Origin of the sequence: Mucilaginibacter sp. AK015 (assembly GCF_014200785.1) — a bacterium.
In the GTDB taxonomy this organism is placed as follows: domain Bacteria; phylum Bacteroidota; class Bacteroidia; order Sphingobacteriales; family Sphingobacteriaceae; genus Mucilaginibacter.
Genome location: NZ_JACHCV010000003.1, coordinates 403,087 through 460,757 on the forward strand (window position 1 = coordinate 403,087; position 57,671 = coordinate 460,757).

Below are 57,671 nucleotides of genomic sequence, written 5' to 3' on the forward strand. Positions count from 1 at the left end.
GATTTTGTCAAAACTTTCTAACAAATATTTACGCATTTGTCTATGTATAACACCGTCAACAAAGCTATTATTTGAAATATATGCTAAGACACCCTCTCCATTTTTATCAACAAAATGCTGACCAAAACGGATGAATTTAATATAGTCATCACTAAGCGGTTGAATATTACGTTCGTTTAAGTCTCTTTTATAATCGGCAGTTAGTTTTTCAATCCATTCGCTTTTGTTATTACTACTTACACTATAAGGCGGATTCCCCATCACCACCATTACAGGCGTATCGCGTTTAATGTGGTTGGCTTCGTTTGCTTCGCTGCTCAGCCAGTTGGCAAACAGGGTGCCGGTATCGGCATGGTGTTCTTCTAATGAGTTGGTCAGGTAAACGCGAAAGCGTTGGTCGCGGGTGGCTTTATAGCCGGTTTCGGTTAACAGCAGATCAAGTTTTAAATGCGCCATGGCATAGCTCGCCATTAACAGCTCAAACCCGTTAAGGCGCGGTATCAGGTGGTTTTCTACATAATTGCTCCAAATGCCCTGCTGGCCTGCAAAGCGTTTGTAAATGTGTTTAATGGCTTCGGCTAAAAATGTGCCGGTACCTGTAGCGGGGTCAAGTATCTGTACCCGGTGAACTTCCACTTCCGTTTCCACCTCTTTCATTTTCGAGCGCTGGTCGGTGGTGGCTTTGGTCATGGCCTTTTGCTTGATCTTTATCTTGCTGTTATCAGCAAGCCCGTTAGGCAGGTTAAACTCAGTTTTTAAAATATCGTCAACTGCCCGCACAATAAAATTTACAACCGGCTCGGGCGTGTACCATACGCCGCGTGCTTTACGCAGCGCCGGGTCGTACTCGGCCAAAAAGGTTTCGTAAAAATGAATGATAGGGTCGTGCGTTTGGGTAGCCCTGCCAAAGTTGTTTAACAAAGCCGCTACATCCGTAGCCCTGAAAATATCTGCCAGTGCATCAACTATCCAAACAATACGGGTGTCAAGGTCGTACCCGGCCAGGTATTGGAAAAGCTTACGTAAGAACGGATTTGTTTTGGGTATCAGTTCGGCGGCTTCCTGCCGCGAAAAATCATTCAACGTGGTATCATGCAGCCTTGCTGCAAACATACCATAAGCTATGGTTTGGGCATATATATCGGCAAAATCGCGCGGTTTAATATCATGTATCAGAATATCTTTAAAGGCGTGCATCTGCTCTTTAAGCGAGCTGTCTTCTTCGTTCTCCACATCGCTGGTCAGAGCTTTTTCAATAACCTGCGACAGCAGTTTGGCTTTATCAGCCATCATCACCGCCAGCTTTTGCGATGATTTAATGGTTTGCCCTATATGCGTGCAAAAGCTGCGTATAAGCGCAGTGAACTCGTCGAAATGCTGGGGCAAAGGTTTTACATTGTGCCCGTCAACCTCGGCTATTTTTACCTTTGTTTTAAACTCGCCGTCAATATAAAGTTCAAACTCCAGGTAATCGGTTATTATAAGATTGTTCAGCGATTTTTTGTAACGGTCAAACTGTTCCTTGTAGTCCTTATGCCTTATGTCTTTACCAATATCTTTTGCCTCAATATAACCAACGGGTATCTCGTTACGGGTAATGATGTAGTCGGGCGCACCGCATTTGATACGGGCAGGCTCGTTGGTGACGGTAACGCCGCTGGCAAGGTGCTCTAACAAGGTCTGCAGGTAACCGCGGTAAGTATGTTCGGTAGCGTTGCCAAGTTTATAGCTTGCCTGTAATCGGTCCAGATATTGAGGGATGGTCATGTATAAGGTTATAAAAGTAGCAAGGTAACAAATTACAGGTTATCGTAAAAAGCCTTTGTTAACTAAACCCGATAGCAGCGATACCGGCCATCGCGCCTAAGGCCTGCAGGGTATAAGCGTATAGCGGGAGCTGCCTTATCCGATGCAACACAAGCCTTGCTTTACCTATCGCTTTTATAAACCTCTCCCTAATCCTCCTTTGGGGAGGGAATTGATTGGCATTAACACACCCCTACCCCTCTCAAGAGGGGAACTACCCGCAAAGACGTCAGTCTGAGCTTGGCGAAGACCTGTACGCTTGGCTAATGGTTCGACAGGCTCACCATGACATTTAAGCTTTCAACACACCCCTAACCCCTCTCAAGAGGGGTGACTTTGGCTTCTGCTTTCACCTTTCGGCAACAAACCCTATATTTATTGGGTTAACCGGTCTGTTTTGAAAAAGATACTTGCCTTAGTTGTATTGTGGTGCGGTGCATCGGCAGCGCTGTTTGCGCAAAGCCGCGATGTTAGTTATGTAAACTCGGGCGGGCCGCTACGGCCGTTGCAGGCCATTATGGATATCCGGCATAATACGCTGTCGCTGCGGGTGGATATCCAAAAGCACATCATTGATGGCTATGCCGAGATCGACCTGGTGCTGTCGCGGGCTACAGATACTTTACTGTTCGACCTGGTGCACCTGCTTACAGTAAACAAAACGCTGGTTAACGGCAGCGGCAATACTTTTAAGCAGGTTGGCGATTCGGTACTCATCATCAACAAAAGCGGCTTTAAGGCCGGCAAACAGCGGGTACGCATTTATTACGGCGGCGTACCGCCCGAGGGTACCCGGCCGCCATGGGTGGGCGGCTTCACCTGGAAAACAGATACACAGGGAAACCCATGGGTATCGATAAACGTGCAGCTGCAGGGTGCTAAACTTTACTATCCTTGTAAAGATCACCCAAGCGACGAGCCAAACGAGGGCGTCGACCTGTTTATCACCATCCCCAAAGGCTTGTCGGTAGCGGGGCCGGGTTTGCTGCAGGGCGTAAAAGCGGCTAAAAACAACGAGGCTACCTGGCATTGGAAAACCAATTACACCATCAGCAACTACACGGTGGTGTTCAATATCGGCAAGTATAAGGTGTACAGTCGCACCTACACCACCGTAAACGGGCATAAGGTGCCTATACAGTTTTATGTTTTAGAGCAGGATACCGCGCAGGCCAGCAAGGTGCTGGATATGCGTGTGCGCGATACCCGGATGATGGAAAAATATTACGGCGAGTACCCCTGGTACCGCGAGAAGATAGGTATTGCCGAAGTGCCGAACTCGGGCATGGAGCACCAAACCATGGTTACCTACAGCGGCAAGTTTAAATATGATGAATACCCCGGCGGACTGGAGTTTTCGGGCGAGATGTTTCACGAATACGCGCACGAGTGGTGGGCAAACAAGGTAACCAATTACGATTGGTCGCACATGTGGATCCAGGAAGGGTCGGCCACGTACGCCGAGGCCTTGTTCTTTTTAGATAAGCGCGGCGAAGCGGGGTACGATTCGGTAATGATCAGGCAGCGGGCGGGCATCCGCGGGTTAAAACCGGTTATCATCCCCGGCCAAAGCGAATATTTAAACTCCAATTATAACACCGACATGTATAGCAAGGGGGCGTTTTTGCTGCACACATTAAGATATGTTTTGGGCGATAGCGTATTTTTCCCGGCGCTTAAAAAGTTTATTGTTGATGTTAAATACCCTTACAATAAATTTTTTACTACCGATGAGGTGGAGCGGTATTACTCGGCCCAGTCGGGCAAAAATTTAAAGCCGCTGTTCGATTTTTACCTGTACACGCTTGATTTTATGGAGTTTGAGCTGGTGCAAACCGGCCCCGAAAGCTATTACCTCACCATTAAAAACAGCCCGATGGACCTGCCGCTGGATATCATGACCGATAAAGGCCTGCTGCATACCAGCACCGCCGGCAAAACCACGCGCTTTGCCATCAAGAGCAAAACTATCCCGGTTATCGACCCGAGGGGATGGTATTATAAAAAGGTTACCATGCGGTAAGGCCGGCCCGGCTTAAAAAACGTGTCATTTCGAGGGAAGCGCAGCGACGGGAGATCTTTTACAAGCGATAAGGGCGCCTGCTGTTTCGCCACATGTATGTTGTAGAAGTTCCCTCCTCGCTATCGCTCGTTCGGGATGACATGTTGCGAAAGGTAAGTGCTGCGCCGCAACCCCTCACCACGCTCAATTCACCGCTCACCAACCTCAAAATCCAATTAAAAAAAACACTTTCCGCTTTTCAGAAATTTACCTACATTTGCGGGCTAATTGTTGCTCATTGAAATCGCTAAAAACATATTCAATACCTTTTACCGGCCTAAAGCTGGGTAAGCATTATTTTGAATACGAAATAACCGATGCTTTTTTTGCCGAGTTTGAATACTCGCTGGTTAAAAAAGCTAACCTTTTATGTAAGGTTGAACTGGAAAAGCAGGAAACGATGCTGATACTTAATTTTGACATTAAGGGCACCGTTGGCGCAACCTGCGATAAATGCCTGGCCGATTATCCGCAACCGATGGATATACACGAACAGCAGATAGCCCGGTTCAGCGATGAAACAATGAGCGAGGATGATGAGATTATTACCCTTGGCAAAAACGATCATGAGATTGGGGTTGCCGGGCTGATATACGAATATGTAAATGTTGCCTTGCCGTTTATTGCTACCTGCGGTAACGAGGGCAACACCGAATATTGTGACAGGGAAATGCTGGAAAACTTAAATAAGCTTTCGGCAAATGATGAACAAACCGAGAGCACTGACCCGAGATGGGAAGCCCTCAAAAAATTAAAATAATATAATAACTAAAAGTTATGGCACATCCAAAACGGAAAATTTCAAAATCAAGAAGAGATAAACGCAGAACGCATTACAAAGCCGAAGCGCCTACTTTAACTACTTGCCAAACTACTGGTGCGGTACACCTGCCACACAGGGCTTACACTGTTGATGGTAACGTTTACTTCAACGGAAAAATTCTTATCGAAAAGGCTGTAGCAGTTTAAGTTAATTTTCTGAAATGAAGATTGGCTTAGATATTATGGGCGGCGATTACGCCCCCAGGGCAGCCGTTTTAGGAGCAATTGAAGCCAGCAAGGTTTTGGTTGCCGGGCAAAAACTTGTGCTTATTGGCGACAAGGATACAGCCCTAAGCATTCTTCACGAAAATAATTTTAGCCCCGATAACTTCGAGTTTGTACACACAACCGAAGTAATTGGCATGGGCGAACACCCCACAAAGGCCGTTGTACAAAAGCCAGACTCGAGCATAAGCGTTGGGTTTAACCTGCTTAAAGAGGGTGCCATACAGGCATTTTCGTCGGCAGGTAATACCGGTGCCATGCTGGTAGGCAGTATGTTCAGCGTAAAAACGATACCCGGTGTAATACGCCCGGCCATGACAACCATTATACCCAAACTTAAAGGCGGTTTGGGTATTTTATTAGATGTAGGCGCCAACGCCGATTGCAAGCCCGATGTGCTTTTGCAGTTTGGTGTGTTAGGCAGCCTGCTTGCCCAATCTATTTACGGCATTGCAAACCCCCGCGTTGCGCTGATGAACATTGGCGAAGAGGAAGAAAAAGGCAACCTGCTTTTACAGGGCACCTACCCTTTAATGAAAGCCACCAGCCTGTTTAACTTTGTTGGCAATATTGAAGGGCGCGACCTTTTTGAAGACAATAACGATGTTGTTGTGTGCGACGGTTTTACCGGCAACGTTATTCTGAAACTTGCCGAATCTTTTTACGTTATTACCTTAAAAAAACGATTTAAAGACGAATTTTTTGACCGCTTTAACTACGAGCAATACGGCGGCAGCCCTATACTTGGCGTTAACGCGCCTGTTGTTGTTGGCCACGGCATATCAAGCCCCGAGGCTATTAAAAACATGGTGCTGCTGTCAAGAAACATGATCGAGACCAATCTTATAGACAAAATTAAACTGGCTTTTCAGTAAAAAAACATAGAATGAGCAAAATTCATGCTGCTATTACCGCTGTAAATGGTTACGTACCCGAGTACGTGTTAACCAACCAGGAACTGGAAACAATGGTGGATACCAATGATGAGTGGATCACCAGTCGTACGGGCATTAAAGAGCGAAGGATTTTAAAGGGCGAAGGCCTCGGCACCTCTGATATGGCCGTTCCTGCTGTACAGGGCTTATTAAAAAAGCGCGGTATAAGCGCCGAAGAGATAGACCTGATTATTTTTTGCACCACCACCCCCGATCTTCCTTTCCCGGCCACCGCAAACATACTGGCCCACAAAATTGGCGCTAAAAACGCCTGGGGGTACGACTTGCAGGCGGCTTGCTCGGGTTTTATTTTTGGCCTGGCAACCGGCGCCCAGTTTATCGAAAGCGGAAAGCACACCAAAGTACTGGTAGTTGGCGGCGATAAAATGTCGGCCATTATCAATTACGAAGACCGTGCTACCTGTATCATATTTGGCGATGGCTGCGGCTGCGCCCTGCTTGAGCCCAACACCGAAGGCTACGGCATCATCGATTCTGTTTTAAAAAGCGACGGCGCCGGCTCGCAGCTGTTGTACCAGAAATCGGGCGGTTCGGTTAGTCCGGCCACGCACGAAACCGTTGCCAACAAAGAGCATTTCGCCTACCAGGAAGGGCAGGCCGTATTTAAGTTTGCCGTAACCAACATGGCCGATGTTGCCGCCGAAGTGATGGAGCGCAACAACCTTACCGCGGATGATGTTGCTTGGCTGGTACCACACCAGGCCAACAAACGCATTATTGATGCCACCGCTAACCGCACAGGCTTAACGGCCGATAAGGTTATTGTTAACATTGAGCGCTACGGTAACACCACAAACGGCACCATACCACTATGTTTATGGGAGTGGGAAGACAAATTTAAAAAAGGCGACAACCTTATTTTGGCTGCATTTGGCGGCGGGTTTACCTGGGGTTCTATTTATTTAAAATGGGCTTATTAGCAGATGTGCAGATTTTAAATGTGCAGATATGCAGATTTTTAATTAAAACATCTTAAAATTGTACGTGTTAAATAACTAATTCACTTTAATCATCTGCATATTTGCACATCCGCATATTTGCATATTTATAAATACTTTTATCCAAACCAATTATCGCTATTATGGATATTAAACAGATTCAGGACCTTATACGCTTTGTATCAAAATCGGGCGTAAACGAAGTTTCTATCGAGCAGGAAAATTTTAAGATCACTATAAAAACAAACGAAGCGCCAACTTATGTAAATGCTTCAATTCCTGTGCAGCAGCCACAGCCGCTTGCGGCCGCATCTGCACCGCAGCCCGCAAGCCTGCCTGCCGCGGCGCCTGCTCCTGAAGCAGCAGCACCGGTTGCCGAGGCCTCAAACCTCATTACCATCAAATCGCCGATGATCGGTACTTTCTACCGCTCGTCGTCGCCAGATAAGCCTTTATTTGTAAACGTAGGCGACGAAATAAGCGCCGGCACCGTGCTTTGTATCATCGAAGCCATGAAACTGTTCAACGAGATCGAGTCGGAAGTTTCGGGCCGTATAGTTAAAGTACTTGTAGATAACGCATCGCCGGTTGAATACGACCAACCTTTATTTTTAGTAGAACCTAAATAGATGTGCAAATGTGCAGATATGCGGATGTGCAAATTAGGCGCATTCATTTTCATCTGCACATCTGCACATTTGTAATTTGCACATCTGAAAGCCATGTTTAAAAAAATATTAATAGCTAACCGGGGTGAAATTGCCTTGCGAATCATTCGCACCTGTAAAGAGATGGGCATTAAAACGGTAGCTGTATACTCAACCGCCGATCGTGATAGTTTGCACGTGCGCTTTGCCGATGAAGCTGTATGTATTGGCCCCCCGGCAAGCCGCGACTCCTACTTAAATATCCCCAATATTATATCTGCGGCCGAACTTACCAATGCCGACGCAATACACCCGGGGTACGGGTTTTTATCAGAAAACGCTAAGTTTTCGGCTATTTGCGCCGAGTATGGCATTAAATTTATTGGTGCCACCTCTGATCAGATCAACCGGATGGGTGATAAAGCTTCGGCAAAAGAAACCATGAAGAAAGCGGGCGTGCCTATCGTTCCGGGCTCAGAAGGGTTATTAACTGATGTAAAGCAAGGCATTAACATTGCCAACAAAATAGGTTACCCGGTTATACTAAAGGCAACGGCCGGCGGTGGCGGCCGTGGTATGCGTATTGTTTGGAAAGACAGCGAATTTGAAAACGCATGGGACAGCGCCCGTGCCGAATCGGGCGCGGCCTTTGGTAACGATGGCCTATACCTCGAAAAATACGTAGAAGACCCTCGCCATATCGAGATACAGGTAGTGGGCGATCAGTACGGCAAGGTTTGCCATTTATCTGAGCGCGACTGCTCTATACAACGCCGCCATCAAAAACTGGTGGAAGAGGCCCCTTCGCCGTTTATGACAGAAAAACTGCGTAAAAAAATGGGCGATGCCGCTATTAAAGGGGCAAAGGCCGTTAAATACGAAGGTGCCGGTACGGTGGAGTTTTTGGTTGACAAGAACCGGAACTTCTACTTTATGGAGATGAACACCCGTATACAGGTCGAACATCCGGTTACCGAAGAGGTGATCAATTTCGACCTGATAAAAGAACAGATAAAGGTAGCTGCAGGTATACCAATATCAGGCAAAAATTACGAGCCAACCATGCATGCCATCGAGTGCCGTATAAACGCCGAAGACCCTGCTAACAACTTCCGCCCTTCGCCGGGTAAAATAACAAACTTTCACTCGCCGGGCGGCCATGGTGTACGCGTAGATACGCACGTTTACAGCGGCTACATAATCCCGCCGAATTACGATTCGATGATCGCTAAGGTTATTTGCATGGCGCAAACACGCGATGAGGCCTTATCGACCATGGAGCGTGCGTTAAGCGAGTTTGTGATAGAGGGTGTTAAAACCACTATTCCGTTCCATTTAAAGCTGCTGCAAGACCCTAACTTCCGTGCCGGCAATTTCACCACCAAATTCATGGAAACGTTCGAATATTAATATTAAAAAAATCTTTTGGGGGTTAATACAACGTAAATAGTATTTCGGCGTTAATAGTGCTGAATAAAAGGCAATGAGCGATAACAAACTTATAAAAGCAATAAAAGAAAAAGGCCAGAACATGGAGGCCGAGATGTCGTTCTTTGATCACCTGGAAGCCCTGCGCTGGCACCTGGTGCGTTCGGCCATCGCCATTGTAATTTTTACGTGTTTAGCTTTTTATTTCTACGATTTTATCTTCGATACCATTATCATGGGCCCAAGTAAGCCCAGCTTTTGGACCTATCGCATGTTGTGCCACCTGGGTGATTTGCTTCACCGCGATGGTTTTTGTATCAATAAGATCAACATAAGCCTGCTTAATACCGAGATGGCCGGGCAGTTCACGCTGATGATCAACTCGGCGCTTCTGATAGGTATAACACTTGGTTTCCCGTATTTACTTTGGGAGATCTGGCGTTTTATTCGCCCCGCCTTGCACGAAAAAGAGCGCAAGGCCGCATCGGGGTTTGTTATATACGCTTCCTTTTTATTTATCCTCGGTGTTTTGTTCGGCTATTATGTGATCACGCCCGAGTCGATAAATTTCCTTGCCGGGTTTACCGTTAGCTCCCAAATCGAGAATAAGTTTACTGTCGATTCTTACCTGTCGTCTGTTGCTACCCTTACCCTGGCAACGGGTATCGTATTTGAACTGCCAATTTTAGTGTATGTGCTGTCATCATTAGGCATCCTTACCGCTAAGTTTATGCGCGATACCCGCCGTTACGCGGTGGTGATCATCCTGATCATAGCGGCGGTGGTAACGCCTACACCCGATATGATGACCATGACCGTGGTCAGCATCCCGCTGTTCATCCTTTATGAGATAGGTATCCTGGTTGCCGGTGTTGTTGAAAAGCGTAAAAAAGCACGCGAAAACGCGCTGTAATTAGTGAGGTTAGCTTATTCTATTTCCAACAAAATCTTTACCTTCGGCAACGCAATATTATTATAAATTTGGGTTGATGAAAAAAGGGTTAAAAATAGCCATTGGCGCCGACCATGCCGGCTTTGATTATAAGCAGGCCATTTTAGGCATGTTTGGTGATGATATTATGTTTACCGACCACGGCACTTACTCTTCCGAATCGGCCGATTACCCAGATTTTGCCCACCTGGTTGCCAATGCCGTTGAAGCCGGCGAGGCCGACTATGGCATACTGCTTTGCGGCAGCGCCAACGGTGTGGCCATGACGGCCAATAAACACCAGGGCATACGTGCGGCGTTATGCTGGAAACCCGATGTAACTATCCCGGCACGCACACACAACAATGCAAATGTGCTTTGCATACCAGCCCGCCATGTATCAATTGAGGATGCCAAAAGCATTATAGAAATATTCCTGACAGAGGAATTTGAAGGCGGGCGCCATGCAAACCGCGTTAACAAGATTGGCTGCTAAAAGATAAACTGACCCATTATTAAAATTTAAATGAAAAAACTATCACTATGGATCACGGGGCTGGCATTTACGGCCACCGCCTGTGCCCAACAAAACCCAACCGCGCTTAAGTACAGCAAGGTGATCAATCCGACCGATGCCAGGAAGCACCTGAGCATTTTGGCATCTGACGAATTCGAGGGCCGCGAAACCGGTAAGCCGGGTGCGGAAAAAGCCGCCAATTACATTGCTGCCGAATTTAAAAGATTAGGCCTGCAAGCCCCGGTTAAAGGCTCGTATTTCTTAGAGGTACCGTTAACCCAAAGCACGCTAACCGTTAGCGCTTTAAACATAAACGGACAGGATTTTACTAACTGGAAAGATTTTGTTTTCCAGGGATCGAATGGTGATGTAAAGGTAAATGCTGCCGATATAGTATTTGTGGGCTATGGTACTGCCGATGAGATCGCAGATGTTGACCTTGCCGGCAAAGTGGTACTTTGGATAAACGAGGACAAACCCGAAGAAGGCAAAACCGCCAATACCAGCTACCGTATGAGCGCTGCGCGCCAGGCTATAGTTAAGGCTATGCAGGCTAAAAAACCGGCTTTAATATTAGGCGTTAACGAAGGCTTATCAAAGTTGCTTGCGCGTTTTAACGGCGTAAACCCAAGCGGTTCTGCCAGCATTTCGCTAAAAAAGGGCGAAGCAGCCGCAGGTGATGTGGTATCGCCTGTATTTATGGTAACCGGCCCAGTTGCCGATGCCGCTGTTAAAGCAACCGGCAAAACATTCGCCGACCTTAAGGCAGCAGCAGCCACCGCAAAACAAACGCAGGTTATTAAAACCACGGCCAGCGTATCTGCAACCTCAACAAAAACCGATGTTAAAGCGGTTGATGTTTTAGGCTTTATGCCAGGTTCAGACCCTAAGTTGAAGAACGAGGTACTGGTGTTTTCGGCCCACTACGATCATATTGGTTTGGTAACCAAGCCAGGCGCTACTGATAAAGTTAACAACGGTGCCGATGATGATGGTTCTGGTACAACCGGTATCCTTGAAATTGCCCGTGCTTTTTCGCAGGCAAAAAAAGATGGTAAGGGACCGCGCCGCAGCGTGCTTTTCCTGGGCAACGTTGGCGAGGAAAAAGGCCTGTTGGGTTCAGAATGGTATACCGATCATCCGGTGTTTCCATTGGCTAACACCATTGCCGACCTGAACATAGATATGATCGGCCGGGTTGGCGAAGAATACGTGGGCAAGCCCGATTCTGCAAACTACGTTTATTCTATCGGTTCGGCTATGCTAAGCACCGACTTGCATAAAATTGGCGAGGAAGCAAATAACACCTACACCAAAATGAAACTGGATTATAAATACGACGATCCAAACGATCCTAACCGTTTTTACTACCGTTCAGATCATTATAACTTTGCCCGTTACGGCGTGCCAATTATATTCTATTTCAACGGGGTGCATGCAGATTATCACGCCCCTGGCGATGAAGTAAGCAAAATAAACTTCCCGTTATTGGTTAAACGTGCGCAGCTTGCATTTTTTACCGGCTGGGAACTTGCTAACCGCGATGCCCGCCCGGTGGTTGATGTAAAACCGGCCACCCCATCGAAATAAAAGTATCTGAAATGATAATACAAAAGCGGCTTAACAGCCGCTTTTTTTGTTAATACAGGCCCCTCCAGATATAGTTTTGCATTTTTAAACCTGTATTTTTAACAATTGTTACATCTGTTAATTGGTTTGTTTATTTTCGCATAAATGGGAAGCACCGCTGAAGAATTTTTGGTAGCCTCGGAACAAAAGGCGTTTGAGATAGACCATCGTAGCATCATCAATAAAAATATTGATAAGTACGATATTGCATTTAACCGCGGGCGATCGCGTATGATCAACCTCGAAAACACCAAAAGAAAGGGGCATACCATTAAGTGGAAGGTGATGGAAAACCTTGACAAGTTTTTGCCCGAGTTTGAATCAAACTTCCAGAAACGTGGCGGCAAGGTTATCTGGGCGAATGATGCCGAAGAAGCTAACCGCGAGATCCTGAACATCCTTCAAAAAGCAGGCGCTAAAACCGTTATCAAATCAAAGTCAATGGCTACCGAGGAGATCCATTTAAATGGATTTTTGGAGCAGCATGGTATAGAATCGCTTGAAAGCGACCTTGGCGAATACATTGTACAGCTGCTTGGGCAGGAACCCTACCATATGGTTACCCCGGCCATGCACTTATCTATTGAGGATATTGCCAAATTATTTAACGAAAAATTTGGCAGCCCGCTGGATAGTACCGCCGAGCAGCTTACGCAAAAAGCCCGTGAGCTGCTGCGCGAAAAATACCTGCAGGCAGATGCAGGCATCAGCGGCGCAAATTTTCTGATAGCCGATACCGGCAGCATCTGCATTACCGAGAACGAAGGCAACGCGCGTTTAACAACCAGTTTCCCTAAAATACATATTGCTGTAGTGGGTATCGAAAAAATGATACCGTCAATGGCCGATCTGGACACCTTTTGGCCTATGCTGGCCACGCACGGCACCGGCCAAAACTTAACGGTTTACAACACCATACTCAGCGGCCCCCGCCAGGCCCATGAAACTGACGGCCCCGACGAAATGTATGTAGTGTTGCTTGATAACGGGCGCACCAACCTGCTGGCACAAAAAGAACAGCGCCAGGGTTTATATTGCATACGCTGCGGGTCGTGCCTTAACGTTTGCCCGGTTTTTCAGAATATTGGCGGCCATACCTATGATACTACTTACGGCGGACCCATAGGCTCGGTTATTGCGCCCCACATGCGTGGGATGGCAGAGTTTAAGCACCTTAGCTACGCATCCAGCCTTTGCGGCAAGTGCACCGAGGTTTGCCCGGTAAAAATAGATATCCACAAAATGCTGTTGCTGAACCGGCGCGACGCGGTTAATGAGGGCTTGGCGCCAACTGTTGAAAAGTGGGGCTGGGCCGGCTGGAAGAAAGGGATGCTAAAACGCAGCCTTACCGATTTTTTTAGTGGTAAAATGAAAAATCGAATGATGAAGCTGTTCTTCAAAAAATCGTGGGGACACTATAAAGAAATGCCGGAGGTTGCTCAAAAATCGTTTAGCCAGATGTGGAAAGAGGAAACCAGGCCTGATAAACATGCGTAAAATAATTTTAAATGTTGCAGTAAGCCTTGATGGGTTTATTGAAGGGCCTAACGGCGAGTACGATTGGTGCCTTGACGACCAGGACTATGGCATGGAAGCGTTTTATGCCAACACCGATACTATCTTTATCGGCCGTAAAAGCTTCGAGCTTATCCGAAGCGATACCGGTATGTTCCCGGTTAAGCACATGTATGTGTTTTCGGATACGCTGATACCCCAACCGGACGAGGAGATCACGGTTATTTCGAGTGAAAATTTTGAAAGCGCCGTTGCAGAAATTATGGAAGCCGATGGCGGTGATATCTGGTTATTTGGCGGTGCTGAACTGGTAACAGCTTTTATGAAGAAACGTTTGGTTACCGAACTGATGCTCTCTATCCACCCGCTCATCTTAGGCGCGGGGAAGCCGTTGTTTAAAGATATTAAAGAAAGAGTGGCGCTGACGCTTATAGATCAGAAAGCTTATAATACGGGGCTGCTGCAAGTCAGGTATGAATTAAAACCCTGGTTCGACCCGCAAAAGCTCCCGTTTCTTGGATAGCTAACCCTTAGCTGCGCCGTTGTAGTGTTTTCATCAACAACGTTAATGCTTATCGCCAAAGCCAAACTCCTTATAGGTATTAGGCTCGTCGTTATGATTGCTGAACGCGAAAGTGTAGCTGGCCACCCACGATTCGTAATCGGCGTCTTTACCCTTTGAGGCCTCAAACCGGGTAGCCCTTAGCAGGTATATCCCCTCGCGCGTAACGCTAAAATACACCTTTCCCGATGCATCGCTGGTAAATTTTTGCGGGTAAACGTTGCCCGATGCCGTTTTAATATACAGCATTACCTGCCCGGTAAATGGCTTGCCTTTAAAAAACACCTGCCCGGTAAGCCCGTCGCCATAATTAAGTTTGTACGGGTTATGCTTAAGGATGATCTCGAAATCATCGCCCAAAACTTTTTCGTAGGCGTTGCCGCGGGGCTCGTCAACCGTTATCAGGGTTTTTAAATAGCGGTTGTATTTTTCGGTAAAATTAAGCGCGTTGCTGTTTTTTAATTTATCGGCTATCTCGTCGTAGCCCTGCTCGGTAAGGTACGGTATAAAGTCCTCGCGTGGTATCTCGTTCAATTCGTTGGTGTTCATTTCAACCATTACCAGGCCGTCATCCTGCAGGTTGTAATTTAAAAGCGGCAAAGCGTCATTTTTAGTTATCTTGGAAAGATCGGTTTTTTTCGACCCTTCGTAGATCATAAATTTGGTGGTTTGCGAGGTAGTGTAAGGCACCTCGCGCTCTTTAATCAGGTTTTCGCCTGTTAACAGGTGCAGGTTGAATTTATCGCCCTTATGCAGGTAAAAGTTCTCGGGCATCAAAAAATGGTCGGGTATAAAAGCTACCAAACCAAAAAACGACAACATTATAAGTAATTTAACGTAAAAGTGCTTCATAGCGACAAGATGGATTGTTCAAACATACAAAGTTTTAAAAACTTCTTAGCTTTACCTGATGATTTTTGACCGGAAAAAGATAGATAACGACGGTTTGATAACGTTTTATAAGAAACTGTTATTGCCCCGCCTGGTCGAAGAGAAGATGTTAATTCTGCTCAGGCAGGGCCGTATTGGCAAATGGTTCTCGGGCATTGGGCAGGAAGCTATTGCTGTTGGCAGCACTTTAGCTCTTAACGCCGATGAGTATATATTGCCTATGCACCGTAACCTGGGCGTATTTACTACGCGCAATATCCCCATATCGCGTTTAATGGCGCAATGGCAGGGCAAGGCATCGGGCTTTACCAAAGGCCGCGACCGATCATTCCACTTCGGCACGCAGGAATATAAGATCATCGGCATGATATCGCACCTTGGCCCGCAGCTGGCCCTGGCCGATGGCATAGCACTTGCCGATAAATTAAAGAACAATAAAAAAGTTACGCTGGTTTATACCGGCGAAGGCGCTACAAGCGAAGGCGACTTTCATGAAGCGCTTAATATTGCCGCCGTTTGGGACCTGCCCGTTATATTCCTGGTTGAAAACAATGGCTACGGGTTATCGACTCCGGTTAATGAGCAATACCGGTGCACGTCAATAGTTGATAAGGCTGTTGGCTATGGCATGGAAGGCCGCCGCATTGATGGAAACAACGTACTGGAGGTTTATCATACCATAAACGAGCTGGCTAACGAGTTACGTGAAAACCCACGCCCGGTGCTGATAGAATGCATGACCTTCAGGATGCGGGGACACGAGGAAGCCTCGGGCACTAAATATGTTCCGCAGCATTTATTTGACGAGTGGAAGCAAAAGGACCCGCTGGATTGCTTTGAAAAGTTTTTACTTGATGAAGGGGTACTGCGGCAGGAATGGGTGCCCTATCTGAGAAACGAATTTACCACCCTTATTGATGCCGAGGTGGAAAAAGTTTTCAGCGAGCCGGATATTATCCCGCATTTACAAACCGAGGTGCAGAATATGTACCGCTTATATAACGTGCCGCGGCATATCCCCTCAGAGGCAAGCACCAACAAGCGCTATATTGATGCCATAAGCGACGGTTTAAGGCAAAGCATGCGCATGCATAACAACCTGGTTATTATGGGGCAGGATATTGCCGAATATGGCGGCGCCTTTAAAATAACCCAGGGCTTTGTTGACGAATTTGGCAAAGACAGGGTGCGAAACACCCCCATTTGCGAATCGGGCGTGGTGGGGGCGGCTATGGGCCTGGCCATAAATGATTATAAGGCCATTGTTGAAATGCAGTTTGCCGATTTTGTTACCTGCGGCTTTAACCAGATAGTGAACAACCTGGCTAAAACTTATTACCGTTGGGGCCAAACGGTTGATGTGGTTATACGCATGCCCGCAGGCGCAGGCAGCGGCGCAGGGCCATTCCATTCGCAAACTAACGAGGCCTGGTTTACAAAAACGCCGGGGTTAAAGGTAGTTTACCCTGCCTTTCCGGATGATGCCAAGGGGCTGCTCATGTCGGCCGTGGACGACCCTAACCCGGTAATATACTTCGAACATAAAAACCTGTACCGCAGCATGAGCGGCAACGTGCCTGATGACGATTACTATGTGGAGATAGGTAAGGCCCGGGTGGTGCGCGAGGGCACTAAGGCCAGCATTATTACCTTTGGGCTTGGCGTACACTGGGCCATAGCCTATGCCGATAACCACCCTGATCAGTCAATTGAGATACTTGACCTGCGCAGCCTGCAACCCTGGGATAAGGATGCAGTTGTACAAACCGTAAAAAAAACCTCGAAAGTACTTATACTGCACGAAGATACGCTCACCAGCGGCTTCGGTGGTGAAATAGCCGCCTACATAGGCGAGCATTGCTTTAAATACCTGGATGCGCCTGTAATGCGTTGTGCCAGCCTTGATACGGCTATACCTATGAACAAAGCCCTTGAAGACCAATTCCTGGCAAAGGCAAGGTTAGAGGAAACCATGGATGCCCTTTTAAAGTTTTAAAAGCCGTTTTGCCTCATAAAAAATAAAAACGAGGCACTTCTAAAAATGCCGCGTTTTATAAGCTGCAACCGTTAACGCTTAATCGAGCGTTATTTGTCTTTTTATGCTTTCCTCTAATGATATAAATGTCTCGGTACGTTGTATGCCTTTTACACTTTGGATATTTTCGTTCAAAACCTCGCGCAGGTGGTTGGTATCATGGCAAACAATTTTTGCGAAAATGCTCCAGCTGCCGGTAGTATAATGCAGCTCTACAATTTCGGGCACCATTTTTAATTGCTTCACAGCTTCGTTATACTGCGAACCTTTTTCAAGGAATATCCCCAGGAAAGCGGTTACATCATAACCAAGCTTTTGTGGGTTTACTTCAAGGCTGGCACCCTTTATTACACCCATCTCCTCCAATTTTTTCATCCGCACGTGTATGGTCCCGCCAGAAACTATCAATTCCTTTGCGATTTCGGTGTATGGAGTGGTCGCATTTTTCATCAATATCGATAATATCTGTATATCCAGATTATCAATTTCTAAATTTTGAGGTTTCCTGTGAGGCATAATTTTAAATATCTATATTCAAATACAAGTATAATTATAATAAAAGTAAAAATAAAAATATTTTGTTGAAATATTTGCAAGAAAGTGCCAACTCCTTTAGATTTGTATAAAGCGAATGACAATTGCGCTATCGTTCTTTAAAAAAACAAACTTGTTGGGTGGTGAAATTTTTGGCAGACACACCTCCTTGTCCCGGTGGCGGAGAATATGGGAAACCCGAAGCGGGCTAACCACTCTGTGAAGGTTCGAACCCTTCCCCAACAGCAAGTTCTTAAAGTAGAGAGTTAAAGGTGAAAAGTTTAAAGACTTTGAACTTTCGACTTTAAACTTAAGGCTTATATCCTGTAGGATGGTGAAATTTTTGGCAGACACACCTCCTTGTCGCGGTGGCGGAGATCATGGGAAACTCTTAGCAATAAGAATAACCACTCTTTGAAGGTTCGACCCCTTCTCCTACAGCCTCTTCTCATAATTTAGGTTTATAATTGGTTAGTAAAGGCCCCTGCCCATCAGGGGCTTTACTTATGTAAAAGGGTTACCTAAATCAATTAACAAAGTAATATCGAAAAAATGAATCTTGAATGTAGGATTCGGATCTGATATTTTCTATTCCATATCATTTGGTGTTTAATATTTGACAGACAAAAAAATCCCGGCTGTTCACCGGGATCTTCGCATTGTTTTTGAATTATTATATCGCTTAAAAGAATTTAAACCCTACGCTTAACGCCCATAAGTTTTGGCGCTGGCCGTAGTTTTCGTTTATTTTGGTGAGGCCGCCTTCGTAACGCAGGTCGGCGGTTATGTGGCCAATATCAATACCGCCACCTACCTGGTAGCCCAGGGTGCTTTTTTTGTAGTCGCCAAAATCGTTGTAGGCTCCGCTTACATTATCGCTAAAATTTTGGTTCTTATCCAATATGTAAGTGAATATTGGCCCGGCCATTATCCTCACGTTAAGATTATCGCCACCAAAGCCTTTGCCAATTAACAGCGGCACATTTAAGCTGGTGAAAGTTACTTTGCCATCAGAAGTTACAGTACTGCCATTGCTGTTAAAATCGAACTTACCGCCGCTGCTGCCTAAGTAAAGCTCGGGCTGCAGATACAGGCTGCTGCCAAAACGCGCAAATAAACCGGCCTGGTAACCTGCCACGGTAGATTCCTTTACGTTATCGGTACTGATTTTAGAGAAATTGATGCCTGCTTTGGCACCTAAAGAAAATTGCGCCTTAGCGCTTATTGCCGCTACACATAGTATAGCTACGCTTAACAAACATTTTTTCATGGGTATTAATTTAAAGTTTGATAATTAAAACGTTAGATGCGCTAAGTTGTTTAAACTTTAACACTTCGCGCCATATTAAACGCAGGTAGCAGCGTATTTTTTATATTTTTGCTTAAATATTTTTTTATGGCAGAGATAACTATCAGTAATAAAGATTGGGAACGTGTAAAAATAAAGGTGCAGCGCAAATATAACCACCTTACCGATGAGCAGTTACAGTACACCGAAGGCCAGGAAGAAAGCCTGATAACCCGCTTAATGCAACTAATTAACCGCGACAGGCGGTACGTGGTGTTCACGCTTACAAAGGCTTTGGTGAACATTGATAATAACCGCCTTTAAAATCAGTTTATTATTAAAAGCTAAGTGGCTTTTATATATTTATATTTCAATAGGTTAAGGGGGATGAATAAACGCATGATAAGCAAGTACAAAAAAAAAGCTATGTACGTGGGCGGGCTTGCTTTGGTTATAAGTATCTGGAGTTTTAACGACGATCTTTTCCAGATCTCAAAAAACCTGGATGTTTTTGCATCGGTATATAAAGAAGTGAACATTAATTATGTTGACGATATAAACTCTGCCAAACTAATTAAAACCGGCGTTGATGCCATGCTGCAAGGTCTGGACCCCTACACCGAGTTTGTCCCCGAATCGGAAATTGAAGAGTATAAACTGCATTATGTAAGCACCCAATATGGTGGCATAGGCGCCAGCATTTTCCTGCGCGATAAGAAGGTTTATGTATCTGATGTATTTGAAGGCTTCCCTGCGCAAAAAGCAGATATACGCCAGGGCGACCAGATGCTTAAAATAAATGACATTGACCTTGAAGGTAAAACCAACGACCAGGTAAGCCAGTTGCTTAAAGGGTCTAAAGGGGCCGTTATTAAACTTTTGATGAAACGCGAAGGCGAAGCGCCAGTAGCCAAAAGCCTTACCCGCGACGAGATAAAACAACCCAATGTTGTGTACTCGGGCATGGTAGCAGGCAACATGGGTTACATAAAGCTGAATAAGTTTCTTGAAAACTCGGCCGATGAAGTAACCAGCGCGCTTATTTCCATTAAAAAGAACAACCCAAGCGGCATTATTCTCGATCTGAGATCAAACGGTGGGGGTATTTTGCAGGAGGCTGTAAAGATTGTAAACCTGTTTGTACAAAAGGATGTGCAAGTGGTATCTCAAAAAGGCAAAATAAAGGAAAAGAACTTTACATACAGTACGGTAGCTACCCCGCTTGAACCCAACCTGCCGCTGGTGGTTTTGGTAAACGGCCGTTCGGCATCAGCGTCAGAAATAGTTGCCGGCGCTTTGCAGGACCTTGACAGGGCCATAATCATTGGTCAGCGCAGTTATGGCAAAGGGCTGGTGCAGCAAACCTTTAACCTGCCTTACAATAGCCTGGTAAAGGTAACGGTAGCCAAATACTACGTGCCATCAGGCCGTTGCGTGCAGGAACTGGATTATACCCACCGTAAGGATGATGGCAGTGTAATAAAGGTTGCCGATTCTTCTATCCACGAATTTAAAACCAAAAACGGCCGCTCGGTTTATGATGGCAGCGGCATTTATCCTGATATTTTTATAAAACAGGACAGGTTTGCCAATATTACCCAGGCACTGGTTAGCAAATTGCTGATATTTGATTACGCTACCAAATATCGTAATACCCATCCGGCGCCTGTAAATCCAAAAACACTAACCCTTACTGACCAGGATTACGCCGATTTTATCAAATACCTTGATGGTAAAAACTATACTTACAGCACCATATCTGAAAAAATGCTGAACAGCCTTAAAACCGAGGCCACTAAAGAGAAACAATTTAGCCAGATACAAGCCGAATATGATGCGCTGAAAGCCAAAATGGCTAGCAGTAAACAAAATGACCTGCAACTGCACAAGGACGAAATAAAGCAGGTGCTTGAAAACGAGATCGCGTCGCGGTATGCGTATGAACGGGGCCGGTACGAGGCCAATTTTAAATACGACAAGGAGTTGGCCGAAGCCGTAAAAACCATGCAGGATAAGCCACAGATGGCATCAATACTAAATGGAGTAGGCGACTACAAAGTTATCGGTAAGCCCCTGTTAGCTATGGCAGGCAAAAAAGCCGCCGACAAAGACGACGAGGACGACGACTAAGCGCGGCATATCATCACGCTCAATTGATGATTTCAAGGCATCTTTAGCTAACCTAAAGATGCCTTTTTTGCTGTTATTGCTTTGCCTACGGATGGACCGCAGCGAGGGGCTTTGTAGCCGGCCCTGTTAATACCTGTCCGTTAATATCATACCTTGCACCATGGCAGGGACAGTCCCAGCTTTTTTCTTCGCCGTTCCAGTTAACAATGCAGCCTGCATGGGTACAAACCGGGCTAAGCGCAAACACCTGCCCCTTTTCGTCACGGTAGGCAGCTACTTTTTTTCCGTCAATTTCTACTACCTGTCCTGTTCCCGGCTGTAATTCTTTAAACGATTCCGTTTCCTGCAAACCAAATCTATCGGCTACAAAATGGTAGGCCACATCAGCATTTTCTTTAACAAATTCAGTAAAACCGGCAATCGGTTTAAGTCTCGACGGACTAAATATCTCCTGGTACCTGTTATCCTTCCCCTGTATCAGATCAGCCAGTATCTTCCCCGCTATGCTGCCAAGCATCATTCCGTTGCCGTTATAGCCGGTAGCACAATAAACGCCTTTTGCCGCCTCGGGCATCTGCCCTATGTAAGGGAAACCATCTGCCGGCACATAATACTGGCTGGACCACCGGTACTTAACTTCGGCCACCGGGTAATTGTCCCTAAAATATTTTTCCAGGTCTGCAAGGGCTTTTTCAGGTTCATCGTGCCCGGTTTTATGATCGTTACCTCCTGCTATCAGCAGTTTTTGCCCTTTAATTACATGGGTGCGAAAATAGTGATATGGCTCCTGCATATCGTAGATAAGGGCGTCGGGATATACTTCGTTGGTAAGTTGAACAGCAATAGCGTAACTGCGGTACGGCGCGCAGCGAAGGCTGTAAGAATTGATGCCCGGCGGAATGTGTGTAGCATAAACCACATTCCTTGCTTTTATTTTTAATGCGCCCGACAAACCGTAATGAATGTCGTCGCCGGCTTCTAAGGTGTCAATTTTTGTATTTTCAAGTATCACGCCGCCTGCTTCTACAAATGCTTTTGATAAGGCCTGAAGGTATTTTAATGGATGAAACTGTGCTTGCCCGTTCAACTGCAGGGCCGCCTTAAAGGCCAGCGGGGTCGGTACCTGTTCGGTATAGTTTACCGGCACGCCAACACGTTTGGTACTTTCAAACAGTTCATTAAGCTGGCTGGCTTGTTTCTCGTCCTCGGCATAAATAAAACCTGTTTTGGTTTCATAATCGCAATCAATACGGTAGTTGCTAACATTGGCCCTGATAAGGCCGCAGCCCTCGTTAATGGCCTCGGCAAAAAGCTGCGCCCCTTCTTTACCAAAATTGCTTATTGCATCGTTATAGCTGGTATCTGCAAAGGTATTGATGTGGGCGGTAGTGCCTCCGGTAGTACCAAAGCCAATTGTATAGGCCTCGGCTATAACAACTTTCCTGCCCGCGTTTTGCAGCAGCAGCGCGGCTGTAAGCCCGGTTATGCCGCCGCCTATAACCAGTGCGTCGTAAATTTTATCCGGCGAAAAGCCTTCTTGGATGGCCCCGCCGGTTACTAATTGCCAGGGGCTTAGCTGCGCCCCGTCGCGCATTGTGCCCGGTTCGTTTTGTGGTATCATTACCGTATAACAAAAGTCCGGCCCCTCTGTTCGGATCTGGCTGCAAATAATAACTGCTTATCTTATTTTGAATTAATTATCCAGTTTGTAAAATGTGCGGTTACAGCGAAAGCAAATATATCGCTTAAGCGGCAGCCAGCTCAGGAATATCCTGACAAATGCACCACGGGGTATCCGCGCATCGCAGGGCCGCCCGCATTTCCTGCAATAAGGAAATGCCTGTTCATGTGCAGATTTTTCTAATGTGGTAGTCAAAACTTACAACTTTAAAAGTTCAAGTACTTTGTAAAGTATCATGGCGGGCCAGAAAACCGCCTTTAAGATGCCAAGCATACCACCCCAGAATGTAGTGGCATGCTGTATGAAATAAACTAACGCGCCTGGTAACGCCATGCCATAAATGGCTCCCCCCTGATTCCCCATCTTTTTAACTTTCTCTTTCACGGTATGATGTATTAATTTATTCTTATATAAAATTGCGTTGAGCTGCCCTTACTTAACGTGATGCACATCACGAGCCGGGTTGATGTTGCTCAAAAGGTTGACGATTGATGTTTCTGAAATTGACCTTACAGGCTCACGGCTTCGTTAAAGGCCTTCCTGCCTGTTTCGTTTTCGCCATTTGAACAGCTCGAACCAGATGACGGAAAATAAGCCGATAGTAAGCGCGGCGATGAGCTGCGGAGCATGGAGGGGCGCCAAATTAAAAAACAAGGCCAACGGTTCAATATAGATCAGCGCACATGATATGAGAACGGTTATCCCGATAACCAATAACACCAGGTTGTTCTTATACCCGATGGTAGTGAACAGCGAATAGTAAAATGACCGGTTAACCAGCGTAAGCCAAATGTTCGCGCTTATCAAACAGGTAAATACTATTGTACGGGTAACCGGTTCGCTGGCGCCATTAGCTACCGCATACCGGTAAGTAAACAACGTTGCGGCAGTTATTAACAGCCCTTGCAATATACTGACGAGTAATTCCTGCCAGTTAAAAAAAGTTGTACTGAAAGGGCGCGGCTTTTGAAGCATCGTGTTTTTTTCCATGGGTTCGTTCTCGTATATGATAGAGCAGGTTGGCCCCATGATCAGTTCCAGGAAAATGATATGTACCGGCGAAAAAATATTAGGATAAACCCAGCCTAAAGCCAGCGGAATAAACACGGTTAATATGATAGGGATGTGGATAGAAATAATATATTGTATCGCTTTTTTAAGGTTGGCATAAATACGCCGGCCCATGGCAACAGCAGCTACCATCTTTGAAAGGTCGTCCTCCAGTAAGATAAGCGATGCGGCTTCCCTGGCTATCTCGGTACCCTTTTTACCCATAGCAATGCCAATGTGCGCGGCCTTTAACGCAGGGCCGTCGTTCACCCCGTCGCCCGTCATGGCCACTATCTCGTTTTGTGCTTTCAAAGCATTAATGATCTTTAACTTGGCGTCAGGAAACATGCGGGTGAAAATATTCACGTCTTCCACCTTCTTTTGCAAGTCATGATCAGATAATTGCATCAGCGCGTCGCCACTAATGGATCGGCTTGCACCCCTAAAGTTTATTTGCCGGGCTATTGCCGCGGTTGTTGCCGCGTTATCACCTGTAATGATCTTTACTTTAATCCCGGCCTGGTAAAAGCTCTCCAGCACCGCTTTGATGTTCTTTTTTGGCGGGTCATAAAAAGCTACGAGGCCTTTCAGCTCAAAATGAAATTCCTGCTGAGTGGCGGGAAAATTATCATCGATTAGCTTGGCTTCTGCAACGGCCAACACCCTGTAACCTTCGGCAGTCAGGGCGTTTATGGCAGCCATCATTTGGGTTATTTGGTGTTCTGTAAGCTTACATATCTTCATAAATGCCTCCGGAGCACCTTTTGCCGCGATGATCCTGGCCCCGCTGCGATTCTCGAATATATGCGTCATCATCGGCGGCTGGCCGCTCAGCGGATATTCATGGATCATCCTGTAGTCGGGGCGTTCGTCCCCTTGATGAAAACTGGCGTAAGTTTCATGCAGCGCGGTCTCCATCGGATCGAAAGGTATCGGCTCACTGGCCCACATGGCTAATCTTACCAGCTCCTGGTTGGGGCCGCCGGCAATCTTATCGGTCACATCCTGGATCTGACCGGTTTTCAACGAAAACACCTTGGCCAGGCTCATTTTGTTTTCTGTAATTGTTCCGGTTTTGTCAATGCAAATCACAGATGCGCTGCCAAGCGTTTCTACCGTTTTCATTTGTTTCACCACGATGCCCATTTTCATCATCCGCCAGGCGCCCAGCGCCATAAAGGTGGTAAAGGCTACCGGTATCTCTTCGGGTAAAATGCTCATGGCCAGTGTTAGCGCTTTTATCAGGCTATCCAGCAGCTTGGGCGAATGGTAGTAATTGATGGCCCATACCCCTGCAAACACAATGAGCCCGGCGACCACCATTTTTTTAACGAAATTGCTGATCTGTATTTCCAGTGGCGTCTTTTCGTCGGCAATGGCTTCCATGCTTTTGCCTATCTTACCCAAACGCGTTTGGTTGCCTACGGCCGTTACTGTGGCAATGGCCAGGCCGCTGGCTACCGTTGTACCGTGAAAAATAAAATGATTAGCGCCCAAACTGTCTTTATAGACGGCCAGCGACTCGCCCGTGAGCACACTCTCGTTAACCGAGAAATCATTAGCGTGCACAATAACACCATCCGCCATGATCATGGTACCTTCTTCCACCATAAGGCTGTCGCCAACCACCAGTTCCTCACTTTTTATCGCTTTTACGATACCGTTGCGGATAACCTTGCACCGGGGTTGCGAAAAGTCCTTTAATTTTTCAAGCGCGTTACGGCTCCTCGAGTCCTGATATAAAGAGATGCCGGCCACAAGTATGATCGCCGACGCCAGAAAAATGCCATCACCTGTTTTACCACTTATAAAGTAGACACCCGAGGTAACAAGCAGTAAAACCACCATCGGTTCTTTGGCGATCCCGGTAAGCGCGTTGATAAACTTGTTTGCTTTTTTAAACGAAAGCCGGTTTGCTCCGTAAGCGGCCCTTGACTTTTCTACGCCAAGGTTATTTAAGCCTTGTATACCATAATTATTCGCCGCCATCTTGTTCTTTAAGTCCGCGCTTTTTTGCACGGTGCATAATTCAAAATTGAGCATTTAAATGCGGGGCCTGAATGATGAACATCATCAAATTGGCTGACGGCCGTTATGTGTGAGGCTAAGCAAGGATAAATCTTTGAAAGCAAACGGATTTTGCCGGTCGCTCACTTGTCCCGGGGAAGAAAGCAATGCGAGAAATAAACACCCAACTAAATAAGTGCAGAATGCCAGCCAAATTCCTCGATCAGCCCGTCGAGGGCCTTGCGGTTCATCAGGTCAAAACCATTGCGCATACCGGCTTTCTGCGCTGCGTCTTTTACCAGCATAGACCCTAAACGCAACAACAAACGGTCTTTAAGACTTAGATTGCTGATGACACACCTCCCGGGCATGAAAAATATTTTAGCCCGATGCCTTATTGCGGCCGAAAGATTATTATCCAGGAGTTTGTCCTGTTCCTTGTTGTTGGCGCCTGAAGAACCACATACGATGAACAGCAACAGCTGCTTACCGGCAAGCGCTGATTCGTTTTGCCGAAGCCAGCGCCGAATGACCAGCTTGCCAACGTATACCGAACTGCCCAGGATAACGCTGTCATATCCCTGAAGACTGGCTGCTGTGGCTTTTTCTGCCGGCAGCATGGGGAACTTCAGCGTATCGGCTAACCATTGCGCTTATTGACAGGTAGCGCCATATTTCCCTGCGTAAATAATGATCCCTTTCATATTGGCGACAAATTAGAAAGTACCTGCCGTCAAAAAAATGACGACTATCAACCGGGAAAGAACTACTCGTCATCTGCATTGATATTGGCCGCATGATGAGTGAACAAGCTGTGAAGATAGTGGCCACTTAAAAATGACCGTTACAGATGAAATTTGCTTTGACGACTCAGGACACGGCATCTTGCCATTGCTCAGAAAAAGCCTTACTACTTGTTAGGAAAGGTCATGGTAAAGCAGGTCTGCTCGTTCGGGATGCTGGAGAACCCAAGTGTTCCGCCCATAAGTTGCACGTAGCGCTTTACAATATTCAAGCCCAGCCCTGTTCCCGCAATATTACCGGTGCTGTCAACCCGATAAAATAAAGTAGACAACTTCTTTTGGTCCTCTTCAGCTATACCCAGGCCGTTGTCCTTAACGCTTATGATCACGCCGTTGGCGGTTACCTCCGTCGTTAGCCAGATATGCGCGTTGTCTCCGGCGTATTTAATTGCATTGGATATTAATCTGCTTAACGACTTTTCGATAAGGTCACTGTCTAAGTTTACCATCTGCGGTTCGGTTGGTGAATCATAAACCAACTGCTGCCCGGGTTTAGCCGTCAACCTTAAATTTAACATCGCATCCCTGCAAAGTTGCACAAGGTCAAATGAAGTAAACTCCGCCTTTATCAAACCTTCCTCCAACTGGTCTAACGATAAAAAGTCTTCCAGGATGCTCTCTAGGTTATGCACTACCTGCCTGATCTTTTCCGCGTGTTTAAGTGCAGGCACACTTTCGTTCCGTTCCAGATAACGCTCTATAAGCGTGGCGGATAGCAAAACAGAACTAAGCGGGGTGCGGAACTCGTGCGAAGCAAGGGTAATAAAACTGCTTTTTAACTGGTTCAGTTCATGTTCCTCCTGGTAAGCGCGCATCCGGCTTTTCAATTCGGTTAAGATCACATATATGAGGCAGGATACGATCAGCAAAATAAGTAAGGAGCCCACTACTATAATTACCTGCGTTTGTTTACCTGACCGGGTGTAAGCGTTCTCACGGTTTAGTAAAAGCGATTCTTCCAACTGCTTTATCCGCCGGAGCGTTTCATTAATATCCCTGATATATCCATGAACACGTTTGGTGTCTCCCTCGTTCGATATCTGAAACAGGGTATCAATTTGCCGCCGTAACAGCCATATTTCTGTTGAACGCAGTTGGCTATCTTTAACAAGTGCAATTAAGCCATTCACCTGCCGGGTTAAACTCTGGTATTCAGAACGGCTAACAAACCCTTTTTGATAGGGATGGGGCTGCTGCATATAACTGTCCAGCAATAGTGTTTTACTGAAACAAATGGCTATCGAGTCTGTTTTTCGCAGTACTTTATAAGTGTGCTCTACCCATTTTTCCAGCGTTTGCTGCCGGTTCAAGGCCCGGTAAGATGTCATACCCACTATTACAACCAATACAATAGAAGTGACACAACCGAGATAAAAGAATATCCGAAACCCTGTTAGGGCCTTGGACGATAGCCCCCTACCGGGAGTCGTTTGTTCCCCGGTAAAAAAACTTTGGTCGGTTTTGCCTTTAGGGGGTTTCATCCTGTTCATAATTAATCTCAATAATAGAACAAATCGTAATGGTGAAAAATGACGTGCAACACCTTCCGGGCAGATATTCCACACATGTTAACAGCCCTGGGGGCCATTATTTCTATTACCGGGTGGTAATAGTTACCGTTAGCTAAAAGTTTGAGAGGGCCAACGCGCAGGTAACCTTTTTGGCAAGCCAGAAGCGCTTTTTTTAGCATTTGGCCGCAGCCTGCGAATTGTGAATATTAAACCTGGATGGTAAAGCAGTTAATACACCGATCCCTCGGGCGTGATCGTCAGATAACTCGCTTGATATTTTGAGAACGTTTATTGCCGATTGGCTTAAGCCTTTAACAATCGCACGATGGTTTCAAATAACTCTTCAGGTTCAAAGGGCTTGCGGATATAACCACTGGCCCCCATTTCAAGGCCTGCCGCAACCTCCTTTTTTTCGGCACTGGCGGTTAAAAATATAAATGGGATAGCACGGGTAGCCTCGTTGGCTTGTAACCCACTAAGGACCTCATAACCATTGGCTTCCGGCATCATAATGTCACAAAGGATCAGGTCCGGTGAATGTTCAGTCGCCAGTATTAAGCCTGTTTTTCCGTTTAAGGCCAAAATAACTTTATAACCTTCCAGTTCCAGCAGTTCGCAAGTATTCTCGCGTATATCGTTATTGTCCTCTATTAATAAGATCGTTTTCATGGCCGGGATGATTTAGTGAAAATTCAATAGTAAAAGTTGTTCCCTGGTTAGGTTCACTAATAAAACTAATATCGCCGTTCAATAATTCTACATATTGTTTTACGATAGTTAACCCAAGCCCGGTACCCTGTATGTTAGTGGCATTTTTAGCCCTGTAAAATTTATTAAACAGATTTTTTTGATCCTCCTGCGGAATGCCAATACCCTCGTCCCTTACCCTGATCACTACTTTTTTTTGGTCGTTGTCGGCATCAATATCCAGGTAAACTGTTTGCTGTTCGCCGGAATACTTCACCGCGTTAGAAAGCAGGTTGAGCATTATATTACGAAGTATCTTTTTATCCTGTGTGATATTGCGGACCCCGTTATAAGAAAACCGGATATGCTGGCCGTTTTTGAGCATCCCGTTCACTTCCTCTACCAGGTCTTCTGCAAAATCATAAAGGTCAAAGGTTTCGCGTTCAATTTCAACTTTGCCCTGTTCCACTTTATCCAGGGAAAGAAATTCGTCAAGGATGACAGTGAGGTTCTTAACAGAGGCGCGGATGCGGCTAATGTGGCGCTTCCTTTTATCTTCCTGTTCAGCTTTGGTGTAGGATTCAGCCAGTGTACGGCTGGAGAGAATAGCGCTTAAGGGGGTCCGGAATTCGTGAGAAGCCATGGCAACGAACCGCGATTTCATATCGTTCAGCTCTTTTTCGCGTTCAAGCGACTGCGTCAGCTCAAGCGTACGTTCTTTTACCTTGGCCTCTAACTCATCATTAAACCGCTGGCGTTCGGTAATGTCGGTTACAAATGCAACGGCAAGCGATTCATTATCCAACTGATAATGACCGAGGCTGATCTCTACCGGAAATTGGGTGCCGTCCTTTTTACGGGCAAATAAATTGAGGCCATAACCCATTGGCCTGGCTTTGGGTTTTTTGAAATAACCCTCGCGGTGATGAACGTGGCTGTGACGAAAGCCTTCCGGCACTAATAACTCGATCAGCTGCCCGGTTAATTCCGTCTTTTCGTAGCCAAACAGCTTTTCTACGGCCGGGTTAGATAGTTCTATCCTCCCTCCACTGCTAACCACCAGGATGCCAACGGTAGCGTATTGAAACAAAGCCTTAAAACCGGCTTCATTTTCAAGCGATAAGGTGTTTGACTCGTTCATAACACGAGGTATTAAGCGCGGGTAGATACGCGATTATAAAGTTAAAAAATATTCCAATTAGTAGTAAAACTTTTTACGTTGCCGTTTATTATAAGTTTTATTTACTGGTATTTTTTAACGTTAAATAGCAATATCCGGAAAAAACAAGAAGGCTACCAGGCCAATAATGGTTAATGCCAAAAAGGCGATCAATACCGCCAATACCCATTGCGTAAAGGTCCACCCGCGTGGCTTTCGCTGCGGATATTTAATATTTTTCGCCGTTTTCATAATTCATTTATTTTTTCGCAACATATACATCGGGGCAAATGCTGAAACCCATTCCACAAAATGACGGCAAGTGACGCCCTGTAACGGAATGATCTGGAGTAGTCTGGAATTTAATCAGGACACCGGCGAACAAAACCCGTGCACCAAAGGCGTTACCTACCTTTGGTGCACGCTTCGGCGTTTAACCAAGCGGCAGTAAAGCACAGATGGGCAAATTTCAGCCCATACCCATCAATCTCGAATGCATCACAACCAGCCAGGCAGATAAAAATTTGGTAATGATGATCATTTATGTACCGGGGCAATCGGCATTTTATTTAAAATGCCCTCTACCCCTTCAGGGATATCCTGGATAGCTCGTTGGCGGTCATCAACGTCGCCCGAACCGTAACCGCGCCAAATAACCTGGTGGTTACGGCGTTCGATGAGGTCGATAATAAGTGTCCCTTCGCTATAAGGCATTTCTACAATATCATTTGCGACGAAAACCGGGAAAGGCCTATTAAAATTGTAATAAAAATAGCGGCCGTTCCTGTCACGTGTCACACCCCGGTAGGAAATACCCGGCCCGTAGACATAAGTAGGATAATTGTATATCCGGGTACGGTCTTTTACCTGCACCGAATAACGCACCAGTAAGTCGGGGCGTGCGCTTTGAAGCGCGAGCCCGCGTTTTTCAAGGCCCGCGGTAACCGCTTCTTTGATCTTTTCATCTACAAGGTCGCTGACATGCCCGGGAGTATCCGGCACAGGCAGCCAGGCAAACGTGCGGTATTTATTGAAGCTTGCTTTACTGCTTTGGATAGCATAATATTGATAGCCGGAGCATGCCACTATGAAAGTGGCCGCCAGCAAAACGATAACGGATTTGAAATTTTTCATGACTGTTTATTGATTATGATTACCGGTGTGTGATGAAAACCGGTAAATTATTAAGCTTAAGCACAAGGTCGGCAGCGCTGGCCTTAAACAGGTTTGACAACCAGCTGCGACCATAAGCGCCCATCACAAGAATGGCGTTGAGTTCCCGCAAACAGTAATCGAATAGCTCATCCTGCGGCTTTCCACGCAGATCTGTAAAATCTATACGGCTGTAATGCACTTTAAGGTATTCATAAACCTTTTCTTTTTCTTCCTCATTAAATATCGCTCCTTCATCGGCCTGCAATACGTTAATGTCGGTCCCGCTCAGCTCGGGGAACAGGTAGGTAAACTGCTTGATGGCAAACAGCGCGGAAGAACTGCCATCAAAGGCAAACAGTACCTTATCAATGGCGTAGGTGCGATGAGGCGAAATGATAACGGGGCTCTCGGCCTTGTTCAGCAACGATTTAACCATCTCGGCGGGAGTTTCTACGGGTGAGGCGGCAAACAGTGCCGGGCCGGAGATGATCACGTCGGCATAGCGGCTTTCGGCTACCAGTTCGTCCAACGGAACATCCTGATCGCGATGCACCAGGTAACTAATGCCTTGCGCTTCGCAGGTAGCCTTAAATTTCCGGATATTTTCTTCAGCAATCCTTTCTTTATAAGTCAGTTCGGGCGGGGTTTCCGTGCGTATGCTTTCTGCATACACGCTGCCATAAGCAAATTTGGCTGCAGGCGGCGCAACGGGCAGGTCTTCTAAAAACACTCCGGTTAATGCCGAGCCTGTTAGCTGGGCCAGATAAATCCCGAATTCCAGACTTTGCAGATCGGGTTTTTCCGCGTCAAATGCGAGCAATAGCTTTTTCATGATAAAGCATTTTTAAAGAAAGCTTTCGCCTTAACACGAAAGCTTTCTATTATTGTGAGCAGGTTGGTTAAACCTGTATAATATTAACCTTAGCACCGCGCCGTTAACCGTTCCATGACTATGCGCCGCGCGGAATCAACAACAGCAAATGGGCCCCGCCACCTGGGGCGGGGCATAAGCCGAATTGAAAATGCTTAATTTACAGCGATCTTCTTCGCCGAAGGACTTTTAACTTTCCCGTTGCGGGGGATATTTATCTTTAACACGCCGTCTTCGTACTTAGCGCTAAGCTTTTCCTTGTCGGCTCCTTCCGGAAGTGTAAAGCTCCGGCTGAACGACGAATAGTTATATTCCTGGCGGGTGTATTTCCCGTCCTTCTCTTCTTTGCTATCTTCCTTTTCACTGCTAATGGTCAACACATCATCATCCAGGTCAACCTTAAAATCGTCTTTCTTTAACCCCGGGGCGGATAGCGCCAGCTGGTAGTGATCTTTGTTCTCAATAATATTCACGGCCGGAACATTGGTGGCACGTTTAAAAAAACTACCGTCAAATAAATCGCTCCAGGGCCTGAACAGGTCCTCAAACACAACAGGAATCCTTTCTTCAATTTTTGTTACGCTTTGATTTTTCATGATATAAAATGATTAATGATAAAGAATTTAGACAAAAGTAATTTTTGGTATTGCCCCGGGGGAGGATGCCCGTCATCCGTACGGGTGATTTACATCAGCCCGGCCAGTGGGGTCGATCATTTGCCGGGAAGGAAGGACGGGCTAACTTTGATTATGAAACCTGGCTCAAAAACAAACGGAAACCACGGAAAGCCGTTAAAAACGGAACACCCGTTGTCTGAAAAAGATGAACAAGCCCGACGGCTGGATGGAGTTAGAAAACTGCAGGCTGAGGCGCTGAAATTATGGCACGAACTAATGAAGAAAAATAAATGAAAAAGCTATTAGTACTTACCGATTTCTCGGCCAATGCAGCACATGCCGAGTCGGCCGCCCTGCGGTTATCATCAAAAATGTCGGCCGATCTTGTTTTGTATCACACGTTTTCGTATGTGCCAATGGCCCTCAGTAATATCGAAGGGCCGTTGGTTACCCCGGATATGTATTATGCAGACAGCATGGAAAACTTACAAAAAGGAGCCAACCGGCTAAATGAGTTATGTGCCACAATTGCCGGTTGCAAAACCCATATAGAGTGTAAAACCGGCGACGGCGGCCTGGCTGAGAATGTTCGGGAACTTACCGCTGGAAACGAGATGAGCATGGTGATCATGGGTGGTAGAACCGGCGGGACGATCGATCATTTACTTACAGGGAGCGATACGGCCGCGGTGATCCGCAAATCCCGCAAGCCCGTTTGCATAATACCATCTGCAGCACAGCTGGGTATTCCGAAAAAGGTGGTATTTGCTACCAACTTTGAAATGTCTGACTTGCCTGCCGTAGATTTTCTGTTGGATTTAGGCAAAGACCTTGATTTTGAACTGCAAATTGTTCACATATTGCGGCCCGGCGAAGCAGCCACGGCGATAGGCGCTGAAATGGCCTTTCGCAAATTCCTTTTACACCGCGGGCTCACTTGCAAACAAGTGTTCAGGGAAGCGGTTCAACCCGCGTTGCAGCATTACTGCGCGGACGAAAAGGTAGACCTTTTGGCATTGAGCCACCAGCATCATTCTTTAGTGGCACGGCTGTTCGGCCACAGCGAATCTAAGGCCGTCATTGCACAACAACAGTTACCGGTTATCATCTTTCCGCCGGATTATAAATAAAATTTTTAATGCTTAAACCATGAGAGACTTTTTTACAAACTAGTACTATTGGGGAATGCACCTGGTATGGTGGTTTCTTTGGGTTTGTTTACTGATCTGGATATTTGCCACACCTTACGATATTCCGGGGCAACGCAAAAGAAGAGACTCCCCGCTGGACATTTTGAAAAAGCGTTTTGCCGCGGGCGAAATTACAAAAGATGAATATCGCGAGCGTAAAAATATCCCTGGAAAATGAGTAAGTCAATTTTGACGGAGAACCCAGTATAGCCCTTTAACATCCGCCTGCCATTTTGGGAGGATCAGTACCAGCACAATCTCTTCCGCCAAATCAAGCAGCGTAAAAATTGAGGTAATATAAAAAAGGTAAGTCAGCGGTTCGTCCAGAAAGTAAAACAGGACCAGGAACATGCCTTGAAGAACAGCGGCTATCTTGGCCATATAGGTATGAAAACTGGTTAATTTGCCGAAGCGAATAAGGGCGATGCTATTTTGTGCCATATAAAATAAAATCAAAGCGGCCACCAGCTGCCATTCGGCGCGTAAAAAATCGATATGAAATAGCGCTATGCCTAAAACGGCAACCAACACGGTCAGATCATCGGCGATGGAATCTATACGCGCCCCCATCAAACTAACCGCCTTGAAGCGGCGGGCCAGCCAGCCATCTATAGCGTCCGTAAAAAAACTGATGGCCAGCAGCCATTTAAAAATGTTAAACTGATGGCACAGCAACAGGATGACCAGCACAGGCGCAGCTGCCAGCCGGTAAAACGTGATCAGGTTAATCAATCGATAACTCATCTTTTTCATCGCCAAACCATGATAAGGTAAATCAAAACAAACGGAGCTGAACCTAAAAGGCTGTCGAAGCGGTCCAGCATGCCGCCATGCCCCGGCAATATAGTACCCGAATCTTTCACATTAAGGCTGCGTTTCAGCAATGATTTGATCAGGTCGCCATAGGTGCCACTGACGATGATGATGAAAGTCAGCATCAGCCAGTCCGCAGTTTTCAGCAACGGAATATGTCGGGATATCAGGTACCCTATCAATAAGCAAACCATTGCTCCGCCTACACTTCCTTCCCAGGTTTTTTTTGGCGAGATGCGTTTAAATAAAGGATGTTTACCTGTCAGTTTTCCACACAGGTAAGCTCCGCTGTCATTTGACCAGAGCAGCAAAAAGACACTTAAAGGCACTTCAGCATGATATATATTCCCTGGTTTGGGCAGGAAGGGCAGCGCCAGTAAACAACATAGCGGCAAACAAATGCAGATGATTCCTAAAAAAATGACCGCTAATGACTGAAAAGGCCTGTAACCAGACCCGTAAAGCGACGCGACAAAAATACCGAAACCAACCGGCAAATTGAGTAGCAACCACTCCCAACCGCCTATACCGCTGCTTACTATGTAGGTGGTGATGATAAGGCTGCCGGAAAGAAAATACCCCGCCGTGCCGGCAAGCCTGGTATCCGGCGTCTCCAACAGTCGGTAAAACTCATGCAGGCTTAGCATGTTGATTATCAACAGCAAACCTGCGAAATAAACCGGCCCCAGCCATATACCGCCAAGAATAACCGTTACCAACGCGATACCGGTTAAAACGCGTGTTTTAAAATTAGTCATGTTCTACTGCGTTATTCGGAAAGATCAGTAAGGAAGTATTGCCCTTATTGAGTAACTCCTTCAACGGATTTTCATGAAATAGGTGGTACCATAAAGGATGTTTTCGATAACGCAGGGCAATAATATCTACGCCTGTTTCTGCTTGCATGGTGTCCAGCCCTTCAATGACCTTCGCGGCCCTCGCGCTCGTATAGCGGGTTGCAGGATATAAGCTTCTGATTTTTTGGCTGAAGGCCGAAGTGCTGCTTTCTTCCGCAAAATCTGGGATAACAACCCTGGGAGACACGTGACCGATGGTTAGCCGGGCTTTAAGGCGTGCCGTTAAATCAACAAGATCGCCGATCACTGCCTCGTCCGCGGCCGCCAGGTCTGTAGCAAACAAAACATGATGTATCCCGTAACTTACGCGGTTGCCCGGCGTAGCCAATATGGGGCAACGGACTTGCTGCAATACCGCCCTTACATCGCCGCTAAACAGCATATCGCCGTAAGACTTGCCGGATACCCCCATAACAATCAACCGGCTTTTTTTCCGGTGCGCCAGCCCTGCTACACACTCGGCAAGCTGTCCTTCAAGCGCGATGGGGCGTACCACCGGACGCTGCCCGGGAAGCTTGATACGCTCCAGCCGCCGCACTTCCCGGTTTAATTTCATCATACTATCATGCCGCTTTTGGACAGCAGTAGGCTCCTGAAGTACGGTCGAACCCACCGATGGCAGATACGGAGTAATAGGATAAACGTTAACCAGCCAAATTTCGGCGTTCATCTGCGCTGCGATGAACAGCGCCTGCTCTGCTGCGCACCTGGCGGCCGCCGAGAAATCCGTCAGAATCAAAACACATTTCATAATTACGGTAATTAAACGATCTAAGCTCGTCAATGCTGCCGGAAATTAGCATGATAACGATCATGCGACGGGCTGTTTTTAGTCAGCGTCAATAAGCTAAGCCGGGTTTATCTTGCACCGATTATGGATATCCTGACACATCTGACGCTCGGCGCATGCTTAGGCGAAGCCATTGCTGGCCGTTACCTGGGTAAACGTGCGCTGGTTTGGGGGGCGGTGTTGCACAGTTTGCCGGATATTGATGTGATAACTGCCCTTTGGCTGCCCACGCCCGCCGCATTGCTGGCGCATCGGGGTATTACGCATTCTTTTATAACCAGTATAATAATAGCGCTTTTGCTGGCTACTTTTGCCTACCGCCGGCCCCATAACGCGGGTATGAACTGGAGCAAGTGGTTTTTGTTCATCTTGATCACCATTTTATTGCATGATATACTTGATGCCTCCAACAACTATGGCACCGGCTGGTGGGAACCCTTTAGTTCCGGGCGTGTAGCGTTCAATATTATTTACGTTGCCGACCCTTTTTTATTGATGTGGCCATTGAGCGCTTGTTTGGTGCTGCTACTTGCGAAAAACAGTGTTATACGCAGAAGGATCTGGAGTATTTTTGGATTAGGAATGGCATTTTTTTACGTGTTGTATTGCGGCGCCCATAAAAAGATAGTCGACCAAAGGGTAACCGAATTGCTAAAACGCCAAAAGATAACCTACTCGCATTACATGAGCACGCCCGCGCCGCTACAAAACTGGTTATGGTATATTGTAGCCGGCACAGATAGCGGTTATTATACAACCTATTATTCGGTTTTTGATAAGGAAGAACACCTGTCCCTGCATTATTTCCCGCGTAATGCCTATTTACTGGCCAGGGCTAAGCACCAGGCCACCGTTCAGCAGCTTATTCGCTTTTCGCCACAATTTTACACGGCAGAAATGCGTAAGGATACCCTTGTATTTAACGACCTGCGTTTCGGCCAGATCATTGGCTGGCAAAATCCTCGGGCGGCATTTGCCTTTTATTACTTCCCTGATCAGCCAAATCATAACAAATTGGCTGTTCAACGCGGCAGGCTGGCAGGCTGGAACAAGCAGGCAGTTCGGTCACTCTACCGGCGCATCAGGGGTGAGTGAAGGGTAGATTTCTGATAGCTGTATCTGTAAACTTATCGCTTTGCCCCTGTGTCCCTGCCGGTCAAGGGTACTGGATCAGGTGTGCGCTCAGTTTCGCCACCAGTCGCGGGCCAATTCGCAAACGCTAACAATCATCACTTTTTAGCATTAAAGGGAAATAATAACAATGGTATTTTTTGATGTGCCAGTTCTTTTTTGGCCTGGCTGTAGGTTAGCAGCCTTTTAAATACCGAATATTGGTGATGCGTCATTGAAAGCAGGTCGGCACCCGTTTGTTTACTGATGCGGTTTAAACGGCCGGTAACATCTTTCCCCCGGATCTCTTTATAATTGATCGGTTTATCAAACCCGCTCAATTGCGTCAGGAACTGCTTTTCTTTAGCGATGGTAGAATCATCCTTATCGCCATTCAGCGTAACATGCACCACTTCGATGTCCAAATCGAACATCGAAAATAGTTCCTGAAGATGGCGAAGCGCACTTATATCCTGAGGTTCAAAATCGGTCGCAAAAACTATCTTTTCCAATTGATCCAAACCAGCTCTTGGCGGCACAACCAATACAGGGCATGTGCCTGTTTCAAGAACTTTGAATGTGTCGCTTCCGCTAAAAACATGTTCAACGCTGCACGACGAAGCTGCCGAACCCATCACGATCAGCTCAACCGGGTGTTCGTCCAATTGCAGAGCCAGTTCCCTTTCCAGGCTTCCTTCCTTGTAACAGGTAAATAATCGTGGTTTGTATGTGCCGCCGGTGCCGCTAATGTAGTCATCTAATTGTCGCACCGCCACCTCAAGCAACCCTTCGCCTTCCCCGGTTCCGGCCACCGCTTCGGCTACCGCAGCACCTCCCAGGTAGCCCGGCATTATAGGTATCTTTGGCGAACAGTTCCATAGCAGCAGGCCTGCGTGGGATTTTTCCGCCAGCCAGGCGGCTGAACGGGCTGCGTGAGCCGAATTCCGCGAGAAATCTGTTAAAACCAATATCCTTTTCATAAACGTAATCTGAAATACCTGCAAAATAGCCTTAGCGGGCGCGCCATCCACTGACGGCTGGCAGCACGAAAAATGATCCTGGTCACGCTGATATTAATGATGGCGAAGGTTGCGGTAAAGCGCCAGGCCAATAGGTATAGGCAGCCAAAACGAGAAGAACCGAAAAAGCAGGGTAACAATAAGCGCCGCGTGAACCGGTAAGCCCAGTACCGTGTAAAAATAAGTCATGGCACTTTCATACGCTATCAGCGCACCCGGCGATATGGGAAGAGAACCGATTACCAGGCTTAATAACAGGCCGTACATAATTAAGGCCGGATGCAAGGTAACATGAAAACCATGTATAATGGCAAATACCGTGACCGCATCACAAACCAGGATGCTCATATGGTAAAACACCGCGCAAATCAAAGCTTTCTTATCCTCGAAAAGATCCTTCCAATCCGCGTTTCCGCTTTTTGAAAGGGTAAGCAAGCCGCTGTTAGCGATGTAACGCTTCAACCAACGTATGCGGTTAAGCTTTGGCAGCAGATACGAAATTGTGCGTTGATTACTGATACCCAGCATTAATGCGCCAAGGCAGCAAAAAAATACGCACCCGATAAGAACCGTATAGCTCATTACAGGCTGGTGACCGGGCTGATGCCGTACCCAGGCATACAGCGCGGTCAATAAAAATATAAAGGCCAGGTAATACGTAATTGATTCTAAAACCAGCGTCTGATATGCTTTTGTAACCGGCACTTTCCTTTTCACCAGTTGACGGAACAGGTAACCATTACCACTTATTCCCCCGCTCGGCAAAGCCTGATTAACAAAGAGAATAACAATTGACAGTTTAAAAAGCGTAAGGAAGCCGGCAGTGCCGGTTTGGCCATTCAAAAGTGTTCGAAAGATCATCACGTTTAACAAATAAGTTGTTACCTGGGCAGTAACGGCCAGGATAAGCCAGGCCGGGCTCATTTGTGCCAAAAGCAAACGGATATCTTTTAACGTTCCGATGTACCGGATAGCGAGGTAAAAGACCAGTAGCGATAGTGTGTAAAAAAGGATTCGCGCCGGCCTGAACACAGCTGCTTTTCTCATGCCACATATCGTTTACTGCGCCAGGTAACCACCATCAATATTGTAATACGAGCCGGTAACAAACGAGGCTTTGTCTGAATTGAGCCACAGCGCTAATTCAGCAACTTCTTCCGCCGTACCCAGGCGGCCCATGGGGTGTAATGCCTTCACCGCGTTTAACGCGCTTTCGTCAAGCATATCTAATAAAGGCGTACGGATATAGCCGGGGCCTATGCTATTGATACGCACACCTTTGTCGGCGTATTCAAGCGCAGCCGCTTCGGTTAAACCAATTACGCCATGTTTGGCTGCAACATAGGCCGGTGAACCCTTTGTTGCCACTTTACCCAGAATAGAGGCCATGTTTACAATACTTCCTCCACCTGAATTGATAATTGCCGGAACCTGGTAATGCATGCCATAAAACACCCCGGAAAGGTTGGTACTGATCACCTTATCCCAACCCGCTAACGGATACTCTGCCACCTGGCTCAACGGGCCGGCGATGCCCGCGTTATTAACAGCTATGTGCAAGCCACCAAACTGCTTAATGGCGCTTTCAACCAGCTTTTCATTTGCGACGGGTAAAGAAGTATCTGTCTGAAGGAATATCGCTTCGCCGCCTTTGCTTTTGATCTCCCCCACAACCGCTTCGCCGTTCTTAGTATCAATGTCTGAAAGAACCAGTTTTGCGCCTTCGGCTGCGTAAAGCAGCGCTATGGCCTTGCCAATGCCCGAAGCTGCACCGGTGATGATAGCTACCTTGTTTTCTAAATTTTTCATGTTTGTCGTCTTTGTTGGAGTTCCAAAGGTCATATTTGGCGCCGGTAACTTAAATGATATTTATCACGCGGGTGGATGATCTGCAGGCTGTTGGTGATTAGTCATTTGCTTGACTAAAGTCATTGCAGCTTATTTACAGAATCAAAAGCTTTGTTTATCAATCACTTGCTATGCGATACCATTGCTTCATTACCGATTATGACGGCACACTTGCAAGTAACGACCGGGTTATGCCTGAAGCTGTCCAGGCGCTTAAAGCGCTTAAGGCAACCGGGAGGAAGCCGGGCTCGCTGCTCATGAGGCATAAACGCAAGTATGCAACCGGCGATATGGGTTACAATAGCTTTTATTTTAATGGCCCTGCTCACCGCCTCAATCTGAAAGCTAATAACCTGATGATGTTCATTCAGATGGGAAGCGGCGTAGATGATGATACATGGTCATACCATCTACGGCGTCATGACTATTACAACTGGTTCCGTCATTCTGTAAAAGATGAAAGTTTGGCCGTTGCTGCTGAGCAGGTTGAAAACGGGCCAGACGACAGCCGGGTTTAGAGGCAGGCAATATTCAAAATGATAATGGAGAGGTATAGCTTGCCTGCCTGAGTCAACAACACTCCATGCGGTCAATAAATATGGTTGTATGTCTGGCTCGTGGCTGCATTGAAGGGCTTTCTGCCCCATAGCCAAATACAATCGCCAACTGTACTTTCTCGCTTTCTGATGCTTCCAGCTGTTGATAAAGGGATGTTTGGTCAATGTATTTCGCTAACCCTATAGGGCAACTATCCAATCCAAGTGAGCGCGCTGCGAGCATCATGTTTTGCGCGCACATGCCCGTTTCAAGCCCACCCCACTCGTTGTCCTTAGGCGAGGTGATAAATATAACAACCGGTGCGCCGTGAAAAATGTGATCATCTTGTGCCGTAACCAGGTCATGTGAACTATGCAATAACGTCTTTATGGCCTTCATCGGATGCTTCAAAGCCATTTTGACCAGCAATTTAGGGATCACTTTAATAATTTCTTTAGAAAAGGCATCAATCGTGTCCCGATGCGTTACGACATAGAACTTCCAGGGCTGCCCGTTCATAGCAGAGGGCGCCATCCGGCCGGCATTGAGGATTTGCTCAAGCAAGTCATCATCAATCATTTGCGGCCGGTACCGGCGTACGGCCCTTCGGTCAAAGATAGTTTTGATCGTTTCGTTCCCCGGTTTAACACTAATCGTTTCAGGTTTCATAGCGATACAGATTGATAGCAGTAAAGTACTTTATTTCCGGCCCGGTAAAAGCTGACCACAAACAAAGTTTAAAATGATGCTCGTCAGTTAGCCTGCCTTTTGACGTCATTTTTTTATCAGCATCAGAAGGCCACCTTTATTTTATGAAAAAAGTGACGCCCCCGGATAAAAAAAAGCCCGCCGGCAATATCAATAAGCCACCATTTAACTGGGCCTGGGTGTATGTGACCATTTTGCTATACTTGATTCTTTCACCACTGCTTTCAGAAAAAATGGCTAAGGAGACCACCTGGCAACAATTTTCCACCAAAATATTGTCGCGAAAGGCAGTTGCCAAACTTGAGGTAATTAATAAGGAGCGTGTTGACGTTTACATTAAAAGCTCATTCTCTAAAGATACAGCCTTTAAAGAGGTGTTTAAACCTGTTTTTGGCAATGGATTATATCACGGTCCGCACTACACTTTCAATATCGGCTCCGTAGAAACATTTGAACATCACCTTGACGAAGCGGAGCAGGCTTTTTCTCCGGCCGAACATATTCCGGTGAGCTATGTGACAGAAAGCAACTGGCTGCTTAACCTGCTAAGTTGGGTGGTTCCGTTTGTGCTCTTGTTTTTTTTGTGGAACTACCTGATGCGCCGGGCCCGTGGCGTAGACGGCCACGGGAGGCAACGATATTTAACTTCGGAAAATCGCCGGCTATCTTGATGGAAAAAGAAAACAGCAACGTAACTTTTGAAATTTTGGGTAAGCACACTGTAGGTTTTAAGTATTTTGATTTAAGCGATCATGAAATTTATAATTAAAATAACGCGAATGGCAGTTGGCGTGTCTAAAGTTATCGTAGCACTTCTTACACTGCTAATGTATTTACCGGCATGCAGCCAGCAAAAGGCATCTAACCCCGCCAATGTTGATACCCCCCCGGATCAATGGAATCAAAGTGTACGCGGCAACTTTAGTAGTCAAACCAAGGTGACCCTCGACAGCACCCGTTTAAAATTTTTTTTTGGTAAATACCCCGTTTTAATGCGCTATGCCAAAGATATTGAGGGCTTTTACAGGCGCCGGCAATATGCTTTTGCCTGGTTCGAGAATGGGCAACTGATAGAACAGGCATCCAACCTGGCGAACCGTGTACGGAATTTGAAACTTGAAGGCCTGCAACAGCAGGCGCCCTACCAGCAGGCATTGGATTCGCTTTTGTTCGCCGGTAACCCATCATCGCGTACTGCCGATACCGACCTTGAACTTATGTTAACGGCACAGTATTTTGTATTCGCCAATTTAGCCTGGACTGGACAGGGCGCAGCAACCAGCCTTTCCGTCAATTGGTACCTTCCGCGCAAAAAAATCGACTATCAGCAGTACCTGGACACGCTGATCGCGGCCCGGCCAACGGGCGTTGTCCCCGGCGAGCCCGTTTATCGCCATTATGAGCTGCTTAGGCATTTCCTGATCAAATACCATCAATTGGCAGCCGAAAACTGGGCGGCTATTTGGCTTCCGCGCGATTTAAAACTTGGAGACACCTCCGCTGCGGTTCGAAGTGTTAAAGTCAGGCTGATGCGACTGGACGATTTTTCCGGCGACACGACCAATTCCGTTTTCAATGAGGAACTCGGCCGCGCAGTTCAACTTTTCCAGGAACGGCACGGTTTACTTATAAACGGCATATTGAACGCTGAAACATTAAAGGAGTTAAATGTAACGCCTCAGAAACGGATAGAACAATTGATCGTAAATATGGAACGCAGCCGCTGGTTGCCCGTGCAGCTCAAGGGCGACTACCTGGCCGTTAATATACCTGAGTTTAAGCTGCATGTTTATCATGCCGACAGCTTGCTCTGGAGTTGCAACGCGGTGGTGGGAAAAACCATGAACCGTACAACCGTATTCTATGGGGAAGTAAAATATATAGTTTTCAGCCCGTACTGGAATGTTCCCCCCGGCATCCTCCGCCAGGAAATACTCCCGGCGATTCAGCGAAACCCAAACTATCTGACAACGCACAACATGGAGATCACCGGGCAAAGGAACGGATTGCCGGTAGTGCGGCAAAAACCGGGTCCGGATAACCCGCTGGGGTTGGTCAAATTCCTTTTTCCCAATACTTATAACATCTACCTGCACGATACTCCCTCTAAATCTTTGTTTGACCAAAGCACACGTGCATTCAGCCATGGCTGCATTCGTATCAGCGAACCCGAACGACTGGCTACTTTTCTATTAAAGGACCGGCAGGATTGGCCTGTGGAAAAGATCAGGCGTTATATGAATGCAGGCAAAGAAAACACGCTTACGCTGCAACATGCTACCCCGGTGTTCATTGCTTACTTTACAGCTTTCGTTGATCGCGCCGGCCGGCTTAATTTCCGCAGGGATATATACAACATGGATCAAAAACTCCTCGGCGCCTTATTGGTTTCCGGGCACTAATGACCGGTATCATCTTAAACAGAAACGTGCATCATGCTGATGCTCCAAGTTTAAGTTTAGCTTTAAAAAAAGTCGATCATGAAAAATCTATTTATTTACAGTTTTTTGATGCTGTCTCTTACCCTGAGGGCCCAGGTACCGGCTAATAACGGTTTGAGCACTGCTGCTGCGCGGGCTTTGCCGGCAGTTGTTATCGTGCAATCGTTTCTTTCAGATAGTATATTAACGGTCAGGCCGCAATCGCCTTTAGTAAAGACCCTGCCTAAGATCAATAACGGTTCGGGTAAATTGGTCGCCAGCGCATCAGGTGTCATCATCAGTACAGACGGTTATATCATTACAAACGCCCATGTACTTGCCGGTGGCGACAGCCTGAATATCATTCTGCAAAATCGCCGCAGTTACCGCGCCAACCTCATCGGAACAGACGATCAGGCGGATCTTGCGCTACTAAAGATCACAGCCCCGGGCCTGTCTTATATTGAACGTGGTGATCCGGGAACCGTTGCTATCGGCGATGAGGTGTTGGCTATTGGCAATCCGCTCGAATTGACGTCAACGGTTACTGCAGGCATTTTAAGCGCACGGTATCGCAGTATAGATGACGACCTCACTCTTTCAACGGTCAATTCGTTTTTACAAACAGACGCGGCGATTAACGAAGGTATGAGCGGCAGTGCGCTGCTAAACCGCCATGGGCAATTGATCGGGCTAAACGCGGCCATCATTTCGCCGTCGGGAACATTTGCGGGTTACGGTTTCGCTATTCCGGCTCCGTTGATCTATAAGGCCTACCATGATCTGTTGATGTATGGCCGCGTGCGGCATGGTTGCCTGGAAGGAACTTTTACTGATTTGGACGATGCACAAGCCAGGCGGCTGGGTGCCAGTACGCCAAACGGTGTGCTGGTTGAAAAACTCATAAAGGATGGCGCAGGTTATAACGCGGGCTTACGGAAAAACGATGTGATAACATTGATAGGCCAACAGCCGGTGCATTTTGCGGCCCAGTTACGGGAGATCATCGCCGTCCGGGACCCAGGCGACCGGCTGGTACTTACCGTGGAACGGGCAGGTGTCATGCTGACGCTGACAACAATACTCTCAGAGAACAACGACCGGAGAGATTTGGCGAAAGGTACCCACTCCCCCGGCTTGAAACAGGTGCAGCATTGATCGTATTGTAAAGCGTAAAAAATCGGAGCCGGACTTTGCCGGCTCCGCAATGCAACAAACGTTGCATCTGGCTGAAACAGGATAAGTTCCATTCATCAGTTGATCAAAGATAACGCCTGATCAACGTCGTTCGGGTGATCTGCATCAGCGTTACGGCCAATACTAATCATTGCAATCTGCGCTTAACGCCTATTAAATTGGTCATTTCAAGATAGAAAACTGCCATGAAAAACAAAAAGCATCTAAGTAATTTACACATCGGCGGTTTACTTCTTAGCCTTGCGCTGCTCTTACTGCTGCTGGTGATGACCATCGTTGGGATGAACGCGCAAAAAACCTTAACCAGCCATTTCAATACACAGCTTAAAGTTCATGAACAGCTAAGCGAAATATCGCGCTCTGTAGACCTGCTGGACGTTCTGCACCTCCGTTACCACACCAGCGGCATGGCTTTATTTCGCATTGGCTATGATCAAATGACGGACACTGTCAGCATCCAATTAAAAGAGTTGAAGGAACTGGTTAAAAAGGATGCTGTAGGGATAGAACAAACCCGATTGATCATTACCGGCATCGATACCGTTCAGCGTTACTGGCAGGCTGAGGGTTACCCGTTGAAAGGCAAACTCTCAGCGCAAACAGCGCAGGATGAAGAAAAGTTGCTTGACGTGGTCAGATTTGCCATCTCAGATGCTGACGAACGGTCTCGTTTACTGCTAAAGAACCAACAACAGCAACTGGAAAGCTTACACTTACAGATGCAGTCCTGGTTCATTTTACTGGAGATCCTCATCGTAATTATATTATTGATTGTTAGCGTTCGGGCGGTTCTGACAAGAATCAGGGCAACCAATGACAACCATCATGGTAGCCTGTCTGAATAAGGGGTTTCTTTGCTTTATCAATAATCAATTAAATAGCAAATCATATGAAAACAGATGTTGAAATCCAGAAAGATGTGATGGCTGAGCTTAAATGGCAGCCCTTCCTTCATGCAGCTGAAATTGGTGTAAGTGTAAAAAACGGTGTAGTTACCCTGTCCGGCCAGGTAGATACCTATGCAAAAAAACTGGCCGCTGAAAATGCAGCCAAAAAAGTTGCTGGTGTTAAGGCGATCGCAGAAGACCTTCAGGTGGGGGTATCGCCCAGCTATCGCCGAACCGATGCCGAGATCGCAGAAGCGGTATTGAACGCGTTAAAATGGCACACCGCTATTCCGGAAGACCGTATAAAGGTAAAAGTGGAAGATGGTATCGTAAAACTGGAGGGCGAGGTAGAATGGGAGTTCCAGCGGAACAGTGCCAAAACAGCCATACAGAACCTGAACGGTGTGCGTATGGTTAGCAACCTTTTAACCGTGCGCCCAAAAGTTAGCGCCGATGACCTGGAAAAAAAGATCAGTGCTGCATTTCATCGCAGCGCTACTATTGATTCAGCCAACATCAAGGTATCGGTTACCGGGAACAAAGCTACATTAACCGGAAAAGTTCGCTCTTTTGCTGAAAAAGATGAAGCTGCAGATGCAGTTTGGGCCGCACCGGGCATATTCAGTGTTGACAACAAATTATCCATTCAGGAACCTGAATTGGTATTTTGAAACAATTATACGGCCGGGCTGCATCTATGAATATAGCTGCAGCCTCTTTTTTTTTCGCGCTATGGCCCGTTTATATTTCCTGATTCTTTGTTTAATGGCTGCACTTTACGCCAAAGGTCAGCGCTCTATCGCGCTTGGTGCATCATATAAAGCTACGGGGTGCGCGGTAACGGATACGCTACCGCCACATCGCTTTGGACGAGCCGCTTTTCAACTGGCGCTGGGGGAACTGATCCCCTGGACGGTGGACCGTTATTTGCTGAATGCAGATTACGCCCGGATATCTTTTAGAACGCTGGGGCATAATTTGCGACCATCAAGCTGGACCTGGGATGACGATGCCTTTGGTACAAATCAATTTGCACATCCGTATCATGGCAGTTTATATTTTAGCGCGTTCCGGGCCAACGGTTATACATTCTGGCAATCGGCGGCGCCAACGGTAGTAGGTAGCTACATATGGGAGACCGCGGGAGAGTCGCAATCCCCATCACCAAATGATTTTATCAACACGAGTTTCGGCGGCATCGTTTTGGGGGAAATGACTTACAGGCTGTCTAATCAGATCGTTAATAATCACACCCGCGGAGTTAAACGGCAGGTTAGTGAAATACTCGCGCTTCTGGTTAATCCCATGAACGGCTTTAATCGTATAATTGATGGGAAATGGGGAAAGACTGAACAAAATTCGCATGAACGCGATTCGACCCACGTACTGGCAGAGTTTGACATCGGGGCGCGCAAGTTCAGGGCCGATCACCATGGGCGTACCGGGTGGTACGGGCATGTTCGCTTAACCTATGGCACACCTTTTGAAAATTATCACACTCCTTTCAGTAACATTTCGGTAAATGGTGAATTCGGCAGTGATGATAGTTCTAAAGTGAATATCCTTTTTGTATATGGCTCACTTGCCGGATGGTGGCTGAGTAAAGCGGACCGCGACCCACAGCTATTAACGTTATCTGCCAATTACGATTACGTACACAACGAGGCTTTTTTTTACAGTGCCCAAAGCGTAAAATTAAACTGGCTTGCATCTTTCCGGTTGAATAAGTATGTCCAGATTAACGCCAGCGCGGGCGCCGGTCCGATCTTGCTTGCAGCGGTTCCTGACCCTTATCTATTTAACGGCCGGAATTATGATTATGGCGCCGGCGGTGGCATGTATGGACAATTCGGCTTAACATTGCTCGACCGGCTTTCATATCGCCTCAATTACCGGGCAGGGTGGATCGGCACCATCAACGGCAATAACTCTCGTTATGTATTGCAGGCAGTAACCAGCGAACTGGCTTACCGTTTTTACGATGGCCTGGCCTTTTGTTCAGAATTCGGATACTTTCACCTTCATGGAGACTATCAAAAATACCCCGTGGTAACCGCCCGCTATCCATATCTACGTTTTTCGCTTCGCTACACAGTCGACTTCAACTAAAGCCAGTGACGGGCGTCATCAGCACGCCTGAGCCTGATCATGGAAGGGTATATACTGTGGGTTTACCTTTGACAGACAAGTAACAGTAACCATGATATGAAAAAGATCATTGCGGCCTTCGACGGCCTTAAATTCTCAAAAGGAACGCTCGATTATGCGATCGAACTTGCCGTCCGCGGCAAATCTGTGGTAACGGGCGTATTCCTCGAAGATTTCCTTTACCATAGCTTTAATTTATTTGATATGGTAGGCAGCGAGGGTATCTCAAAAACAAAATTAAACCACCTGTTGAAAAAGGATCAGGAAACCCGGCAGGCGGCGGTTGCCCTTTTCGAGCAAACCTGTAAAAAACGGGGCATTGAATATTTGCTTCATCAGGATAAGCGCTTCGCTATTGACGACCTGCTGAAGGAGAGCATTTATGCCGACCTTACCATTATTGGCGCAGCCGAAACACTGAACCATTTTGAGCAAGCAAAGCCAACGCCTTTTGTACTGCAATTACTGGCAGGCACACAAAGCCCCGTGTTGGTGGTGCCTGCTACACACCAACTGATTGAACGGGTGATTATACTTTACGATGGCCACCCATCATCCGTTTATGCGCTTAAAATGTTCACTTACTTATTCCCCTGGACAGTAAAATACCCCTCTGAAATTGTTTATGTAAGCGACAAGGAACTGGACTTATTGCCCGACGGGAACCTGATTGGCGAATATACACGCAGTCATTTTTCAAAACCACTGCTTACGCAGTTAACCGGCCAACCGGATGAAACGCTTGTGGCCCACCTTAGAAAGGCGGAACCGGGAACAGTGGTGATTATGGGCGCTTACAGCCGTGGCGCGCTTTCAAGAATGTTTAACAGCAGCATGGCCAATGTACTGATGGAAGCACTGGACCTGCCCTTATTTATTGCGCACCACTAATCAAAGCCGATGAAAACATTACTGCTTGCAACCGACCTGGCAGCCAGCTCGGAAAACGTAGCTGCTTATGCTTACCGCCTTGCACAAACGCTAAAAGCAAAATTATTACTTTGCTATACGATGAACGTACCGGCAGAGATACCACAGGCCGGAGTTGTTGCATGGCCGCTCGGTGTATATGAAGATATGGACCGCGACAGCCAGGCCGCACTTAAGGCGTTAAAACACAAATTACTCGAAAGTAGTACCGGAGAGGACTTTACTCCAGAGGTTGTTTGTCTACTGGGGGCAGGCCTGGTGACGGATGTGGTAACTGCCGAAGCTGCCCGGCACAAGGCCGATTTGATCATTATGCGAACACATGCCAATGACCGGCTAAGTACATGGCTGATAGGTAATCATAGCCGAAAAATGATAGAAGCAGCTATGTGCCCTTTGTTGCTGGTGCCCGGCGATTTTGCGTTTCGCCCAATAGCTAAAATCGCTTTTGCAAGTGACTTTAAGCACCCCGAGTTAGACATCGTTGCTATTAATCAACTGGTGTCGTTCGCTAAAAAGCTCAATGCAGAGTTGGTGCTGGCGCATGTTATACAGCATAATAAAGCCACAACAAATGACTCGATAGTGAAGGACCTGTTAACCAACCTTGCACGTAATCATGGTCATCAGCAGGTGAGCGTAAAAGTAGTTAAAAGCGAACATGTGGCAAATGGCCTTACTTGGTTGGTGCACCATGAGCACATCGACATGCTCACTATGGTACACAACCGACATTCTTTTCTCGGAGAATTATTGCACGGCAGCCATACACAGCAAATTGCAGATGATGCTTCAGTCCCCTTATTGGTGTTCAACTCTCACGAAAATGCTGATTAATCGTTTTTTCAAATCTGCCTGGCCGATGAATGGAATTGAACATTTTCCTGCCTACCCGGCATGATCGACGGCGGGCGACCTTATGGCCGGATAGAAACTATTTCTAAAAGTTCAATAGCGCTTATCGTGCTAAAAAATATGACAAAGATCATAAATATACATGACCGCCATACTGTCAAATCGGTACCATCTTTGAGGATATTTGTGACAGACATCATTGCTATTCAGTAAATCGCAGATCATGAAAAAGATACTTGTCATAGAAGATAACAGCGATATCCGCGAGGGTACCGCAGAGATACTGGAGCTTAGCGGCTACCAGGTACTTAAGGCTGTAAACGGAAAGGCCGGCGTTGACCTGGCGCTCAGCCAGCGGCCCGACCTGATCTTATGCGATATCATGATGCCTGAACTGGATGGTTACGGCGTGTTGTACTTGCTCAGTAAGAATCCTGAATCGGCCGCCATTCCCTTTATATTTCTCACCGCAAAAGCAGAACGGCTGGACCTCCGTAAGGGAATGGAAATGGGGGCCGACGACTACCTGACCAAACCTTTTGATGATATGGAACTGCTGCATGCCATCGAGTGCCGCCTACAAAAGCAGGAAAAACTGGCCAGTTACTACAGCCGCTCATTGTTTAACCTGGAAAGGCTGGCGTCTGGACAACTACGTGGCACCGCCGAGCTAAAGGCGCTTATAGCAGGCCGGAAAATACGGCAGATTAAAAAGAAACAAGTGTTATATTACGAGGGGGACGAGCCACAAGGCATTTACCTTGTGCTTGAAGGCGGAATAAAAACTTTTAAACTTACTGAAGACGGCCGCGAACTAATGACAGGTCTTTACAAACCTGAGGATTTTGTGGGCATCAACGGCTTGCTGGTAGCAGATACGCAGGCAGAAACTGCCGAAGCGCTGGAGGATTCGGCGGTATGCCTTTTACCCAAGGAAATGATCATGAACCTGCTGACACGTTACCCGGATATAAGCCAACAGTTTTTGAAGATTCTGGCCAATGATATCCGCGATAAAGAAGAGCAGCTCTTGCAGTTTGCTTACCAGTCGGTCCGAAAAAGAATGTCGCAGGTATTGCTTCGCCTGCAAGCGCAATTTGCTCCCGCCGAAGAATTCAAGATATCCCGGGATGAACTGGCAGCAATGGCCGGCATGGCTACCGAGACCGTTAGCCGCACCCTTACCGATTTCAAAGAAGAAGGACTGATTGGGAGGCAAGGCAGCCAGATCCGGATACTGGATGGCACACGCCTTCAGAAAATGAAGAATTGATTTTCGCTGCGTTCTGTCAGCAGTTAGACTGACAGCCATCATATTTTATTTTCATCAGACAGGCGATCTTTAATTCATAATTCAGTAAAAAATCATGAAAAAGATCTTAGTTCTTACCGACTTCAGCGACAATGCCATGCAGGCTGCCGAAGCGGCCGTAACCATCGCGGGAAAATTACACGCAAATATCATTTTGTTCAACACTTATGTCAGTGAGCCGATCATGTCGGAGTATAGCGGCACGCCCTGGCCGGTAGAACAACTGATGTGGGCAGACCAGGGTAAAGAGAAATTAAAATATCTGAAAGAAGACCTCCAGGAACTGGCCCGCCAGCTGCCTGCTGGGGACCATCGCCCGAGCATTGATGACCGTCATGACATGGGAAGCCTTGGCAGCCAGGTTAAAGACCTACTACAACTGGAAGATATAGAGATGATCATTATGGGCGCACGCAGCGGCAAAGCCTGGGAACACTTGCTTTTGGGCAGCGATACCTCTGCTGTAATGGAACACACGGACCGCCCCGTATTGATAATTCCCCCTGGCCGGCCATTGAAAGGATTGCATAAAGTAACCCTTGCGACGGACTTTGACCGCCCAGACCAAAAGGCGGTGCATTATCTTACCCGCATTGGCCGGGTGTTTGGGTTCAGCCTGGAAATTGTGCATGTTTCGCTATGGGGCAAAAAGCCTTTGAACGAGCACCTTAAAACCTCTTTTAAAAATCACGTAGCCAAATACCATTTCCCGGCCATTACCTACCAGGAAGTAGCTGGAAAAGAGTTGATAAAGCGGTTAAATCACCTTTGTGCAGCAAACAGCAGCGATGTGCTGGTTTTGGTGCATGATCGGCATAACTGGCTTAACCGCCTTTTTAAACAGAATCAGGCGCAAACCTTGCTGGACAACCAGGATCTTCCGGTCTTGATCATTCCGGCCGCCATTGCCGACGAATAGCAAATGATCAGGCGGCAGTCTCATATCTGCCGCTATATTTCGTCCATCACCAATACCGCCGCACCTTTCACCTTGCCGGCACGCAGTTGCTGTAGTGCATCGTTCGCCTCGGATAATTTGAAAAAGGTAGTTTGTGTTTTGACAGGTGATAACGCCAGTTGCCGAAAGAATGCCTGACCGTCTTCGCGGGTGAGGTTGGCGACCGATTGTAACGATCGTTCCTCCCATAGCAGCGCATAAGGAAAAGTCGGTATATCACTCATGTGAATGCCTCCGCAGATCACCTGCCCGGCTTTATCAACATCCTTTAGGGCTTTGGGTATAAGCTCGCCGGATGGGGCAAGGATAATAGCGGCATCAAGTCGTTCCGGCGCCTCACTCAGGCTACTCCCGGCCCAACCGGCTCCCATCCGGATTGCGAACAATTGTGATTCTGTATCGCCTTCGCTGGTAAAGGCAAATATCTGTTTGTTTTGCGCCTTGGCGATCTGCGTCAGAATATGTGCGGCTGCTCCAAAACCATAAAGCCCTATCTTAACCGCGTCCGGGCGGATCATCCGGTAAGATCTGAACCCGATCAGGCCAGCGCACAATAGCGGGGCGGCAAACGCGTTTTGGTAACCAGCCGGCATCGAAAAACAAAATCGCGCATCGGCCACCAAAAATTCCGCATACCCGCCATCGAGGGTATAACCGGTGAACCCTGCTCTTTCGCAAAGGTTTTCGCGGCCGGCCAAACAAAAACGACACTTTCCGCAGGTGTAACCAAGCCAGGGCACACCGATTATATCGCCAACACGAAAACCGGCAACCCCGCTGCCGAAAGCAGTGACGCGGGCAATTATCTCGTGGCCGGGTATCAGCGGCAGCTTGGGCGCAGTTAGTTCGCCATCAATAATATGCAAATCGGTACGGCAAACGCCGCAGGCAATCACCTTTAATTGCAATTCGCCGGAAACAGGTTGAGGAATAGCCACCTTTCGATAGGTGAGCGGCTGTCCCGGGCGGTCCATCACCATGGCATTCATTTCGCCTTTCATACACAAATTATTTAAAAACAAACACCGTGAGCCTCCCGCGGAAAAACCAATAAAGGTATCCGGATATGCCTGGCTAATCGTTGTGTATGACTGCCTTTCAGAATTTTTTCCAAATAGAAGTGCGGACGGTGTACCATGGCAAGCATATCTACCTGGCCATGTTCGCTCAGCCAGTCCAGCCCATGGTCTACATCCATGCTTTTTACATGCCGGTAATATATTTGCCCATAATGTGCTTTAGCCGTCACCTCGTTCAGGAACTCATCTACCAAATGCTGGTGCGCGGGCGCATCATATTTATCGTTTGTTACGTGCACAATTAAAATTTCGGCGTTGAACGGGCGGGCCAGGCTGGCCAGCGAATGAATTAGATCAATGTCACCTTTATTCAAATCAGTGGCAAAAGCAATTTTCTTTAACTGGCGGGGAGCAGGAATGTTAGGGATGAGTAACACCGGGAAAGTGGCTTTATCAATTAGCTCCTGGCTGTTACTACCCAGCAACAGGCGATGCATTTTTCCTGCACCAGACATGCCCATTACCACCATTGGCGAGCGATAATGATCGACCAGGTTCCGGACCATAATACTCACTTCTCCGAGTTCTGCCGTACCCGAAACACGGCTGATGTGGTTACCTGCCGGCGAACCGATCGTTTCCATTTCCAGTTGGTGACGCAGGTTGTCCAATTCCACAACGGCGTCGTGTTTAACCTGTTCGTAATCATTCAACGGCCAGGCAGATTGCGCCGCCGCACGCGCTTCAGCAGGCACCTTAAAAGCGTGGATAAGCTGTACATCGGCCTGCAGATGCCGGGCTAAAAATAAGCCGTAACGAGCTGCATTAGTCGCGGCTTCGGAAAAATCAGTTGGTATCAGGAAGGTTTTCATCGCATATATTTTGGCTTAAAATTCCATAAATAAGCGCGGATGTGCCGTGACAGACATCACCTTGATAAATGAGATTGGACAGCCGGCTTATTCTTTTTACTGATATGTGCCAGCAGCCGTTTATAGAACCAATGTTTTACAAGTTCGGCTGTGAGCATGTAGGCCGCGATGAGCACAGCTATCCAGGTGTATAAGGCAGGCGGCAAAACAACGAAGCCGAACCAGCCGGACAATGGTGAACCGGGAATGAGGCAGACAGCCAGGATTATGACAAAACTCGCTCCGAGAAGCGCGTTTCCGGGCAAGCTGCGAAAAAAAGCCCGGCGCGTGCGCACCACCAGTACAATAACCACTGCCGAAATAACAGATTCAGTAAACCATCCTGTCTGAAATTCCCGCTCACCGGCGTGGAAAACAAATAGCAGGCAGGTAAAAGTCAGGTAGTCGAATACAGAGCTCAGCAGCCCAAAAGTGATCATAAACTTGCGGATGAAAGCCATATCCCAGCGCTGTGGTAAACTAAGCTGGCTACTATCCACCTTATCGCTGGCAATCGCCATCTCTGGGAAGTCGGTCAGCAGGTTTGTCAACAAAACTTGTTTAGGTAACAGCGGCAAAAACGGCAAAAATAGCGAAGCGCCCGCCATACTGAACATGTTGCCAAAGTTAGCGCTGGTGGCCATAAACACATATTTCATGGTATTTGCAAACGTTTTACGACCCTCTTCTATGCCGTCCAATAAAACTTGCAGCCCGCTTTTCAGCAAAACGATATCTGCGGCCTCCTTGGCCACGTCAACCGCTGTGTTCACCGAAATCCCTACGTCTGCCGCATGCAGAGCGGGAGCGTCATTAATACCGTCGCCCATAAAGCCTACCACGTAGCCTGCTTTCTTTAACAACAATATGATCCTCTCTTTCTGATTCGGCTCCACCTCGGCGAAAATATCGGTACGCGGCGCCGCGTGTAATAAGGCGGACTGGCTCATCTGTCGGATTTCGGGCCCCTTTAATATCCGGGGGGCGGGCAACTCCAGTAAACCGGCAAGATGCTGCGCAACCAGGGCGGTGTCGCCCGTAATGATCTTTAACTTAACCCCTGATTGCTGCAAACGGAGAAGCGTGCTGGCGCTGTCGGGTTTAGGCGGGTCAAAAAGGGTAATGAAACCTGCAAAGGTCATACCCGACTCATCGTGCCGGTCAATCTTGTGCTTATCCGGGATCTCTTTAACGGCCAGCGCCAGCGTTCGGTAACCGCTGCGGCTTAACTCCTCCCATCGGTTTACCAAACTGCTTTTAAGATCAGGGCCAAGGGGCACAGGCCGGCCGCCGTGCATTACTTCTGTACAAATCTCCAGGATGGATGAAAACGCGCCTTTGGTGATCAAGCGGGAGCGTCCGGATTCCTCTACCTGGATACTTAAGCGTTTACGGGAAAAGTCATACGGGATCTCTGTTTTCGCGTTCGGCAACTTTTCGTTACCCTGATAAGCTTCGCATATAGCTTTATCAATAGGGTTGTGAAAACCGCTTTGCAAGGCTGCGTTTAGCCAGGCATAGCGTAAAACGCCGGCACTGGGATTTCCGCTGCAGTCCAGCGCATCTTTTACCACTACCTTACCCGCGGTAATGGTGCCTGTTTTATCCGTGCATAATACATTCATACTGCCGAAATTCTCAATTGCCGACAGCCTTTTAACGATCACTTGTTTCCGGGCCATCTTTCTGGCACCCGCAGCCAGGTTGACACTTATAATTGCAGGAAGCATTTGGGGGGTGAGCCCTACAGCAAGCGCCAGAGAGAATAAAAAAGAATCAAGCACGGGTTTATGCAGCCAAACATTTAGGGCAAAAATGATTATAACCAGCAATAATGTCAATTCCATTAAAAGATAACCAAACTTGCGGATCCCACGCTCAAAGTCAGTTTCAACTATGCTATTTCGGAGACTGGCTGATAATTTACCAAACTCGGTTGACATACCCGTATCTACAATCAGGGCGCTTGCGGTACCGCTCACTACATGGCTGCCCATAAACAAAGTATTAAACCGTTTGGCCAGAGGTGTATCCGCAGGTAACGGCCCACTGTACTTTTCAACCGGAAACGATTCTCCGGTAAATGCAGCTTCATCAACAAATAAAGCAGTGGCCGTAAGTAGCAGGCAATCTCCCGGTATCATATCACCGGCGGACAACTGAACAACATCTCCGGGAACGGCAGCTATCATCGGGATGCTTACCGTTTTACCATCCCTGACGACACTACAGTTTAACTGCACCATCTGCAGTAAGCCTTTTATAGCCTCGTTAGCCCCCTTTTCCTGCCAAAAACCAAGAATGCCGCTAAGCAGGACGATCCCGAGGATGATGATGGCATCAGCCAAATCACCCAAACCTGCGGCTAAAAATGATGCTACGATGAGCAGGATGGTAACTGGGCTTTTGAACTGAGCAAGGAATAAGATGAAAGCCTGGCTTGTTCTGTTTGAACTTACCGTATTCCTACCGTATTTACGAAGCCGTTCGGCGGCATCGCGGCTGGAAAGGCCGGCAGTACCCGTACTTAGCCGGCTAAACACTTCGGTAGCCTCCAGGGCCCAGAAAGGTACCGGTGTGTATGGTAATATTGACATAGATATCCTTTTACATGGGAAATAGCAGAACAGGCACAGCTAAACCTTCGGGAATCCGCCCATTAAGCCGGCCACCCATAATCTGTTCGAAATGGAACCGGTGATTGACCAGCACCATCAGGTCGGCATGTAAACCGTTAACAAGCACATCCAACGCCCGGTGGATATCGCGCTCGGGTATATTGTTAAAAGTTAGGGAGCATGGCGGTAGTTGCTTCGCTATCTCACCAAATAGCTGAACTCCATAACTTTCAACTATGGGGGCCAATCCTTCTTTACTGAAATGCGCCAGCGACAGGCTCGCCCGGGATGCTAATGCCCAACCGGTTAGATAGCGCATGATATTCAGGCGGCAATACCGAAGGTCGGCCATATAGGTAATCCGGCGTATCGATTCGCCCTCCCAGCAGTCGGGTACCAGCAAGAGCGGGCACTGCAACCGGTTAAGCAAGCTTTGAAAATTGAGTGACTGCTGATCTGCCGACGTTTTGCTGTACCCGCTAACAATCATCCAGCAGTTGGCTCTTAGTGCCACAGCGGCAACGTCAGCAGCATTTGCCAGCGGAAGTTCTATCTGGGAGATGGAGGGCTGAAAACCAGCCTGCCCTTCATTTAGTCGCTGCAGCAAGCGATAGATCTGTTCAGATTCCCGTTTACCGCCGGTCGTTGCTCCGTGCCCTCCTGCCAGTACTTTAACAGGGACGGTAGTAGCCTGATAATTAGTTTGAACAATCAGGACTTCTGCCTGTACATCCCGGGCGATCTGGAACATTAATTTTGCAGCTGAGCTTGCGGCTGTTGAACCGTCGTTGATAAAGAGGATTGTTTTCATGTTTTGCTTGCTTCATTTTCCATAAAATTGGGGAATTTCTTCTGGCAAAAACATGATACGGGTCATCCGGCGCCATGCGCCTACTCATACATACAGGTCCTGATAATATTGCCTGGCCAGGCGATCGCTATCGAAAGCCGGCACAACATCTTCGTAAGCCGTACCTGCTATGCGGAACCATTCTTCCGGATTATCGTAATACATAGGCAATACCTTTTGCTGCAGCACTTGCAGCATCGCTTTATTCTCCATCTCATCTTTTTGGGGTTCCTGCAG

General features: G+C 47.1%; 57 protein-coding genes, 1 tRNA gene and 1 pseudogene (2 of these 59 only partly in view). 31 read left to right on the forward strand and 28 right to left on the reverse strand.

Going from position 1 to position 57,671, the window contains the following annotated elements; all coding sequences use genetic code 11:
* Positions 1-1,767: the 5' portion of a type ISP restriction/modification enzyme gene (locus HDC91_RS14040; protein WP_183553220.1), read on the reverse strand. 1,380 nt of this gene lie to the left of the window's left edge; the window shows 1,767 of its 3,147 coding nt (coding positions 1-1,767); its start codon is at positions 1,765-1,767; the stop codon falls past the left edge of the window.
* A gap of 436 nt (positions 1,768-2,203) precedes the next feature.
* On the opposite strand from HDC91_RS14040, the gene HDC91_RS14045 reads away from it, so the two are divergent.
* The 12 genes from HDC91_RS14045 to HDC91_RS14100 all read left to right on the forward strand — a co-directional run bounded on the left by HDC91_RS14045 (position 2,204) and on the right by HDC91_RS14100 (position 13,999).
* Positions 2,204-3,829: a M1 family metallopeptidase gene (locus tag HDC91_RS14045; protein WP_183553222.1), complete on the forward strand. Its 1,626-nt coding sequence runs from the start codon at positions 2,204-2,206 to the stop codon at positions 3,827-3,829.
* Between the two features lie 277 nt (positions 3,830-4,106).
* A complete protein-coding gene (locus HDC91_RS14050) occupies positions 4,107-4,628 on the forward strand; it encodes a DUF177 domain-containing protein (RefSeq protein ID WP_183553224.1) in 522 nt (173 codons plus the stop codon).
* Between the two features lie 17 nt (positions 4,629-4,645).
* Positions 4,646-4,837 (forward strand): 50S ribosomal protein L32, encoded by a 192-nt coding sequence (gene rpmF / locus HDC91_RS14055; RefSeq protein WP_082855913.1) that lies wholly within the window; start codon positions 4,646-4,648, stop codon positions 4,835-4,837.
* A gap of 14 nt (positions 4,838-4,851) precedes the next feature.
* A complete protein-coding gene (plsX, locus tag HDC91_RS14060; RefSeq protein WP_162430486.1) occupies positions 4,852-5,790 on the forward strand; it encodes a phosphate acyltransferase PlsX in 939 nt (312 codons plus the stop codon).
* A gap of 11 nt (positions 5,791-5,801) precedes the next feature.
* Complete coding sequence (locus tag HDC91_RS14065) at positions 5,802-6,791, forward strand: beta-ketoacyl-ACP synthase III (RefSeq protein WP_183553226.1); 990 nt, start codon at positions 5,802-5,804, stop codon at positions 6,789-6,791.
* A gap of 161 nt (positions 6,792-6,952) precedes the next feature.
* On the forward strand, positions 6,953-7,438 hold the full coding sequence (gene accB, locus HDC91_RS14070; protein WP_183553228.1) for an acetyl-CoA carboxylase biotin carboxyl carrier protein: 486 nt from the start codon (positions 6,953-6,955) through the stop codon (positions 7,436-7,438).
* Positions 7,439-7,531: 93 nt separating this feature from the next.
* Positions 7,532-8,866 carry an acetyl-CoA carboxylase biotin carboxylase subunit gene (gene accC / locus HDC91_RS14075; protein ID WP_162430483.1) on the forward strand — a complete coding sequence of 445 codons (1,335 nt, stop codon included), beginning with the start codon at positions 7,532-7,534 and terminating at the stop codon, positions 8,864-8,866.
* A 73-nt stretch (positions 8,867-8,939) separates the two neighbouring features.
* A complete protein-coding gene (gene tatC / locus HDC91_RS14080; protein WP_162430482.1) occupies positions 8,940-9,797 on the forward strand; it encodes a twin-arginine translocase subunit TatC in 858 nt (285 codons plus the stop codon).
* Positions 9,798-9,873: 76 nt separating this feature from the next.
* Positions 9,874-10,311 carry a ribose 5-phosphate isomerase B gene (rpiB, locus tag HDC91_RS14085; protein ID WP_183553230.1) on the forward strand — a complete coding sequence of 146 codons (438 nt, stop codon included), beginning with the start codon at positions 9,874-9,876 and terminating at the stop codon, positions 10,309-10,311.
* Positions 10,312-10,341: 30 nt separating this feature from the next.
* Positions 10,342-11,922 (forward strand): M28 family peptidase, encoded by a 1,581-nt coding sequence (locus HDC91_RS14090; protein ID WP_183553232.1) that lies wholly within the window; start codon positions 10,342-10,344, stop codon positions 11,920-11,922.
* Positions 11,923-12,066: 144 nt separating this feature from the next.
* On the forward strand, positions 12,067-13,458 hold the full coding sequence (locus HDC91_RS14095; RefSeq protein WP_183553234.1) for a LutB/LldF family L-lactate oxidation iron-sulfur protein: 1,392 nt from the start codon (positions 12,067-12,069) through the stop codon (positions 13,456-13,458).
* Entirely contained in the window at positions 13,451-13,999 is a 549-nt protein-coding gene (locus tag HDC91_RS14100) for a dihydrofolate reductase family protein (protein WP_183553236.1), read from the forward strand. Before HDC91_RS14095 ends, HDC91_RS14100 begins: the two co-directional genes overlap by 8 nt.
* Positions 14,000-14,041: 42 nt before the next feature.
* On the opposite strand, the gene HDC91_RS14105 is transcribed toward HDC91_RS14100, so the two are convergent.
* Entirely contained in the window at positions 14,042-14,890 is an 849-nt protein-coding gene (locus tag HDC91_RS14105; RefSeq protein ID WP_183553238.1) for a DUF4198 domain-containing protein, read from the reverse strand.
* Between the two features lie 58 nt (positions 14,891-14,948).
* Between HDC91_RS14105 and HDC91_RS14110 the strand changes: the two genes are divergently transcribed.
* Positions 14,949-16,925, forward strand: a complete 1,977-nt coding sequence (locus HDC91_RS14110) for a thiamine pyrophosphate-dependent enzyme (protein ID WP_183553240.1) — start codon at positions 14,949-14,951, stop codon at positions 16,923-16,925.
* Positions 16,926-17,003: 78 nt separating this feature from the next.
* Here the strand turns inward: HDC91_RS14110 and HDC91_RS14115 are convergent, their stop codons facing one another.
* Positions 17,004-17,480, reverse strand: coding sequence for an Lrp/AsnC ligand binding domain-containing protein (locus HDC91_RS14115; RefSeq protein WP_067063623.1), 477 nt, complete (start codon positions 17,478-17,480; stop codon positions 17,004-17,006).
* Positions 17,481-17,632: 152 nt separating this feature from the next.
* Between HDC91_RS14115 and HDC91_RS14120 the strand changes: the two genes are divergently transcribed.
* Positions 17,633-17,744 (forward strand) — tRNA-Asp (locus HDC91_RS14120).
* A 436-nt stretch (positions 17,745-18,180) separates the two neighbouring features.
* Here the strand turns inward: HDC91_RS14120 and HDC91_RS14125 are convergent.
* Entirely contained in the window at positions 18,181-18,768 is a 588-nt protein-coding gene (locus tag HDC91_RS14125; RefSeq protein ID WP_183553242.1) for a porin family protein, read from the reverse strand.
* 126 nt (positions 18,769-18,894) lie between these two features.
* On the opposite strand from HDC91_RS14125, the gene HDC91_RS14130 reads away from it, so the two are divergent.
* Both HDC91_RS14130 and HDC91_RS14135 read left to right on the forward strand, forming a co-directional pair.
* Positions 18,895-19,110, forward strand: coding sequence for a hypothetical protein (locus HDC91_RS14130; RefSeq protein WP_162430474.1), 216 nt, complete (start codon positions 18,895-18,897; stop codon positions 19,108-19,110).
* 63 nt (positions 19,111-19,173) lie between these two features.
* The gene (locus HDC91_RS14135; RefSeq protein ID WP_183553244.1) at positions 19,174-20,916 is read left to right on the forward strand and encodes a S41 family peptidase; all 1,743 of its coding nucleotides are present in this window, start codon (positions 19,174-19,176) and stop codon (positions 20,914-20,916) included.
* Between the two features lie 85 nt (positions 20,917-21,001).
* On the opposite strand, the gene HDC91_RS14140 is transcribed toward HDC91_RS14135, so the two are convergent.
* The 11 genes and pseudogenes from HDC91_RS14140 to HDC91_RS14190 all read right to left on the reverse strand — a co-directional run bounded on the left by HDC91_RS14140 (position 21,002) and on the right by HDC91_RS14190 (position 32,436).
* Positions 21,002-22,537, reverse strand: coding sequence for an FAD-dependent oxidoreductase (locus tag HDC91_RS14140; RefSeq protein ID WP_183553246.1), 1,536 nt, complete (start codon positions 22,535-22,537; stop codon positions 21,002-21,004).
* 258 nt (positions 22,538-22,795) lie between these two features.
* Positions 22,796-22,981, reverse strand: a complete 186-nt coding sequence (locus HDC91_RS14145; RefSeq protein WP_183553519.1) for a hypothetical protein — start codon at positions 22,979-22,981, stop codon at positions 22,796-22,798.
* A gap of 144 nt (positions 22,982-23,125) precedes the next feature.
* Positions 23,126-25,636, reverse strand: a complete 2,511-nt coding sequence (locus HDC91_RS14150) for a cation-translocating P-type ATPase (protein ID WP_183553248.1) — start codon at positions 25,634-25,636, stop codon at positions 23,126-23,128.
* A 206-nt stretch (positions 25,637-25,842) separates the two neighbouring features.
* A pseudogene (locus HDC91_RS14155) lies at positions 25,843-26,295 on the reverse strand (flavodoxin domain-containing protein); the annotation flags it as partial.
* A gap of 269 nt (positions 26,296-26,564) precedes the next feature.
* Entirely contained in the window at positions 26,565-27,938 is a 1,374-nt protein-coding gene (locus HDC91_RS14160) for a HAMP domain-containing sensor histidine kinase (protein WP_183553252.1), read from the reverse strand.
* Positions 27,939-28,271: 333 nt separating this feature from the next.
* Positions 28,272-28,637 carry a response regulator transcription factor gene (locus HDC91_RS14165; protein WP_183553254.1) on the reverse strand — a complete coding sequence of 122 codons (366 nt, stop codon included), beginning with the start codon at positions 28,635-28,637 and terminating at the stop codon, positions 28,272-28,274.
* Positions 28,606-29,796 (reverse strand): PAS domain-containing sensor histidine kinase, encoded by a 1,191-nt coding sequence (locus HDC91_RS14170; protein WP_183553256.1) that lies wholly within the window; start codon positions 29,794-29,796, stop codon positions 28,606-28,608. Before HDC91_RS14170 ends, HDC91_RS14165 begins: the two co-directional genes overlap by 32 nt.
* Positions 29,797-29,916: 120 nt before the next feature.
* Positions 29,917-30,066, reverse strand: coding sequence for a hypothetical protein (locus HDC91_RS14175; protein WP_183553258.1), 150 nt, complete (start codon positions 30,064-30,066; stop codon positions 29,917-29,919).
* A 285-nt stretch (positions 30,067-30,351) separates the two neighbouring features.
* A complete protein-coding gene (locus HDC91_RS14180) occupies positions 30,352-30,948 on the reverse strand; it encodes a DUF4136 domain-containing protein (RefSeq protein WP_183553260.1) in 597 nt (198 codons plus the stop codon).
* A gap of 19 nt (positions 30,949-30,967) precedes the next feature.
* Positions 30,968-31,801 carry a universal stress protein gene (locus tag HDC91_RS14185; protein ID WP_183553262.1) on the reverse strand — a complete coding sequence of 278 codons (834 nt, stop codon included), beginning with the start codon at positions 31,799-31,801 and terminating at the stop codon, positions 30,968-30,970.
* 194 nt (positions 31,802-31,995) lie between these two features.
* Positions 31,996-32,436, reverse strand: coding sequence for an Hsp20/alpha crystallin family protein (locus tag HDC91_RS14190; RefSeq protein ID WP_183553264.1), 441 nt, complete (start codon positions 32,434-32,436; stop codon positions 31,996-31,998).
* A gap of 15 nt (positions 32,437-32,451) precedes the next feature.
* Here HDC91_RS14190 and HDC91_RS14195 point away from each other — a divergent pair, with 15 nt between their 5' ends.
* From HDC91_RS14195 to HDC91_RS14205, 3 genes are read left to right on the forward strand one after another with little or no spacing between them, the layout of a single operon-like run.
* On the forward strand, positions 32,452-32,751 hold the full coding sequence (locus HDC91_RS14195) for a hypothetical protein (protein WP_183553266.1): 300 nt from the start codon (positions 32,452-32,454) through the stop codon (positions 32,749-32,751).
* Positions 32,748-33,587: a universal stress protein gene (locus HDC91_RS14200; RefSeq protein ID WP_183553268.1), complete on the forward strand. Its 840-nt coding sequence runs from the start codon at positions 32,748-32,750 to the stop codon at positions 33,585-33,587. Before HDC91_RS14195 ends, HDC91_RS14200 begins: the two co-directional genes overlap by 4 nt.
* A gap of 55 nt (positions 33,588-33,642) precedes the next feature.
* On the forward strand, positions 33,643-33,825 hold the full coding sequence (locus HDC91_RS14205) for an SHOCT domain-containing protein (protein WP_183553271.1): 183 nt from the start codon (positions 33,643-33,645) through the stop codon (positions 33,823-33,825).
* A gap of 5 nt (positions 33,826-33,830) precedes the next feature.
* Here the strand turns inward: HDC91_RS14205 and HDC91_RS14210 are convergent, their stop codons facing one another.
* The 4 genes from HDC91_RS14210 to HDC91_RS20020 are packed head-to-tail and all read right to left on the reverse strand — an operon-like array spanning position 33,831 to position 36,132.
* Positions 33,831-34,400 carry a CDP-alcohol phosphatidyltransferase family protein gene (locus tag HDC91_RS14210; RefSeq protein WP_183553273.1) on the reverse strand — a complete coding sequence of 190 codons (570 nt, stop codon included), beginning with the start codon at positions 34,398-34,400 and terminating at the stop codon, positions 33,831-33,833.
* Positions 34,397-35,218 carry a phosphatidate cytidylyltransferase gene (locus HDC91_RS14215; RefSeq protein ID WP_183553275.1) on the reverse strand — a complete coding sequence of 274 codons (822 nt, stop codon included), beginning with the start codon at positions 35,216-35,218 and terminating at the stop codon, positions 34,397-34,399. Before HDC91_RS14215 ends, HDC91_RS14210 begins: the two co-directional genes overlap by 4 nt.
* Positions 35,211-36,005, reverse strand: a complete 795-nt coding sequence (locus tag HDC91_RS14220) for a universal stress protein (protein ID WP_255476740.1) — start codon at positions 36,003-36,005, stop codon at positions 35,211-35,213. The genes HDC91_RS14215 and HDC91_RS14220 overlap by 8 nt, the downstream gene beginning before the upstream one ends.
* Positions 35,962-36,132, reverse strand: a complete 171-nt coding sequence (locus HDC91_RS20020; protein ID WP_255476741.1) for a hypothetical protein — start codon at positions 36,130-36,132, stop codon at positions 35,962-35,964. Before HDC91_RS20020 ends, HDC91_RS14220 begins: the two co-directional genes overlap by 44 nt.
* Positions 36,133-36,191: 59 nt before the next feature.
* Between HDC91_RS20020 and HDC91_RS14225 the strand changes: the two genes are divergently transcribed.
* Complete coding sequence (locus tag HDC91_RS14225; protein ID WP_183553279.1) at positions 36,192-37,202, forward strand: metal-dependent hydrolase; 1,011 nt, start codon at positions 36,192-36,194, stop codon at positions 37,200-37,202.
* 134 nt (positions 37,203-37,336) lie between these two features.
* Here the strand turns inward: HDC91_RS14225 and HDC91_RS14230 are convergent, their stop codons facing one another.
* The 3 genes from HDC91_RS14230 to HDC91_RS14240 all read right to left on the reverse strand — a co-directional run bounded on the left by HDC91_RS14230 (position 37,337) and on the right by HDC91_RS14240 (position 40,045).
* Entirely contained in the window at positions 37,337-38,197 is an 861-nt protein-coding gene (locus HDC91_RS14230) for a universal stress protein (protein WP_183553281.1), read from the reverse strand.
* A 93-nt stretch (positions 38,198-38,290) separates the two neighbouring features.
* Complete coding sequence (locus tag HDC91_RS14235) at positions 38,291-39,283, reverse strand: lysylphosphatidylglycerol synthase transmembrane domain-containing protein (RefSeq protein ID WP_221262190.1); 993 nt, start codon at positions 39,281-39,283, stop codon at positions 38,291-38,293.
* Positions 39,284-39,295: 12 nt separating this feature from the next.
* Positions 39,296-40,045 (reverse strand): SDR family NAD(P)-dependent oxidoreductase, encoded by a 750-nt coding sequence (locus tag HDC91_RS14240; RefSeq protein WP_183553283.1) that lies wholly within the window; start codon positions 40,043-40,045, stop codon positions 39,296-39,298.
* A 170-nt stretch (positions 40,046-40,215) separates the two neighbouring features.
* Here HDC91_RS14240 and HDC91_RS14245 point away from each other — a divergent pair, with 170 nt between their 5' ends.
* Positions 40,216-40,602 carry a hypothetical protein gene (locus tag HDC91_RS14245; RefSeq protein ID WP_183553285.1) on the forward strand — a complete coding sequence of 129 codons (387 nt, stop codon included), beginning with the start codon at positions 40,216-40,218 and terminating at the stop codon, positions 40,600-40,602.
* Between the two features lie 52 nt (positions 40,603-40,654).
* On the opposite strand, the gene HDC91_RS14250 is transcribed toward HDC91_RS14245, so the two are convergent.
* The gene (locus HDC91_RS14250) at positions 40,655-41,290 is read right to left on the reverse strand and encodes a nitroreductase family protein (protein WP_183553287.1); all 636 of its coding nucleotides are present in this window, start codon (positions 41,288-41,290) and stop codon (positions 40,655-40,657) included.
* Positions 41,291-41,433: 143 nt separating this feature from the next.
* On the opposite strand from HDC91_RS14250, the gene HDC91_RS14255 reads away from it, so the two are divergent.
* The 10 genes from HDC91_RS14255 (at position 41,434) to HDC91_RS14300 (ending at position 51,997) form a co-directional block, all read left to right on the forward strand.
* Positions 41,434-42,000 carry a hypothetical protein gene (locus HDC91_RS14255; RefSeq protein WP_183553289.1) on the forward strand — a complete coding sequence of 189 codons (567 nt, stop codon included), beginning with the start codon at positions 41,434-41,436 and terminating at the stop codon, positions 41,998-42,000.
* Between the two features lie 81 nt (positions 42,001-42,081).
* Positions 42,082-43,731 (forward strand): murein L,D-transpeptidase, encoded by a 1,650-nt coding sequence (locus HDC91_RS14260; protein ID WP_255476731.1) that lies wholly within the window; start codon positions 42,082-42,084, stop codon positions 43,729-43,731.
* A 78-nt stretch (positions 43,732-43,809) separates the two neighbouring features.
* Positions 43,810-44,907, forward strand: coding sequence for a S1C family serine protease (locus tag HDC91_RS14265; protein ID WP_183553291.1), 1,098 nt, complete (start codon positions 43,810-43,812; stop codon positions 44,905-44,907).
* 224 nt (positions 44,908-45,131) lie between these two features.
* Entirely contained in the window at positions 45,132-45,791 is a 660-nt protein-coding gene (locus HDC91_RS14270) for a hypothetical protein (RefSeq protein ID WP_183553293.1), read from the forward strand.
* Positions 45,792-45,835: 44 nt separating this feature from the next.
* Entirely contained in the window at positions 45,836-46,504 is a 669-nt protein-coding gene (locus tag HDC91_RS14275; RefSeq protein ID WP_183553295.1) for a BON domain-containing protein, read from the forward strand.
* Positions 46,505-46,598: 94 nt separating this feature from the next.
* The gene (locus tag HDC91_RS14280) at positions 46,599-47,942 is read left to right on the forward strand and encodes a DUF3943 domain-containing protein (protein WP_183553297.1); all 1,344 of its coding nucleotides are present in this window, start codon (positions 46,599-46,601) and stop codon (positions 47,940-47,942) included.
* Positions 47,943-48,038: 96 nt separating this feature from the next.
* Positions 48,039-48,872: a universal stress protein gene (locus HDC91_RS14285; RefSeq protein WP_183553299.1), complete on the forward strand. Its 834-nt coding sequence runs from the start codon at positions 48,039-48,041 to the stop codon at positions 48,870-48,872.
* Positions 48,873-48,881: 9 nt separating this feature from the next.
* The gene (locus HDC91_RS14290; protein WP_183553301.1) at positions 48,882-49,748 is read left to right on the forward strand and encodes a universal stress protein; all 867 of its coding nucleotides are present in this window, start codon (positions 48,882-48,884) and stop codon (positions 49,746-49,748) included.
* A gap of 241 nt (positions 49,749-49,989) precedes the next feature.
* Positions 49,990-51,039 (forward strand): response regulator, encoded by a 1,050-nt coding sequence (locus HDC91_RS14295; protein ID WP_162430442.1) that lies wholly within the window; start codon positions 49,990-49,992, stop codon positions 51,037-51,039.
* Positions 51,040-51,133: 94 nt separating this feature from the next.
* On the forward strand, positions 51,134-51,997 hold the full coding sequence (locus HDC91_RS14300; RefSeq protein ID WP_183553303.1) for a universal stress protein: 864 nt from the start codon (positions 51,134-51,136) through the stop codon (positions 51,995-51,997).
* Positions 51,998-52,029: 32 nt separating this feature from the next.
* Here HDC91_RS14300 and HDC91_RS14305 read toward each other — a convergent pair whose 3' ends face one another.
* The 5 genes from HDC91_RS14305 to glgP form a co-directional block, all read right to left on the reverse strand.
* A complete protein-coding gene (locus tag HDC91_RS14305) occupies positions 52,030-53,037 on the reverse strand; it encodes a zinc-dependent alcohol dehydrogenase family protein (RefSeq protein ID WP_221262191.1) in 1,008 nt (335 codons plus the stop codon).
* Positions 53,038-53,048: 11 nt separating this feature from the next.
* On the reverse strand, positions 53,049-53,927 hold the full coding sequence (locus HDC91_RS14310; RefSeq protein ID WP_183553305.1) for a universal stress protein: 879 nt from the start codon (positions 53,925-53,927) through the stop codon (positions 53,049-53,051).
* A 56-nt stretch (positions 53,928-53,983) separates the two neighbouring features.
* Positions 53,984-56,563 carry a magnesium-translocating P-type ATPase gene (gene mgtA, locus HDC91_RS14315; RefSeq protein ID WP_183553307.1) on the reverse strand — a complete coding sequence of 860 codons (2,580 nt, stop codon included), beginning with the start codon at positions 56,561-56,563 and terminating at the stop codon, positions 53,984-53,986.
* A 10-nt stretch (positions 56,564-56,573) separates the two neighbouring features.
* The gene (locus tag HDC91_RS14320) at positions 56,574-57,395 is read right to left on the reverse strand and encodes a hypothetical protein (protein ID WP_183553310.1); all 822 of its coding nucleotides are present in this window, start codon (positions 57,393-57,395) and stop codon (positions 56,574-56,576) included.
* A gap of 84 nt (positions 57,396-57,479) precedes the next feature.
* Positions 57,480-57,671, reverse strand: partial view of an alpha-glucan family phosphorylase gene (gene glgP, locus HDC91_RS14325; protein ID WP_183553311.1) — the 3' portion only. It continues 1,455 nt past the right edge of the window; 192 of the gene's 1,647 nt are visible here — the last part of the coding sequence; its start codon lies off the right edge, out of view — the gene reads right to left on this strand; its stop codon occupies positions 57,480-57,482.

Coding starts and splice junctions, on each gene's coding strand:
- tatC (WP_162430482.1), top strand. CDS start 8,940: ATGAGCGATAACAAACTTATAAAAGCAATAAAAGAAAAAGGCCAGAAC.
- HDC91_RS14125 (WP_183553242.1), bottom strand. CDS start 18,768: ATGAAAAAATGTTTGTTAAGCGTAGCTATACTATGTGTAGCGGCAATA.
- accC (WP_162430483.1), top strand. CDS start 7,532: ATGTTTAAAAAAATATTAATAGCTAACCGGGGTGAAATTGCCTTGCGA.
- HDC91_RS14245 (WP_183553285.1), top strand. CDS start 40,216: ATGCGATACCATTGCTTCATTACCGATTATGACGGCACACTTGCAAGT.
- HDC91_RS14185 (WP_183553262.1), bottom strand. CDS start 31,801: ATGAAAAAGCTATTGCTCGCATTTGACGCGGAAAAACCCGATCTGCAA.
- HDC91_RS14295 (WP_162430442.1), top strand. CDS start 49,990: ATGAAAAAGATACTTGTCATAGAAGATAACAGCGATATCCGCGAGGGT.
- HDC91_RS14240 (WP_183553283.1), bottom strand. CDS start 40,045: ATGAAAAATTTAGAAAACAAGGTAGCTATCATCACCGGTGCAGCTTCG.
- HDC91_RS14270 (WP_183553293.1), top strand. CDS start 45,132: ATGAAAAACAAAAAGCATCTAAGTAATTTACACATCGGCGGTTTACTT.
- HDC91_RS14225 (WP_183553279.1), top strand. CDS start 36,192: ATGGATATCCTGACACATCTGACGCTCGGCGCATGCTTAGGCGAAGCC.
- HDC91_RS14140 (WP_183553246.1), bottom strand. CDS start 22,537: ATGATACCACAAAACGAACCGGGCACAATGCGCGACGGGGCGCAGCTA.
- HDC91_RS14190 (WP_183553264.1), bottom strand. CDS start 32,436: ATGAAAAATCAAAGCGTAACAAAAATTGAAGAAAGGATTCCTGTTGTG.
- HDC91_RS14195 (WP_183553266.1), top strand. CDS start 32,452: ATGATAAAGAATTTAGACAAAAGTAATTTTTGGTATTGCCCCGGGGGA.
- HDC91_RS14275 (WP_183553295.1), top strand. CDS start 45,836: ATGAAAACAGATGTTGAAATCCAGAAAGATGTGATGGCTGAGCTTAAA.
- HDC91_RS14305 (WP_221262191.1), bottom strand. CDS start 53,037: ATGAAAGGCGAAATGAATGCCATGGTGATGGACCGCCCGGGACAGCCG.
- HDC91_RS14320 (WP_183553310.1), bottom strand. CDS start 57,395: ATGAAAACAATCCTCTTTATCAACGACGGTTCAACAGCCGCAAGCTCA.
- HDC91_RS14310 (WP_183553305.1), bottom strand. CDS start 53,927: ATGAAAACCTTCCTGATACCAACTGATTTTTCCGAAGCCGCGACTAAT.
- HDC91_RS14180 (WP_183553260.1), bottom strand. CDS start 30,948: ATGAAAAATTTCAAATCCGTTATCGTTTTGCTGGCGGCCACTTTCATA.
- HDC91_RS14170 (WP_183553256.1), bottom strand. CDS start 29,796: ATGAACGAGTCAAACACCTTATCGCTTGAAAATGAAGCCGGTTTTAAG.
- HDC91_RS14210 (WP_183553273.1), bottom strand. CDS start 34,400: ATGAAAAAGATGAGTTATCGATTGATTAACCTGATCACGTTTTACCGG.
- HDC91_RS14160 (WP_183553252.1), bottom strand. CDS start 27,938: ATGAAACCCCCTAAAGGCAAAACCGACCAAAGTTTTTTTACCGGGGAA.
- HDC91_RS14115 (WP_067063623.1), bottom strand. CDS start 17,480: ATGCCTCACAGGAAACCTCAAAATTTAGAAATTGATAATCTGGATATA.
- HDC91_RS20020 (WP_255476741.1), bottom strand. CDS start 36,132: ATGATCGTTATCATGCTAATTTCCGGCAGCATTGACGAGCTTAGATCG.
- HDC91_RS14230 (WP_183553281.1), bottom strand. CDS start 38,197: ATGAAAAGGATATTGGTTTTAACAGATTTCTCGCGGAATTCGGCTCAC.
- HDC91_RS14265 (WP_183553291.1), top strand. CDS start 43,810: ATGAAAAATCTATTTATTTACAGTTTTTTGATGCTGTCTCTTACCCTG.
- HDC91_RS14165 (WP_183553254.1), bottom strand. CDS start 28,637: ATGAAAACGATCTTATTAATAGAGGACAATAACGATATACGCGAGAAT.
- HDC91_RS14135 (WP_183553244.1), top strand. CDS start 19,174: ATGAATAAACGCATGATAAGCAAGTACAAAAAAAAAGCTATGTACGTG.
- HDC91_RS14285 (WP_183553299.1), top strand. CDS start 48,039: ATGAAAAAGATCATTGCGGCCTTCGACGGCCTTAAATTCTCAAAAGGA.
- HDC91_RS14290 (WP_183553301.1), top strand. CDS start 48,882: ATGAAAACATTACTGCTTGCAACCGACCTGGCAGCCAGCTCGGAAAAC.
- HDC91_RS14130 (WP_162430474.1), top strand. CDS start 18,895: ATGGCAGAGATAACTATCAGTAATAAAGATTGGGAACGTGTAAAAATA.
- HDC91_RS14105 (WP_183553238.1), bottom strand. CDS start 14,890: ATGAAGCACTTTTACGTTAAATTACTTATAATGTTGTCGTTTTTTGGT.
- HDC91_RS14250 (WP_183553287.1), bottom strand. CDS start 41,290: ATGAAACCTGAAACGATTAGTGTTAAACCGGGGAACGAAACGATCAAA.
- plsX (WP_162430486.1), top strand. CDS start 4,852: ATGAAGATTGGCTTAGATATTATGGGCGGCGATTACGCCCCCAGGGCA.
- HDC91_RS14280 (WP_183553297.1), top strand. CDS start 46,599: ATGGCTGCACTTTACGCCAAAGGTCAGCGCTCTATCGCGCTTGGTGCA.
- HDC91_RS14095 (WP_183553234.1), top strand. CDS start 12,067: ATGGGAAGCACCGCTGAAGAATTTTTGGTAGCCTCGGAACAAAAGGCG.
- HDC91_RS14205 (WP_183553271.1), top strand. CDS start 33,643: ATGCACCTGGTATGGTGGTTTCTTTGGGTTTGTTTACTGATCTGGATA.
- HDC91_RS14110 (WP_183553240.1), top strand. CDS start 14,949: ATGATTTTTGACCGGAAAAAGATAGATAACGACGGTTTGATAACGTTT.
- HDC91_RS14100 (WP_183553236.1), top strand. CDS start 13,451: ATGCGTAAAATAATTTTAAATGTTGCAGTAAGCCTTGATGGGTTTATT.
- accB (WP_183553228.1), top strand. CDS start 6,953: ATGGATATTAAACAGATTCAGGACCTTATACGCTTTGTATCAAAATCG.
- HDC91_RS14090 (WP_183553232.1), top strand. CDS start 10,342: ATGAAAAAACTATCACTATGGATCACGGGGCTGGCATTTACGGCCACC.
- HDC91_RS14065 (WP_183553226.1), top strand. CDS start 5,802: ATGAGCAAAATTCATGCTGCTATTACCGCTGTAAATGGTTACGTACCC.
- HDC91_RS14235 (WP_221262190.1), bottom strand. CDS start 39,283: ATGAGAAAAGCAGCTGTGTTCAGGCCGGCGCGAATCCTTTTTTACACA.
- HDC91_RS14175 (WP_183553258.1), bottom strand. CDS start 30,066: ATGAAAACGGCGAAAAATATTAAATATCCGCAGCGAAAGCCACGCGGG.
- HDC91_RS14215 (WP_183553275.1), bottom strand. CDS start 35,218: ATGACTAATTTTAAAACACGCGTTTTAACCGGTATCGCGTTGGTAACG.
- HDC91_RS14260 (WP_255476731.1), top strand. CDS start 42,082: ATGAAATTTATAATTAAAATAACGCGAATGGCAGTTGGCGTGTCTAAA.
- rpmF (WP_082855913.1), top strand. CDS start 4,646: ATGGCACATCCAAAACGGAAAATTTCAAAATCAAGAAGAGATAAACGC.
- HDC91_RS14150 (WP_183553248.1), bottom strand. CDS start 25,636: ATGGCGGCGAATAATTATGGTATACAAGGCTTAAATAACCTTGGCGTA.
- HDC91_RS14255 (WP_183553289.1), top strand. CDS start 41,434: ATGAAAAAAGTGACGCCCCCGGATAAAAAAAAGCCCGCCGGCAATATC.
- HDC91_RS14200 (WP_183553268.1), top strand. CDS start 32,748: ATGAAAAAGCTATTAGTACTTACCGATTTCTCGGCCAATGCAGCACAT.
- HDC91_RS14300 (WP_183553303.1), top strand. CDS start 51,134: ATGAAAAAGATCTTAGTTCTTACCGACTTCAGCGACAATGCCATGCAG.
- mgtA (WP_183553307.1), bottom strand. CDS start 56,563: ATGTCAATATTACCATACACACCGGTACCTTTCTGGGCCCTGGAGGCT.
- rpiB (WP_183553230.1), top strand. CDS start 9,874: ATGAAAAAAGGGTTAAAAATAGCCATTGGCGCCGACCATGCCGGCTTT.